Consider the following 43,045-nt stretch of genomic DNA (forward strand, 5'->3'; position numbering starts at 1 on the left):
CGAAGCGTCGCTTTACTCTAGCTTATCAGATCAAATGTGTAAACTATCTGCAAGTTCTCAGTTGCTGGGAACGGTTAGAGCTGCTTTAGTGTGAAGGCAATCGGTAAGTCACGAACATATGGCCAAGAAGAGCAAGCACAAGAAGAAGCACCAGCAGACCCAGAAGGTTGTCCAAAAAGCTCCTCCTGTTGTAATGAATACTATCCAGTCCGCCGCGCTCCCGCAGCAGTCAGCGCCGGCACAGAAGCCAAGTGGGCTTGAGGTGGGGGAATTGTATATTCGTCAGGATATTTTGCGCATCGTTATCCTCCTCGCAGTGGTAGTGGTCATTCTCATCGGGCTTTACGTGGCTAACTCACAAAGTGACACACTCCTTAAAGCAGGGAACTCGCTAGCTCAGTATTTGCGGCTCTCATAAGCACTTTACAGGTTAAATCCTGTATATGCTCATTGACAAAAGGTAACGCTTGGCGTATACTTGGCTCATCGGAAAAAACAAAAAAATATAAAAAAGTTTCCGAGAAGAAAGGTTGGCCACCATGGCTGATGTTATTACCCCCGCTGCTGAAGAGTCTGCTGCTGTGCATCCTCTTAAGAAGTCTTACACCTTCGTTTCCTCGAAGCATGTAGACGTTGAGAACTTGAGTTACTTTGAGGCCGCAAGCATGTCGCTTGCCTTGGTTCTTGCTGTGACTATCGGTGTTCTCCAGACTACCCCTGTTCTCTACTAACCGTTCCTGGTTTCTGAAAGCCCCTCTTAATTGAAAAAAGCCCCGTTCTCTTGGGGCTTTTTTCTTTGGTTTCTTTTTGTCACCATGACGGTAGTCCCTCTGCTGAGACAGCATCCAGGTTGCTTAATCTCACTGAGAATGATGCGCCACCTCGTTAGGATTCCATGTGTTGCCTGGACATGGCCATGCCGGAGGGGTGCAGCTCGAGAAAATCACAAAAGGCCCCACGGGGCCTTTTACTATACGTTGAACCGGAAGTGCATTACGTCGCCATCTTGGACAACGTATTCCTTGCCCTCAGAGCGCAGCTTCCCAGCTTCGCGGGCACCGGCCTCCCCTTTGCCTGCTACGTAATCCGGGAAGGCAATGACTTCTGCCCTAATGAAGCCCTTTTCAAAGTCAGTATGGATCTCAGCAGCAGCTTGCGGCGCACGAGCTCCTACGGGGGTAGTCCAGGCGCGGACTTCTTTTGGACCAGCGGTGAAGTAGGTTTGCAGGCCAAGGAGGGAATAGGCGGAACGGATAAGGCGGTTTAGCCCAGATTCCTTTAACCCGTATTCGCCCAGGAATACTTCCTGGTCTTCTGCGGGAAGGGCTGAGAGTTCGGCTTCCAACTTGGCGCTAATAGGGATGATCCAATCGGCGGAGGGGACCAGGCTTGCCAAGTCATATTCCTTATAGAGGGTGGCTGCATCAATGGTGGCCTGGTCTTCTGCGACGTTCGCCACAATTAAGACAGGCTTTGCCGTAAGAAGCTGGAGCTCCCGGAGGACAATCTTTGCCTCGTCGGTATCTGCTTTTACGGAAGAGGCAGGCTTTTCATCGCCAAGGGCATTCTCAAGCAATTCGGCAAATTGGAGACAGGCCTGGGCGGCCTTATCGCCACCGCGGGCGGCCTTGTTATAGCGGTCTTTCCCTTTCTGTACAGACTCCAGGTCAGCCAGGATGAGTTCTAAGAGGACTGTTTCCAAGTCGCTCTTTGGGTCAATTTTCCCATTCACATGGATGATGTCCGGATGGTCAAAAAAGCGGGCAACCAACACGATGGCTGCAGTTTCCCTAATGTTGGCCAGGAACTTATTCCCCAAGCCTTCACCTTGGGAGGCTCCCTTGATGATCCCGGCAATATCCCAGAATTCCACTACGGCAGGCACAATCTTTTCCGGGTTAACAATTCCTGCCAAGGCGGCTAGGCGTTCATCGGGTACCTCAACAATACCAACGTTAGGGTCGATGGTGCAGAAAGGGTAGTTGCTTGCTTCAGCGTGAGTATTTTTCACCAAAGCATTGAACAGCGTGGATTTCCCTACATTTGGGAGTCCTACAATACCGAGAGAGAGTCGTGACATATCTGAGTTACCCTATCATATCCATGCTATACTGGCCATAACCTGAGATGATCCGGTAGACTATTCAGGCATGGCCAAGGGAAAGAAGAAATCAGCGGGATCCACCGCATCTAGCAAGAGCGCAAACCGTGCCGTTATCAAACAGGCGCGTGTTCTTATTGGCGTAGTTCTTTTCCTGTTCCTTTTTGCCGCCATTTTCGACAGGGCAGGGGCACTCGGTTCCTGGATCCACGGCTTGCTCTTCTCTTTTGTGGGTACGGCTACCCCGCTCCTTTCCGTACTGCTTCTTTGGTACGGGGCGTTCAAGTTGCTTCATAAGAAGCTCAATTGGAACATACGGTTTGTCACTATTGCGGGCCTCATCCTCTTTGCGATGAGTTTCACGGGCATCCTTGCTGCGGTCGGTTCCACCGTAGGATCTACGGGTGGTTGGCTGGGTTCCACTATCGCTGAGATGGTCCTTGGGCTTTTTGGTGGCATTATTGGCCGCCTCATCCTCTTTGTCCTTGCCTTCATCGCCCTTACCCTTATTTTGGACAAAGCCGTATTGGCTTTCCTCACTAAGGATGCGGACGAAGAAGAAGTAGAGGAAGAGAGTAATTACGCTGACGCCGAGGTCCCTGTAAAGGGTGAGGTAAAGACGGGCGGCCTGTTTGGTTTGAAGAAACAGGCGCCTGCCAAGGCGGTTGAGGTGAAGAAGGTACCTGTCATGCAACTCCAGCGCAGCAGTGACTGGAACTACCCTCCATTGACCCTGTTAGAGAACATTGAGATGAAGCCGGTGGCGGGGAACATCCAGAAGCGGATGGAGCTCATCGACAAGACCCTTGGCGACTTTGGTATCGACGTAACCATGACCGATGTCCGTGTTGGGCCTACCGTAAGTCAGTACCAGTTGAAGCCTGCAGAGGGTGTGAAGCTTAATGCTATTACCGCCCGACAAGACGACTTGGCACTTGCGCTTGCTGCGCAGTCACTCCGTGTAGAGGCGCCAATCCCAGGTATGGGTCTGGTTGGTATCGAGATTCCAAACGAGAAGAAAGCCATGGTAGGGCTTAGGGAGATTATTAAGTCACCAGGCTTTGCTGCCCTCAACTCCAAACTGGCAATTGCCCTTGGCCGTACCGCTTCTGGTGAGGCAGCCGTTGCTGACTTGGCGCGTATGCCGCACTGTCTGATCGCTGGTTCTACAGGTTCTGGTAAATCTGTGGCAATCAATACCATCATCCTTTCCCTCCTTATTAACAACTCACCAGATGAGTTGCGGATGGTGCTTGTAGACCCTAAGCGGGTAGAGCTTGCTGGCTACAATGGCCTCCCTCACTTGCTTACTCCGGTCATTACGGAGCCTAAGGATACGGTCACGGCGCTTAAGCGCATGGTCGATGAAATGGAGCGCCGCTATAAGCTTTTGGCCAGCCACGGGAAGCGCAACATTGAGCAGTATAATGCCGAGCCAGACCTGGCAGAAGGCAAATTGCCGTTCATCGTCATTGTTATTGATGAGTTGGCAGACCTCATGATGGTCTCTGCCCGCGACGTGGAATCCAAGATTGTGCGCTTGGCCCAGATGGCCCGCGCCGTAGGTATCCACCTCATTGTGGCCACGCAGCGCCCATCTGTAGACGTTATTACTGGTTTGATTAAGGCTAACATCCCTACGCGTATTGCCTTTGCAGTAACGAGCCAAGTGGATTCCCGCACTATTATCGATAGTCCTGGTGCTGAGAAGCTCCTAGGTTACGGTGACATGCTCTATCTCTCCACTGAGGTATTGAAGCCACGGCGTATCCAAGGCGCTTTCTGTTCCGAGAAGGAAATCCAAAACGTCATCAGCCATATCCGTATTCAGGAGCCTGGTGACCGCTACGATCCAACCTTCCTTGAAGAGCCCGTGGAGTCACGTTTCGGTGGTTCTGGCGGAGGCCTCGACCCTGAGGAGGAGGCCCTTGTCCGTGAGGCGTACGACCTCTTCATTAAGCACAACAAAGCTTCCACAAGCATGCTGCAAACGTACCTCCGTTTGGGGTACAACAAGGCCAAGCGGATAGTGGCTGCTATGGAGGAAAGGGGTATGATTGGACCTGAACGAGGTGGAAAACAGCGTGAAGTCTACCACGTGGATTCCGGTTCAGAAGCCGATACCTCGACCCCTGTCGTTGAGGTTCGCGAACAAGGCATTGCTGCCTATCCCGAGAACGAGTAAACTGGGCTTACACATTAATCCCAGACATGGCCGCAGCCGGATTTCGAACGCGCAGAGTTAAGGTAGAAGGTGTTTCGATTGGTGACCGCCTCAAGCGGTCACGCACTCGGAAGAAGCTTTCTATTGGTGACGTAGAAGAGGCCACGCGTATCCGTGCCAAGTTCCTTTTGGCACTTGAAAGCGATTCCTGGGAACAAATCCCATCCGAAGTTTACGGGCGGGGATACCTGGAAACATATGCCACTTTCCTCAAGCTCAACATTGAGGAAGTTATGCGTGACTATGACAAAATGAGGTCAGTATATGCCCGCCACTGCCAAGAAGGCCGCATAGAGCTGACCCCAAAGAACACGGCGTTCATTCCCCGGTTTATGGTGACCCCAAAGATCCTCATGTTGGTTGCCCTATCCATTGGGATGTTAGGTTTTGCGAGTATCATTGGCTACCAGTTGCGCCGCTACGCTGCTGCCCCTTACTTGGAGCTTATCTCTCCTGCGGAAGCCAAGGGTGAAGCTGGTCCTGGCCTTGTGGTGAACACTGAGAGTCTTACCGTCACGGGCCGTACAGTTGCAGGTGCCGTGGTGCGTGTAAACGGTCAGGTGGCAGTAGTTGGTGAGGATGGGGGGTGGAGTTACCAGCTGAGTGTCACAGAGGGTGTAAACCCTATTGTGGTTGAGGCTACGGGCCCTAGCGGGAAGACAACCAAGGAAGTGACCTCCGTCATTGTGAAGTAGAGATTGTTGGTATTTACTCCGTTCGGTGAGAACTCGCTTCGCTCAGACAGCTCACCTCACTGCGAAATACCAACAATCTCTAGGGATGATATAATAGTGATTGCAGAGGGGCGAAAGCCCTTTTTTTGACGCTATTTTGTACTTGCCCTGCCAGCCCTCGGCGCGTAAACTGCGAGCACAGTACAGCTGACCGTATCTAACACGTTAAGTATTTCCAATGTCAGAACAAGAGACAGCGGGCCGCAAGGCGGCACTGGACATCGCCATTGCCTCTATTGAGAAGCAGTTCGGGCGCGGTGCCATTATGACCATGGGTGGGGAAGGTGCTCTTGGTATTGTAGAGGTTGTGCCTACCGGCATCCTTGCGGTAGACATTGCGCTTGGCGGGGGAATCCCTCGCGGCCGCATTGTAGAAATCTATGGGCCAGAGTCCTCCGGTAAGACTACCCTTGCCACTCACATGATTGGCCAGGTACAGAAACGCGGTGGCCTTGCTGCCTTTGTAGACGCAGAGCATGCATTTGACCCAGAGTACGCCAAGCTTCTTGGTGTGCAGCTGGAGAGTCTCTTGGTTTCCCAGCCAGACACAGGTGAGCAGGCGCTAGAGATTACCGAAACGCTAGTACGCTCCAACGCAGTAGACATCATTGTGGTGGACTCCGTTGCAGCCCTGGTTCCTCGTGCAGAAATTGAAGGGGAAATGGGAGACGCCATGGTTGGTGTCCAGGCCAGGCTCATGTCCCAGGCCCTTCGTAAGCTGACGGGTGCCATCTCCAAGTCCAAGACCACTGTTATCTTCATCAACCAGATCCGCATGAAGATTGGGGTCATGTTTGGCAGCCCTGAAACCACCGCCGGTGGGCAGGCACTTAAGTTCTACAGCTCTGTCCGTATCGATATCCGCAAGAAAGAAGTACTCAAAGAAGGCGATGTCGCCATTGGTATCACTTCTGGTATCAAGGTGGTTAAGAACAAGGTTGCCCCTCCGTTCCGCACCGGTACCTTTGACCTTATTTACGGCTCAGGCATTTCCCGTGAAGGCGATTTGCTTGATACGGGCGTAGTCTACGATGTCGTTCGCAAATCAGGTGCCTGGTACTACTGGGGTGAAGAGAAATTGGGGCAAGGCAAAGAAGGCGCCCGCGAGTACCTTAAGGCCAACCCAGACCTCTTCAAGAAGATTGATGCTGAGGTGAGGGCCAAGGCTGGACTGACCAAGGGTGGCAAGCAGGAGAAGGTTGAAGCCGCCCCTGAAGAAGAGAAGCCTGAAACACCAGCTAAACCTTCTAAGAAGTAAGGAATGGCTGCATCCTCGCCGCGCGGGTATGCTCTTCGCCTCCTAAAGCAGCGGCTGCGAAGCGTCTGGGAAATAGACCAGGCGCTTTTGCGTCGTCAGGTGCCGGAAGAAGAGCGCCAGGAGATAATAACTTCCCTTACAGAAGCAGGTCTCTTAGATGACGTCCGTTTGGCGCGTGCTTGGGTAAACGACCGCGACCGCTTTCAGCCTCGGGGCGCAATTGTGTTGAGGCAAGAGCTTATGAAAAAGGGGATTGCCAAAGAGATAATTGACCAGACATTACGCCACCGCCTGGAGCGGGAAGAAGAGCCAATTGATGAGTATGGGCAGGCCCTTCAGGTTGCGGAACCAAAAATGCGCCTCTATGCCCGGCTTGATCCAGAGACCCGAAGGCGACGCTTGGGAGGCTTCCTTTTACGGCGCGGCTTTTCCTTAGGTACTGTGCGACGTATACTGGATGCATGACATCCTGTCAGTGGCTGTATCAGATTGAGACAGGGCAGGAAGCAATATGGGGCACCGAAGCAGCGGCATTAGCGGCTGTGGCAAAAGCGGGAGTTCCTGTTCTTCCTGGTTTTGTAATTGCCCGCGAAGTAAGCTTCGCTTTCTTCATGGCGCCCAATGTCCGTGCACGTATTCTAAAGGCCACCAAGGGCCTTTCAGTACGTAAACCAGAGCTGTTTGCCGGCGCTGCCAAAGAAATCCGTGAGATTATCCTCACCACCCCGCTACCTCCTGAGGCACGGAAGGTTTTTGGTGCGTATATGGAGGAGCTGGAAGACCAGTTGGTATTGGAAAAAGGTAAGGGCCTTCCCCTGACCCTTATTGCACAAGGAGTGGGTAGACAGGTACACCACGGCACTCCCGCTTCCCTCAATGAGGCGGACAAGTTCGTGCGCCAGCTCTACGCCCTCAGCTTCACTGAGCAGGCGCTCTACGGCCGTTTCATGAACGAAGAGAGTATTGTCCCAGCCCCGTATCCCGTATTGGTCCAGTACGCGCCAGAAGGCCAGCTCTCTGGTCTTGCACAACAGTATGACTCCTTAACGCATGACGGCACGGTGATCACTATTACGGTTGCCCACCATGAGCATCCAGGGGACAAGCACCACGCCGCTGCCGATACGTACCGCATAGACGCCAAGTCACTCCACCCCCTCAGTAGGGAAGAGCTTTCTCATACCTGGGCAGCCAAGAAGAGGGGTGCACATGTTTCCCCAAAGCATGTCCACGCCGACCAGCGGCTAAACGAGCGCCAGCTCCGCTTGTTGGCCCGTTTTGTCCGCCGTTCCCAAGAAGCGTTTGACCAGTTGCAGGTATTCCACTGGCAACTTTTCCTAGATGGCGTAGTGGTCTCGGGCGTAGAGCCAATGGCGCTGGAAGGTGCTAATCCGGGTGTGGTTCGGACGGGTGAGCGTTTGCCACTCCTCATTGGGCACTCTGTAAACGTGGGGACAGCGCGTGGCCCTATCCGGGTGATTGCCAGTAGGGGCGATTGGAAGACTATCCAGGATGGTGACGTGGTGGTGGTTGAGCAGATTGCCGAGAAGGACATCCCACTTCTTGCTGGTGTCGCCGCCCTCATTACAGAGAGTGGTCACCACACCTCATGTGAGGCAGTGGCTGCAAAGCGCTTGGGCATCCCCGCAGTGAGTGCCACAGGAAACGCTCGTCACTTGGTTCGGACTGGACAGCTGGTTACGGTAGATGGCACCCATGGCGCGGTGTATGCCGGCCGCCTTCCTCAGAACGAGCTGGTACCTCACAATCTGGTCACCACCCTCCCTATTACCGGCACTAAGATTTACGCCGCCCTAGATGACGCCCTCCTGGCTACCCCGCAGCTCCTTCAAGACTCCGATGGCATAGGCATGCTGCGCGGGGAGTTCATCCTCCGTGTTCTTGGGGTGCACCCTCACGAAGTGCTTCACCAGGGCATGTCTTCTGAATATGTAGATTTGCTTGCGGAGGGCGTAGAGCGTGCGGCACGTGCCGCTGGTTCCAAGCCGGTCATTTACCAGCTCCATGACCTGGCGGAGCATTCTTTCCACGGTTGGAAGAGCTGGCGCAGGGAGCGCCACGAGCCTAACCAGTTGATTGGTTACCGGGGTACCCAACGCCTTCTTTCTGAGCCTGAGATCCTTGAGCTAGAGCTTAAGGCGCTTTCTCGTCTTCAGAAAAAAGGTTTTGATAACATCTCCATCATGCTGCCCATGGTGCGCTCTCTTGAAGAGGTGAAGCAGATGCAGAAGATCCTTGCCAAGCTGGCTCCTGCTGGTTTGAGTGACCGCCTTTGGGTCCGGGTTGAGACCCCGGCACTTACCATCAAGGCGGATGCACTCTCTAAGCTAGATCTGGAAGGAGTGCTCTTTGATGCGCCGGCACTGGCCACGCTTATCACAGGTATGGATGCCGATAACCACCAGGTAGGGCACAACAGGGATCAGGCTGACCCGGCAGTGCAAGATGCCCTCAGCTATGCCATTGCAACCTGTAGGAAAGCAGGGTTGTCTACCGCGGTTGTGGCGGAGCACGAACAGCTACGGCCTGAGTTGGTGGAGTGCATCATCAAAGCTGGGGTGACCGCACTCTGTGTGCGTCCACAGGAATGCACCTGGCTTCATGGTTTGGTGGCATCGGTGGAGCAGCGGATGCTCTTGGATCATTTACTAGAGGAATAAGGGTAAGGAATGCAGCCTGAACTTCAAAATTATATTGCGCAGTGCCGTTCGCTTGGCATGTCAGACCAGGCGATACGTGCGCAGCTTGTCCAGAGTGGTTGGACCGAGGAGCTTTTGGCTAGCGCTTGGCCTCTCCCAGCTACCCCGGCGGCGCCCGCACCTATTGCCCCGCCGATCCTGACCCCCGTCAAGGCGGTAGAGCAGCCCTTGTCTGCGGTTCCCGTAACATCCGCCGTGCCTGCCAGCATGCAGGCTGCGCCTATGGGCGCACAGCTCGCGGGGAACACTCAAATCCCACTTCAAACTGGCATGCATCGACCCAAGAGGGTAGGCCTTCTTATTGGAAGCGTAGTAGGGATCGCCGTCATTGTAAGCGGGACATTAGTGGCTCTGGGAGAGTCTGGGTATGCTCCTACAGTAAGCAAGGTGTACCGTTCTACTGGTTTGCCTATTGCCTGGGAGGGGACTACCAGCAAGCCATCGATCAACATTGGCCGTGCCCTTCTCGCCACGCTGGATGAGAAGAAAATCAAGGTTACAACGACGGCCGAGGGTACGGTCTCCGATATCAATAATGAGGCAGCTGCAAAAATTGGATTGAAGCCGCTCAAGCAAAATGAGGGTACTGTCCATGCTGCGGTTTCCGAGCCCGGTGTCACTAAGTTCAGTGGTTCATTTGCTGCCTCATTTGACGAAGACAAGGGCATCCGGATGGAGTATGGTTTCAAACTTCCTTCCGATGACCCGATCCGCGCAATGGCAGAAGGTTATATTAAGCCTAGTTTTGAGGACATTACCCTGGAGTCCATTCTCCCTATTTCTGGGAAGGCCGTCTTTGCCCGTACCAATATCCTTCCTACCCCCACCGAGGCTGATAAGGGCCGTTGGTTTGCTATGGATTTGCCAGGTGAGGATGATTTGAAGGAAATGCGCGAGGAGATCAAGAAGGATATCCTTGAGGAGGATGAGAAGGCGCGCAAGGATCTAGGAATTATGGTGGATACCACTACCAAGGATATGGGAGTTGTTCGTCATAAGGGGGAGGTGATGGCGATGTACCGGACTACTCTTACCTCTGAAGTACTTCGTACACTGAGCAACAATGCAGAGCTTCAAACCGAGACCCGGGAAGCCCTGAAATCCTATGCCGATGAGTGGAAGGGTGGAAACATGACCATCGACTGGTATATGGATGCGCGCAACCCTCGCCTCAAGGAGTTGGTCTACACGCTTGATGTTCACACCGATTACGCCAATACGCAGGCCAGAGGGGCGATGACGTATGAGTATGGGGCAGCGGCAGAGCTTACCATTCCTGACCGGGATTCGGCGTGGGACTTTGAAGCGTACATGCAGGCTGTGGCGGAGAACAGCTCGAACCTCTACGATACGGGTGCGTTTACCCAAGAAGCCATTGATATGGTAGTGAGCGGGGAGGGGCTTGGTTACAGCAGTGGTGCACAGTACCGTGCCCAGAATTCTATTCGCAAAAACGACGTTACCCAGCTTGCTAAGACGATCGAATTCTATCGGGTAGATCATGAGGATGCCCTGCCCGCTGATACCAAGGGTGAATACGTCCCACTAGATGTGGAAGACAGTGTATTGGCCCAAAATGCCGACTTTGCCGAGCTCATTACGCTCCCTATGTTTGACCCGCTTCCTGACGATTACTACTACAGTTATTGGTCGCAAGATGGTTCGTACCGGGTAGCTGCAGTTTTGGTGGATGAGGAGACGGGTGAGCAGACTGGGTTCTACCTGATTGAGGATGCCGTTGCAGTGGGTGAGGTTGACGAGCTCCCTTAGAGGTTGATTCGGTTCAGTTGATCTGGTAACGTAGACGGGCACGATATTTAAGGTGCCTGTATTCCCCGGTAGCTCAGTGGTAGTAGCGTCTCGCTGTTAACGAGAATGTCGTTGGTTCGAATCCAACCCGGGGAGCCAAAAAGAAGGTATGAGCGGCTGCTCATACCTTCTTTTTTAATTCCTCGTAGGTGTAAATCAAGAGTTCGACCCTGCTCATACCGTTTCCTGATCATTTTCGGCTATAATCCAACCAAATCCCTAAGGCATTCTCATGTCTGAGAACAAAACCAAGCCTACTGCCGCCTCAATCGAGTCCTTCCTGGAAACCGTAACCCCTGCCCGTCACGAAGAGGCGAAAACCCTCATTTCCATGATTAGGGACATTACCGGCCTTCCTCCCGTACTCTGGGGGCCAAGTATTATTGGGTTTGGCACGCAGCACTACAAATATGACACCGGCCGTGAAGGCGACATGCCACGTTTGGGTTTCAGCCCACGCAAGGCATCGCTCACTATCTATTTTGAAGGCTTTGACCGCTATGGCGACCAGCTTTCAAGGCTTGGTAAGTACAAAACAAGTGTATCTTGCCTCTATATAACTAAATTGACCGACGTAGACCTTGCGGTGCTACGCGAAATGCTAGAAATGTCATACAAGCAAGGCATGCAGCCTCCTAAGAAGATGGAAAGCGTGGAAGAATACGTTGCAAAAGTTCCTGCCGCCGCACGCGCGCAGTTTGACCAGTTGCGCACCATCGTAAAGACCCTTCTTCCCAAGGCTAACGAAGTAGTGAGCTACGGCATTATTGGGTACAAGGTGGATGACAAGCGGGCACGGGTATTTATTTCTGGTTGGAAAGACCATTTGGCCATCTATCCTGTACCTAAGGACCTAGAGCTCCAAGCCGACCTTAAGCCGTACATCAAAGGGAAGGGCACCCTGTGGTTCAAGCTTGAGGAGCCGCTGCCAGAAGCGCTTATCAAAAAGGTGGTGAAAGCTTTGCTTTAATTTGGGTTCAGGCTGAACAAAAAAGAACGGGCAACGGGCCCGTTCTTTTTACATTCACTTGGACTTAGACCTTTTAGCGAGAATCCCTTTTATCGAGGGGCTAATTTCTTTGTCTGTGCGGTGGATGCAGCCCATCCAGCAGCAGGGGCGGCGTTTCCCTTCCTGCAGCTCTGTCACGGTTCTCCTGATATGGTCCTGCCGGGTAGTTGGTTGCTTAAAGCTGATAACCCAGCAAATCCACTCGTTGCGAGCGAGGGGCGTAAGGCTTTCCCAGGCCTTCACTGCGGCAGGGACGGCAGTTAGGGCTTTACCTAGGTCTGCGGGCATCTCATGCACGGTGCCGGCAGGGAGTTTTTCTGTAGTCATATGTTGATCTTATATCAGATACGCTTTTTCTTTCAATAAAACCTGCTTCACTCCCATGCCGCTTAAGTCCCGGATTCGCTATAATCAGGCCACTACGTAACGGCTAAAACGTCATGAAAAACGAACACCCTATTACTGTGCGAGTCTCCATTCAGGCACCAATCGGGAAGGTCTGGGAGTATTGGAATGCACCTGAACATATTACCCAGTGGGCATTTGCTTCTGATGATTGGGAGTGTCCAGCGGCTGAAAACGACCTACGGGAAGGTGGGAAGGGCAAAACTACCATGGCCGCCAAGGACGGAAGTTTCAGTTTTGACCTGGTTGTTACCTATACAGCGGTAAGGGAGCCCGAGCTCATTGAATACGACATGGAAAATGGCCGCCACGTAAAAATTGAATTCCATCAAACAGATGGCGGGGTGGAAGTGGTTGAAACTTTTGACCCTGAGCAAGAAAACTCCGAAGAGAGACAACGCGAGGGTTGGCAGGCCATTCTTGATAACTTCAAGAAACACGTAGAAACGGCATAGTGTTCCTCAAGCCAGGCAGGTAACCCTGCCTGGCTTTTTTGTATGAATGAACCCGTGGTTGAATACAGGGTACTTATTGCTAGTATGGGGCGTGCATGGGGTGTACATGAATAATGCAAAAGAAAAAGGTTTTCCCAGCCTCAGTAAGCTACGGGAGTTCGTCAAAGCCCATGAGGCAAAAGAGCGATGTGTCCGGGAAATGGATCTTGCAATGGAACCTAAGGACGCAGAGGCATCGAAGGTTTCCCAGAGGTTCCTCAATGCGCTACGCGGAGCGGCGCTAGAAGGTTTCCCCTCCAAGGAAAAGCCGACTTTCGAGGTCAAGTTGGAAGAGGGTGGCTACAACGGCGGCCCCGTAATGACGGAAAGTGTGTTTGAGGATTTTGTCCGCAGGCAGCGTACAAAAAAACCATCCGGCGTTAGTATCACCTGGGAAGACTTCTTGGAGCTTTCACCTCGTGAGAGGGGAACCCTCTGGGCGCCCATCAAGGTCACACTTGAAATGCTCCAGGTGGCGGGGTACAAGGTGGTGGAAATCAGGGTTACTATGGAGGACGGCTTCACTGATCGAAGCTGGGTTTACCCGGCAACTGTCGTGATTGGCAAAGCCTAGCCTAATCGGCGGTATCAGAGTTCCAATGCCCCTTACGTAGGGGCATTTTTATATAAAAAGCCTCGCGAGTGCGAGGCTTTAGGTTTTGCTAGAGTTCAGAAAAGGTGAACTTCCTGAGAAGGGTGATATCCCTCAGTTGCTCCCAGGAGAGGCCACTGCCCAACTCCCGGTGTGAGCCACCAATGATGTCAGAGCCATTCCAGCCTTTCTCACCCGTCATGCCCTCGGCCTCGTTAAAGGCTGCGTACAGCTCCTTAACTGGGAAGGGGATGTAACGGGAGCGTCGTCCAACCGTGTAGACGAACCGGCCGTCTGGTCGGCGGGCAACGATGCTGATAAAGGCATCCATGCCGTTGCTGAACAGGTGGTACCGGGACTCGCTGCCGCCTATTTCATCGACAATCTTGAAAGTCGGGGAGTCGAAGAGGATCTCATGCCGGGTATCCAGTTCCTTCTCACCGCCGTAGCCCATTTGGTATTGGGTGAGCCGGCTGCACACCTCGGAGAGATTACTGCGGAGAATGTCGGCGTCGGCCGTGGCCAACCTCCCTGATTTACGGAGGTTGGTGTAGGGCTCGAAAACCCAGTTGTGCTGCCTGACCAGTCGGTCGGAGAGGTCGAGGGGGAATGCGCCACCCGTAATGTCCCACTTGTCGTCCAGGTCAAGGAGCCGGTTGATGAGAGGGTTGCTGGCCGCACCTTCAAACTGCTTGTGATTGGTGAGCAGCCAGGCCGCGAACGCTGTATCTTGATCTGTATCGTTGATGTAGATACTGCAGATACCACTACCGAATGCCTTCATGATGCCACCCTTGATGGCAAAGTAGACCTGTTTGGCCGTGCTCATGGTTGCCTCTCTCACCACGTTGTCGTGGTGGTCAAAGTTTACATGAAGCGTGGCTTCGTCATAGTTAGGGCCGCCCAGCACGGCACCGTCCAGCGCAATGGAGCGGGGCGGCGTGTTCCGGCAGAACTCCTCCCACTGCATAGTTTCCCGAGGGAGTATTTTAAAATCAAAGGCTAGTCCCATTTCTTCCTCCTGTTGGAAGTCTCTTTCAAAGGTCGTGTGGCTTTAGATAAGCCTGCGGAATAATAACCCATAAGTGGCTCTGGGTCAATAAAAAAGCCCCGATTGCCGGGGCTTTTTTGCAAGCAGTCAGTTATTTCTTGGAGTGATAGGCGCCAGAAATCATCTCTTGGGAAAAGGGGCCAATATAGTCACCTGTCTCCGCGTAGCGGTAGAGTGCAGCATTGAAGATAATCTGGAGGGAAGAGGTGTAGGCAATAAGGGCAAAGAGCAGGCTTAACTTAATGAGCACTTCGGTTACTATCATCCAAGTAACAATGGGCGCGCCCGCCACCAGAATCATGAGGATGGCCCCGGGGAACAGGATAATGGCGAGCACTGCAAAGAGGGAAATGAGGCCCAAGGAGAACTGAGCGACTACGTTTTCGCCCCAGGTTCGCTTAAATAGACCCGCAGAGTGCTTAAGGGAATCAATTGGTCCCATGTCGTGTGTTACAAGCGTAGGAATGATAAAGATAGTGGCCATTGTCCAGGCAATGTTCCCAATGATTGAGATAAACTTCCCTGCCCAACCAGCCTTCTCATGAATGATGTTGAGAATGACTCCAACAAGGGTCCCTACAATTGCCCATTGGGCCAGCCGCTTGCGGTGTGTCCATGCTTTAGAGAAAGCGAGGCGCATACGCATCTTCTCACCATTTAATGCGGCTTCCGCTGCAATGTAAAAGGCGGTATTTACAAAGATGGTAACCAGTTGGAGTGCGAAGACAAACAGGACTCCGACAATGGCTAGGTACGGAGAGTCGAAGAAACTTTCTGCGTTTGCCTCGGTCAGGTATCCGAGACGGTAGGCAAGGTAGGCGCCTCCGGCACTGAGAGGGGCGATGACAAGTATCAGGGTGCTTAAGAATGAGGCAAGCGCTACAAAGGGATACCAAACCAGCGAGGGGTTGATAGTAAAGACCTGGCGGCTTGCCTGCAGGAGCTGAAAGCTGCGGCTAATGCGACCCATGGGTGTTGAGGTTAAATACTTCTTCTAGAGGTTTGTTAAATACAGATGCAATACGCCACGCCAAAGCCAGGGAAGGCATGTACTCACCCTTTTCCAGGTAGGCAATGGTCTGCCGCACGGCTCCAACTTTATCCGCAAGCTGCTCTTGAGTCATGTCGGCTGCAAGGCGGAGCTGGCGGATGTTTGTAGTGAGGACTTGCTGTGGCATATGCAAAATATTTTTTACATAATGTCATATATTTATAACATCGTCAAGACATAGAAATATGGGTCTGATATCGTAGAGCCATGAACATGGAAACCCCAAATGTACTCCCTCCTCAGGAAGTGGAGCCAGAACCAGATCCAACCTGGAAAAGTGAGAAAGGTCGCGTTTGGACAATGTTGGAACGCGCCGAGATGGACGGTGGTGCAGGCCTCCTGGCGGAAAAGCAAATGGTGGCAGACTTCTTTCACCTTTACATGCTGGACAATCATGAGGCAGTGGAAGGTGTCTTGCGTAACCCTGAGCAGTTTAGTGACCGCTTTGTGGAAATGCTTTCCAGTGCCATTGCAGGACAGCCAATTGGGAAATATATCAGCCCAGCAATTTTGAGAAGGCTGACGGAAGAAGTCCGCGTTTCGCTCTTGCAGCGGCGCTTGAGCGACCCGTTCTAGGGGGGGCGTCACCACCCGTGCATTGGTTTTGCTATCTATCCAAACCTGATAGTGGTACTCTGGGAAGTATTACCTGACCCCTAGAGAACACTCCATGGATATTCAGCAAGAAGAAACCATCGTTAATGACCCGGCCACGGGAACAACGCAGGTTGTCCAGACTTCGCAGCAGGTAGCCACTCCTTCTGAGGTGAAAGAAGCTAGAACAGAGAAGAAGAATCAGATCGTATGGTATGTGGTTGGCATTATTAATGCCCTGTTGATTCTTCGCATCCTCTTCTTGTTGCTTGGTGCGCGAGATGTTGGGTTTGCCAGTATCCTTTATGGAATCACCGAGCCATTCGTGAGCCTCTTCCAGGGTATTTTCTCTGCTCCACATGTTGAGGGCTCATACTTTGATACTGCTGCCATTCTGGCCATCGTCATTGTGAGCCTGCTTGGTTGGGGTATCTCATCCCTTATCAATGTGATGCACCGCCCTGCCCCTGTGCAGCTGTAAGGTATCGCATTTGGGGAATAGAAAAAGCCACGCAACGTTGCGTGGCTTTGCTGAAGGCTAGGCTCCCAAGGGTCTGAAGAACCACTTGAGATAGGTGGGCGGCACCCAGTTCTGGCTCTCTGCACCATCGAAGAGCCTTTCCAGGGCTACTTCCGCTTGTTCTTGGCTACTGCTCGGCGCACCAATGGAGCGCAGATAGGCCAAGTCGGCGTAGAGGAAGGTGACCTCTTCAAGGTCGATGCCGCAGTCCTCCGCTCTTTGGAGGTAGCAAGCGTACTCGGGATCGTAGTAGTCGCTATCTTCGAGAAGAGCGAGGAAGTCTTCGGTCGCTACCGTAGTGTGTAGGGCGTAGAAGACTTCTTCCTGGAGGAGTGCGCGGGGTTCACCATACTGGCGAAGCCGCAGGTTGCGCTCGGTGGTAAGCCGATCCCCGGATCTTCTGGGATCGCGGTGACAGTCCTTCCCGCGTTTTCGCACGGAGTCCAAGCGAAGAAAGCGGTTAAAGCGGTTCTTGCGGGGCTCATCCGTGATGAGAGCAACGGTAAGGAGGGAGCGGGTAACTTTTTTTCCTGCCATATAAACGTCCAATCCTGGTTAGGATTTGGGAAACAATAGCATTGTAGGGTCTTTTTGTCAATCTGAAAGCCAACAAATAGAAAAAGCCGCCGGGAGTCCGGCGGCCTAGGAAAGCCTACTTTTGGCGGAGGCCAAACACGTAGCGCTCCTCTGTCACGTTCTGGACGAAGTGGAGGGGCTGAAATGAGCTTCCGTAAAAGCCAGGGGCACGCATGATAATCACGTGACCGGGTTCCGTGGAGAGGAAGCGTGGGTTGGACCCATTGCGGTTATCACAGAGGGCAAAATCTGCCCTCCCACCTAAGGTAAAGACACAGATAAGGTTCAGGATGGATCGCCCGTCCCTATGTGGTGTGATCCCAAACGACCCTGTGTCGTAGCGAAGGAGGGACATCTCCGTAAAGGAGAGGGGCGGTGAGAAGAGGTGATGAGCCTTTTCCTGGTGCACCTTCATGAGAAGAAGCTCCATGAAGTCATCGCGTAGGGAATAGAAGGCACTCTCCAGGGGAAACTTGGTACAGGAGTTAATATCCTCCCGTACAAGCCCGTTGTTAGCAGTCTCAGGCTGCTTCTTGTAAGAATGGGCCTTTGCCTCATCGAGAAGGAGTAACCTTCTCTCTTCAGGGAGGATGGGAATGCTAATCCCTCCTTCGGTGCGAAGTGTCTCCAATACGTCCTCAAAGGAAAAATCCAGGAGGTTGAGTCGCTCAGGGAAGCGATACCTGGTTACGGTAACGCTTGGCGTCCCGATGTCCCAAATGTCCAGCTTCCTCACCTGCACGGTGACTTTGTCCACGGGGAGTGTAGTAACGACCCCCGATGCAATGCCTTCCGCCAGGGATTCCAATAGGTTATGGCGCTCGCCCTCTACTACGAGGCGGGCGATATCGCGCAGGTGGCGGTAATCCACCGTGTTGGTGATGGAGTCATGGAGGGGATACTCCCTGCACTCCGCATCAACCTGAATGGCAAAGCGTTGTGCCTGCGTATGTTCTTTTTCAGTGAGCCCGTGAATGCCAGAAAGGGTAAGTGAAACGGAAATGGTGTGCATGGGTTGCCTCCTTGAGTATCAAAAAAACCGCCTGGGCGGCGGCTTAGTGAGCATGAAAATGCGTTACTCAGGGAAGGCCGCCATTAGGAGAGCGGGCGGGAATCCGTAAAGCCAGACCAGGTTCTGATGGCGTGGGTTAGTAACATGCCCTTATATAAGCACGCGGCATGGCAGGATGGGAAGGGGGCAGAGAGTTGTCAGTAATCTGGCATCAGGTACAATCTAAGGTATGACTGTCACCATTCTCCTTACCATCCTTGGGCTGATTATCTTTGAGGTAGTTACCAGTGTGGATAACGCTGTAATTAACGCCGAGGTGCTTTCCACCATGGGTGAAAGGGCGAGGAGATGGTTCCTCACCTGGGGGATACTCTTTGCCGTTTTCGTTGTCCGCGGCGCACTGCCTTGGCTCATTATTTGGGTGGTGAACCCGTCGCTGGGGCCTATGGGTGCCCTCTTTGCTACCTTTAGCAATGACCCGGCCGTGCACGAATCGATTGAGCGCTCGGCACCTGTTCTCCTGGCGGCTGGCGGTACCTTTATGATTTTCCTCTTCTTCTACTGGCTCTTCTTGGAGGAAAAAAACTTTGGCCTGCCTCGCGCTGAACGCTTCTTTATGCGTTTTGGCATTTGGTTTTACGCAGTTGTGGCCATCCTTCTCTCTACCATCGTGTGGTTTGCGCTTAAGCAAAACCCAGTTATGGCCTTTGGTGCGGTTATTGGCTCCACCGCCTTCTTCATTACGCACGGCTTCAAGGAAAACGCGGAGAAAGGCGAGCAGGACCTCCTTAAGAAAGACGGGAAGATGTCTGATATCAGCAAGATATTCTACCTGGAGATCATCGACACCAGCTTCTCCATTGACGGTGTTCTAGGCGCTTTTGCCTTCACGCTTTCTGTGCCAATTATTCTCCTAGGTAACGGTATCGGCGCAATTGTCATTCGTGAGATTACCGTCAGGAACCTTCGCCAAGTAAAGCGGTATCTCTACCTGAAGAACGGTGCAATGTACTCTGTTGCCGTGCTAGGTACTGTCATGGTTCTTAACGCTTTTGGACTTCATACGCCGCACTGGCTTGCTCCACTCGCTACTGTCTGTGTAGTTGGTTACTTTTTCCTCAAGTCCTCGCGTGAACTGAAGGGGGCCAGGGCCTAGAGACAGGGCTGGTTGGCCCTGGACGGTTAGGTCTTGCTGCTGACGGAAGTAGTAACCCGTCCATTTCCTTGAGAAAAACCGGTAAATCTGGCAAACTACTTCCGATATGAAATACCAGGTTCTCCTCTATTACCACTACGGCCACCTTACTGACGCAGCAGAGTTGCTTGTCAGCCAGCGCGCCCTTTGCCAGCGTCTCGGCCTAACGGGACGCCTTCTTATTGCGGAAGAGGGTATGAACGGCACGCTGGAGGGCACGGTTGAGGCCACTGAGGAATACGTGGCTGAACTTAAGAAGGATGTGCGATTCCGCAATATCCATATGAAACGGAGCGTAGGGACGGGGAATGCTTTCCCTAAGCTGATGGTGAAGCTCCGCTCAGAGATTGTGAGTGCGTACTTGGGAGATGACGATTTTAACCCAGCGGATCACACTGCGCCCTTTATTTCCCCTGAAGAGCTTCATTCGTGGATCCACTCCGACAAAGAGCTTTACATTGTGGATATGCGGAACAGTTACGAACACCTGTCCGGACACTTCGCAGGCTCCGTGCTTCCCAAGGACTTCCGGAACTTCCGCGACCTTCCCGCTATTCTTCCTCAAATAGAGCATTTGAAGGGAAAGACGGTCGTAACGGTTTGTACTGGAGGTGTCCGGTGTGAAAAGGCATCTGGCTTTCTTCTGAACAAAGGCTTCAAAGAGGTATACCAGCTGTATGGCGGTATTGTGAGCTATATGGAGAAGTACCCAAACCAGGACTTCCTAGGTAAGCTCTATGTGTTCGATAACCGCGTGACAATGGGCTTTAACACTGACCAGCCAGATCACACCGTTGTGGGCCGTTGTGCGTACTGTGACGTGCCTTGTGAGCGGTATGTGAACGATGATGACGCAGAGGGCAGGCCGCACTTTATCTGTTGCGCAGCCTGCAGTGAAACCCGCCCATCCCTCATCCCAGCTTAGGTACGGGGTTCGAGGTCTGTACACGTGGCATATTTCTCGCGTACAGTTCGGGTATAAATTAGTATCCGCGCACGTATACGTATGGCCACCATTACCAAGGAATACCTTATTGCGGTACCACCACGCATACTGTGGGATGCGTTGACTGACCCGCAGCAGATTGACGGTTGGGGAGCAGGCCCAAACCCTGTGGTTGATTTAGTGGAAGGTGGGGCATTCTCCCTTTGGGACGGCGAAGTAACAGGCAAAGTCCTGGATGTAGAAGAGGAGAGCCGCCTCGTTTGTGAATGGCACATGTCGGGGCATGAAACGCCCACGGAGGTTACTATTACCCTGGAGCCTGATGAAGAGGGCACAAAGATGACTGTTATGCAGACAGGTGTCCCCGAAGAAGAGGTGGAGGAATTCGATCGCGGTTGGGACGAGTTTTACGCCGGTCCCATTAAAGAGTTCTGCGAGCAGTCTTAAGAGAAAAAACCCTCCGTTACGGAGGGTTTTCTTGCTTGACTACACATCCTATTAGTGGGAAAAAGGAGTGTCATTGGACAATCGTTTGAGACAGGTTGAGGTTGGATATGAAAAATCTTCGTTGTGCGCTCACGGCCCTCTGGGCAGTTGTTTTTCTGCTTTGTGCAGTATCGGCACGAAGCCAGGTTAGCGGTTCCCCGGTTGCAGACCTTGCTTCAAAAGTGAGTTTCCAAAAAGCTTGGGAGAACGCCAAAGAGGATCCGGCTTTTACGGCGGCAATGCTTTCCCAGACCTTTATGAGGAAGGGGAAGGACAGTCTTGGCCGCGCTGTGTTCATTCTGGAGGCCCAGACATCTCCTGAAAAAGACTACGTCCTAGAGCTTATTCCCTGCGTTAAAACACCTACTGCCATAACCATGGTGGATGGCGACCCTACGTACTACGTGGTCAAACAGATGATATGGGGCGAACTCTCTGACGCAAAGAAAGAAGAGGCAAAGAGCCTGGGGATGGATGAGATGAAGATCCGTGAGATAAGCCGCAAATACGGCACGCCTGCCGAGGTGTACACACGCCTTAAATGCAATGCGCTTCACGTACGCTACCTCTCCAAGGACGGGACAAAAAAATACGAGGCAGTCTTCCTTATCAAAGACGCCTGAATCAAATGGCCAGGACGCACATCCTGGCCTTTTCTATTCAATCCCTAAATGGCTTTTTGCCTTGTGCCAGAGGGGCCAGACATAGACAAACCCTCCTACAAGAAGGGGGAGCCAAAGTTGAAAGCCCCGGAAGATGAGGGTGCCCGCAAGGGCATCGGCAGTAGGGACACCGGCTTTCCCCAAGAAGAAAACCAAGGCGCTCTCAACTACCACTAGGCCTTGAAAGAGTGGGGAGGCGGTAAGGACGAGGGCTGTGAGTACATACGCGGCGGCGGCAATTTCCACTGCAACCTGAATGCCTAGGGAGTGGAGTGCGCTCCAGAGCAGGAGCATGCCGGCGCTGTCTACCAAGAGACTAAGAAGGCCAGCTTCTATAAGGGGTTTAGAGTGAAAATGACCGACATGGGGAGCTAACCACTTGCGGACAAGGCGGGAGAGGAGCGGCCGGCAGACCACAATAAGGGTGACTGCGGTAGCAATGGCGCCTGCAAATATGCGGGCCAGCACATAAATGTGTTCCTCGTCTTGCAAGAGAACCCTGCCTACCAAGAACACAATAGGAACGAGAAGGATGAGGTAGGAGGTGGCACTCACTAAGACAAAGGCACTCGAGACGAAGGTGTGTTCTGAGGGCTTAATGTCGTGGTGGTCCAAGTCCTTAGTGAGGGTGTATTGAGCAACTGAGAAGCCACCCGGGATGAAGGGAGAAAGAAAGAACCGCTTTAAGTAGAGGACGATGGCTTCCCTAAAGGGGATATCTTTCTCCAGGGAGCGGTAACACGCGCGGATCACGGCTGATTGGATGAGCACTATACAGACGGAAGTGGCGAAGGCTACTAGGAGGTACTCAGGACGAGCCCCGTGAAAGGCTTTACTGATGCTTTGGAGCTCCGCACCGTTCCTTACGAAAAAGATGCCTCCCAGGACCATGAGGAGGAGTGCAAACAGGGTGCGGATAATACTTGTCCACGCGATGCGCATATACAGATATCCTACCTGAAACTATCTTTATTAGGGAGGGATGGTTCTACGGGAGCTTTTTTGCTATTGTGAAGCCCGCATCATATGGTTTGAGGATGTTTCGTTCGCACCTTACTTGCGCTTGCGACGTATGCACTAGCACCCGCGTTACTTCGTAACTCATGCACTCGCACAACTCATGCACTCGCACCCGCGTTACTTCGTAACGCTGGAGCTCGTTCGCGGTCCGCCTCTGAGTGCAAGCACTCACGGCGTTCGCTCACTCGCACCCGTAGCTCAGTGGATAGAGCGTCTGGTTCCGGTCCAGAAGGCCGCAGGTTCGATCCCTGCCGGGTGCACCAAAGAGAGCGAGGCATGTTTGCAACTAGCGCGCAAAGGGAAGAAATGCCTGAATACACCTCCGGTGTATGCTAATAGTTGCAAACATACCTCACCGTCTTTAATTCTCACTTGTGAAACCTATCATCGTTCAGCCTTCAGAGGCATACGAACTCATCGACAGCGGTAACGGCCTTCGTTTGGAGCGCTTTGGCCAGCACACCATTGTACGGCCAGACCCTTCAGTCCTGTGGCAACCTACCACGCCTAGTCATCCAGCATGGATCAATCCCGATGCTACTTTTGTCGATACAGAAAAAGAGCGCTGGCGCCTGCGTAAGCCACAACTGGCCAATGGGTGGGAAGTCTCTTTTGAAGGCGGGGCAAAAGTCCTGGTCAGGCCAACTCCTTTCCGGCACGTTGGCGTGTTCCCGGAGCAAGAAGCCAACTGGGCTTGGCTTAGGTCCAAGCTGAAGAGGGCAGACAAGCCGAAGGTCCTTAACCTTTTCGGCTATACCGGCGTGGCAAGCATTATAGCGGCCCAAGCGGGTGCCCTTGTTACCCATGTAGACTCGTCCAAGAGCACGGTTTTTTGGGCAAGTGACAACGCAAAGCGTTCAGCGCTAGGTGAGAAGGGAATTCGTTGGATGGTAGATGACGTACAGAAGTTTGTTAAGCGTGAGCTAAGGCGCGGCGCAACGTACGATCTCATTATCATGGACCCTCCTGTCTTTGGCCGTGGCGCAAAAGGCGAAGTCTGGCGCCTTGAGGAACACCTGGGTCCCTTGTTAACGGATATAGCAAGCCTTCTTTCACCAAACCCTATTGGGTTTTGCCTTAACTTTTACGCAACCTCACTTTACCCAGAGGCAGTTGCCCGTCTTACCCAAGAAGCACTTGGCGACAGGACTGGTGACCTAGGTCTGTACAGCTTGTGCCTAGGGGAAAGCGAGAGTGGAAAAGCTCTTCCTACAGGCTACTGCGTCCGGTCGGAATAACGGCAAGTTTTTGTCACTGGTTTGGTGGAATGAAGCGGTAGCGTAAGGCTACCGCTTCGGGTATCTACCAGGTCGACGGAGCGGTTTCATTTCTAACGAAACTGCTATGCGACGAAAACGTATTACGTACCGTGTTTTTCTAGCCCTACTTGCGGCTGCGCTCTGGCTTGGGTTCTTAGTTGAGGGGAGCCATGCTCTCTATACAGACCAGGTTCAACTCACTGGGAACAGTGTCGTGAGTGGTACTGCCAACCTCCTTATTAGCAACTCGCAAAACCCAAGCTCTAGCCTGTTTGAAAAGTCCAGAGCTGGTTTTACCAGTGACCTGAGCCCAGGAGAAAGCTTTGAGAAATTCTTTTTCCTCAAGAATGCTAGCGATGGCAACGTAGACTTTAAAATCTACATCACCACTGCAATCCCAGGGGGCAGTACCCCGTTGACCAGTGCCATATTCCTTTCCTTCGTAGAGGTAGACAGTGAGGGTAACCCCATTGGCCAAGAGTTTAGGACGTCGGTTTCAGCGGGCCAGAGCATGGTGCAAGACAGCGGCTTTGTGGTACCCAAGGGCTCTACGCACCGGTATCGTCTCGCTACCAGCCTCGATTCCACCTATGCCCAACAGGGTCAGGCGGGGCAGTACGATATCATCTTCACTGGTAACCAGGTCCTTAACTAAGTGCAATGGTTAACCGTTTAGTCACCCTTCTTTTCCTGGTTGGGGTAGTAATTACCCTTTTGACAGCTTTTCCAGTTCTTTCCCATAAAACCTATGTGGTGGTGTCGGGGAGTATGGGGAAAAATGTGCCAAAGGGCAGCCTTATCATTACACGTACGCAAAACGCGTACCGGGTTGGGGACATTGTTACCTTCCCCTTGCCGGGGAGTAGGCACGAAACGGTGACGCACAGGGTAGTCTCTGTCCGCCAGAGCAGTCGGGGTGAGTATTTGGAGACAAAGGGAGATGCAAACCCCAATGGCGACGGGTGGAAAATCCCTACAGAGGCGGTACTGGGCAGGGTAAGCCTTGTAATCCCGTATATCGGGCACGTGGCCTTTGCCCTCCAGTCCCTTCCCGGGTACCTTTTCTTTGCACTCGTGACCTTACTCTTCATTGTTCTTCCACTCATACGCGAGGCGGCACAGAGTTTCACTCATTTTTCTGAGGGTCGGTAATTACATCGACCCTCAGAATGAGGAAAGTACTTTAACCTGGAAAACGTAATTTTAATGCCATTTCTTATAATAGGTTGATGGTCGATCTATGTCACTTTTCCGATCCCTGCTAGCATGACGGCATGAAGATCTACACAAAAACAGGCGATGGGGGTGACACGGGCCTTTACGGTGGTGAGCGCCGGCCAAAAGATGACCCGCGCATTGTTGCTTACGGTGATGTAGACGAGCTTCAAGCGGTTTTGGGCCTTGCCCGGGCGTATGCCAATAAGAGACCGGACATTAGTGACGTGCTCTACGCCATCCAGCAGGACTGCTTTGTCATCTGTGCGGAACTTGCCCGTACGGAAACAAAAAAGGCCCGCAAGGACCCTGTACTGGGCTTGGAGCGGGTCGTTTGGCTGGAAGAGTCCATAGATGCCTTCGATGCCACCCTTCCGGTCCTTACGGCTTTTATCGTGCAAGGTGGCGCACTACTTGGCGCCCACTTGCATGTTGCCCGTACGGTGGGGAGAAGGGCAGAGCGTTCCGTAATAGGGTTAGCGCATACAGAAAACGTATCACAAGTAGTGCGCACCTACCTTAACCGGCTGTCCGACCTCTTGTTTGTATTAGCTCGCACGGCTAACCACCAAGATGGTTCCCCAGAAGAGGAGTTGCACGCAAGCTAGGGTTTCTTTGCAGGCGTGGCCGGGGTATCTGCGGTTGAGGCAAAGTTCCCGAATGTGGTGGCGAGCCGGATGATAAAGAAGGTGCCCATCATAACGATGATCCCGATAACGGCGTTAATAATGCCGGACCGGGCTAGCTTTGCTTTTTCTGCACTGCCTCCAGCGGTGATATAGGTGATGCCGCTCCAGAGGAGGTAGATGATTGCGAGTATCCCTCCAATCAGGAAAAGGAAGTCCACAATGTTTGTGGTCATTTTTTCAATAAGCGAAATGGCATTGGCACCACCAGAAGGATCAGGGGTTCCTTTAGGCTTAATGGAAATATCCGCAGCCTGGGCTATTGGAAGCAAGTAGTGGAGGAAACTCATAGCTTCAGTATACGAAGCGCTTTTTTTGAATACAAACATTCTTTCCCCAATTCTTTCCCCATGTGGAAAACAGTGTGGAAACAATAAACCGAACATAGGTTTGAAAAGGTATGATGATATCATACAAAAATACTTTAAACCTGGAGACTGAGTGTAATTTGGGTTACTACCCCTCCTTCGTGTGGCAAGCCCCAGCCCTCTCAGGGCCTTACAGGGCGCCAAAAAAGCACCTGTTTCCAGGTGCTTTTGTTTGTATCAGCTGCCGATTACCGACTAATCAAAGTAAAGGGTATGGTTCTTGGCACGCAACAGCTTCACTTCTTCAGCGCGGTGACGCATGTACCGGCCTAGGGAGTGGGTTTGGTATTGGGTAATAAGGTCTGCAACGTGTTCGCCCCCTAGAAGGTGGGGCAGAATGACGTAGTCGGCACCCTTGGCGTAGTAAGCGAGCGCATAGTCAATCTCATGAGCGGTCACAATGAGCTTAACCTTAGGGTTCTTTTTCTTGATCTGCTCGATGAGGAAGAGCGTTTCCTCGTGGTGAGGGATGGTGGAGACAACCATGGAGGCACGTTCCATGTGGATGGCATCAAAGATCTCATCGTCTTCCACATCGCCGTAAACACAGTCGATTCCTACTGAGCGGAGCTTACTGATTATCTCTGGGTTAAAGTCTACAACTACGGTGCGATGATGCAGCTGGTGGAGCTTCTTCAGGATGTGATACCCCATGCGGTGGTAGCCAAAGATAACGATGTGGTCAGTGAGGCGTTCCTCAATCTCTGCCGTGACATGCTCGTGGTGGTCATGGGAGTGCCGCTCCAAGGAGGTGAGAGGCTTGCGTAGGAGGCGGTACAAGGCGTTCCGGTGTCCAAACAGGATAGTTGAGAAGAAGACGGAAGCAACCATCGTGAAAGTGACGGCAGAGGATATCTCCGCCGATACCTGGCCTTGGCGCACACCGAGGGTAATAAGGATAAGGGAGAACTCGGAAATTTGGCTCTGGGTGACTGCGGTAAGGAAGGCGGTGCGGCTGCGGTACTTGTTGGCGGTCAGGGTAAGGAAGCTGATAACTGGCTTCACGAGGACTGCCAAGATGGTGAGGCCAATGGTGAGGAGGGCATATTGCCCAACTGGCAGCACCAAATGCGCCCCTAGCCCTACAAAGAAGAGGATGAGGAAGAAGTCGCGCAGGCTTCGGAGGCGGGTAATAATTTCCAGGCTGTAGGGCAGTGCGGCCAGGCTGATACCTGCCAGGAAGGCGCCAATCTCGATAGGGAAATCGAACTTCTCCATAGTAATGGCAAAGAGGAAGCACCAGGCAATGCTGCTTACAAACAGGATCTCAGAAGACTTGGCCAGCTTTGCAAAGAGGAGAGGGAAGATGTACTGGGACATCGTCCAGATAAGCGTAAGCATGGCAGCGGTCTTCACTAGGAGAAGGAAGATTTGCTGGCCCAAGTCCAAGGCGGAAGCCCCTGAGAGGCCCGAGATGAGCACTAGGGCAATAATGGCGATGATGTCTTCAACGAGAAGGATACCAATAGCTAGGCGACCGTGGAGTGAGTTAAGGTCGCGGGCTTCGCTGAGGAACTTGATGACAACCACGGTTGAAGCAAAGCTCAGTGCCGCCCCCAGGTAAACACCGGTGAGGAAGCTTTGATGGGTGAGCATCGCCAATACCATACCTGCGGCAAAGTAGCCTATGGCCTGGGTGACAGCTAGGAAAGAAGCCGCCTTGAAGACGTTCTTGGCCTTTACCCAGTCCAGTTCCAAGCCAACGAGGAACAAAAGGAAAGCAATGCCGATCTGGGTAAGGGTTTCCAGGAGTTCACCACCACTCTTGATGTAGTTGAAACCAAGTGGGCCTAGGACAAGTCCGGTGGCGATGTACCCAATGAGTGGGGGAAGACGAAAAAGTCGCACCAGAACAGCCAGTGCGGCAGCCAAAATGAGAATGCCCCCAATCTCAGTAAAGTAGTGATTCACCCCTTTAGTATATAAGAAAAACACCTGAATTTCCGGTATTTGGAAATGGGCGCTACTGAGTGAAGGGGTTTGTCTTCTTAGCGCAATGTTTGTGGCTTTGGTAAGCCACAAATGCATCACCCGCTATAGATTTCCAGGTTTAGCACATTGACAATTGACCGGTTTGGACGTATACTAATTTAATTTCCAAAACAAAAAGTTGTGGAAATACAAAACAAATACAAAAACAAAAATCATGACCTTCGTTGGTCTTGGCGAAATCCACCGCCGCATCCTGCCATTCACGTTGAGCATCCGTCTCATTACCCTGACGACTGCCCCGTCTTTGGTTAGTTTTGTGCAGATCGGTACCGCCCACGCCATGCCTGCCAACGGGGGACTAGTTGTTGCGGAGCGTTTTGCGGTCAACGACCTGCTCCAGGCTACCAATCAGGAACGCCGTGCTGCAGGCCTTAACGAGCTTGCGGTAAACCCCCTCCTCAATGCCGCTGCTGCCCGCAAGGTGGTTGATATGCGTGAAAAGGGGTATTGGGACCATTACCGCCCAAGTGATAACAAGGCTCCTTGGGACTTCATTAAGGAGGCTGGATATACCTATAAGGTTGCAGGTGAGAACCTTGCCCGTGGTTTCCGTACGGTTAATGGCATTACCAAAGCTTGGATGGAAAGCCCATCCCACCGTGCCAACCTACTTTCCCCAGATTACACCGAGGTTGGTTTTGCCGACGCTGAGATTATCAATGAAGATGGTGAGCGCGTTATGCTTACGGTTCAAATGTTTGGCGGGAAATAATTGGACAGGACTAGGTGAGCCCTTGAGGGCTCTTTTTTTGTATCCAACGGTGCATTAAGAACTGCTACACCCTGAGAGACTGCGTTTTGCGCATAATTGACGCGCAAAGCCGATCATTTCTCAAAGTGTGACAGTTCTTATGGGGTGGTATAATGTGCAGGTATGTTCCGGCGTCTCTTAACTTGGCTCCAGGGATCTTTCAGCTACATCTGGCTAGTGGCTTTAGCTGTGTATTTTTCCGTGCTTGCTGGGCAAGCTATTTACCGTAATTACCAGGCACAGCAGGATAGCAAAGCCTTGCGGGCTGAGTTAGCACAGGCCAAACAGGAACGGGAACGGCTAGAGGCGCTGGTGGTTTACTATAAGACCGATGCCTTCCGGGAGAAAGAACTCCGCCGTAGTCTCTTGCTGCGCATGCCTGACGAAAAAGTGTACGCTCTCCCTGAATCGGCAATAGGGAAGAAGGCTGAAGAGGCGGAAGTCGCTTTGCGTGAACAGTCTGACCCTCGCACCAGCCTCCCTACGTGGAGACAGTGGTTTGACTACCTTTTAGGGCGCAGCACTCGCGCCTAGCTTAACCTGGAAACCGGCTCCTAGACCTTGACATAAGGGCCTTTTTATGGTATAGTCCCGGCAATGATTGTTAGTTTGAAAACCCGCCTAATCGCAGTTCTCGCAGTACTCGGCATCTTCGCTTCCTTCGCTTCGGCGCAGGAGGACATCGATGTCCAGGAAAGCGCGAGAGCTAACTCGCGCCTCAACAAGTCCCAGTCTGGAGCTCGTCCTTCGGACCTGAGGTCGGCGCTTGCCGCCGGCATCTATTTCATGACCTGGCTTCCACCGTCGACTACGTTAACGTATGATTTTGACGGATACTACGAGCAGGAGACGGTCCCCTCGGAGTTAGCGAGGATCTTCAAAGAAGAGATTGCCTCTGCAGCGACCAAGATCAAGTTGCCCCACCATAAGGGGACGACTGCTGCTCGCCTCGAAGCGTTGGCGGCCTTTGGGCTACCTGCTGACCTCGTGCTCGTCACTGACGACTCAAGGGTTGCTGATCCCGGCCTCATTGGCACGGTAAACTTCCAGCTCACCCTTGATACGGGCGCGCGGGGAGGTACCATCTCCGGCCGTGGTGTCCAGATTGGACTCGGCGACAGCAAGGTGGTCCTGAAGCTTTCCGGCTCAGTAGACTGCTTTGGCTGGGACCGGATCAGCGTCGCATCTTCTACCCCGAAAGAGCGCACCGTCCCCATGACACTCGGCAAGGACGTGGAGCTTGAGGTCAACGACGAGCGTAACATTCTGCGCTTCCTCAATGTAGGGAGCGTCGGTGGAAGCTATTCGGAAAGAAGCCGGCCGAGTATTCCCGGAAATATCCGGAAGATCATTCGTGAGATGGCGAACGAGATCGTAGCCGACCTGGCTGCCCAACTGAAATAGTCGGGCCAAGGCGGTGGCATTAAAGAGGACCAGCAATCGCTGGTCCTCTTCTTTTTGTCCAAACTTTTTACTGTCCCAGTCCGCCGCCTGTTGTACTTTGCGTAGTAGTCGTAGTACCTGTCACACCTTTGTCAAAGAAGCCGCGGGTAGAGGTTGCGATACGGATAATGAAGAAGGCAGCCATGATCACTACGATACCGATAACGGCGTTGATGATACCTTGGCGTGCAGCCTTTACCTTGTCAGCGTTACCACCGGCAGTGATGTACTGAATACCGCTCCAGAGGAGGTAGATAACTGCAAGGATACCCGCAAGGAGGAAGATGATATCGATAACCCGCGTTGCAAGGGTGGTAAGGGTTGTCTCAGGCGTGGAACCACCATCCAGATTTTGTTTTGGCTTAGGGAGCGAGAACGGGGAAGCCGCGTGGGCAATCACCGGGGTGCCAACGGCTGCGCCAATTGCCACTACGGCGTACAGGAACTTTAACTTTTGAAACATATACCTCCTAGGTTGTAAGCGATGTGATAAGTCCATTGTAGGTTTCAGGCTTTTCTCCTGTCAAATCAGGAGGCCTGTCCAGCGGCAAATCCAGCCAGTCTTGTGATCAAGTTTATCACCGTGTAGGTGGCTACAAGGAGGATAATAGCGATCACAATGTTGGTGATGCGGCGACGGGCAGTTTTCACTGCATCGGCGTTTCCGTAAGCCTGGATATACTGAATGCCCGCCACTAACAGGAAAATGATAGCGAGAGAGGTAATGGCGGCAAAGAAAATATCCAACCCGTTGGAAAGGGTCTTGTCCAAGGTGCAGTTGACTAGGTCCACGCCCGTGCTTGTGTTGGTTTGGCAGGTCGGGGACTGCGTAACCCTCTTGGTGAGGTCGGGTATGACAGCCGGCATCAGGGGAAGTGAGGCGGCAGATTTTCGAATCCAGTGTTTGAGGTGTTCCATCATATTATCCTTTCACCTCTACGGGCAGGCCAATCTTCAGAGGGTCTTCGTTACTCACCACGTTCACGGCACTGTACACGATGACCTTGGCCAAGAAGACCAGCCCAAGGCCCATGAAAGTGCCAATAAGTATGCCCTTGGCAGTCTTTAGGTTACCCTCGTTGGCAAAGCCAGAAATATAGAGGATGCCAGCGTACATGGTAAGGAGGATGGCCAGTGCGGTGGCAAACCAGTTCAGGATGGCCAGGATTTTGTAACCAAACCAGTAAAGGACATCGCGAGTCCAAAAGCCTTGGCTGCACACCGTTTCAATATCTGTTGTCCCATCTTCTTTTACGCCACGTATGCCATCGGGAATAATGGGGAAGAGGACGACGTCTTTGGCGTATGTCCCATCACCCTGCCGTTTAAAAGCCTTGCTTACGGCTTCTTTGGTACAGGGATTGTTAACGGCAGCCCCGCCTTCTGCCCGCAGGACGCGGGTTTTTTCTGCAGCTTCTTCACCTGCCGCAATGGAACGGGAGAGCGCCCCTCCGGTTGTCCGAGGCCCACTTTCAGGGGAAAGCTGGCTGCTTTGCAGGGTAAGCAACCCACCTGCCGCCATCACGGGCAATACAAGCAGGGCAAACCATGCCGGCTTGGCGCGGCGCTGTACGCGAGGCGTTGCGTGAGTGGGGATGATTTTTCCTAAGAAAGTGCGGCTCATCAGTTGAAAATATTGGCCACGAAGTTAAAGAGAATCACGCTGAACACCAGGAGAAAAATGCCACCCGCAATGTTGACGATGTTTTTCTTGGTCGTTTTGAACGCATCAGGGTTGCCGCTATTGGCAATGAGCAGGTAGACCGAGTAAACAATCCCTACAAATGCCAGGGGATACGCAATGGCGGACATGATGTCGGCCAGGCGGTTGGCTAGTGCAGGTAGTAAACTGTTTGGATCACTCCCCTTTGGTGTTATTTCACCAAGAGGCAAGTTAATGAGCCCCGCGGCAGCGAGACGGGGGAGGTTATGGAGATACTCTGTAAGCCTCTTATTCATCTGGCTGGGCCAAGAGAACGTTAATCTTTTCCGAACCACTGTCCAAAGCCTGGGCAGGCGTGAGCCCATTTTGGGAAACATCAACGATCATCTGCCGGAAGGCAGCGTCAAACAGTTCGCGGTCTTTCTTATAGACTGCCTTCCCGTTGAGGATCTGTTTGTTAGGAAACTCTTCAGGGTCTTCTGCGAGCGTGGCAAGGTATGGGCTTGAAAGGCCTGCCTCTGAAGCAAGCGAATCAGCGTACGCTGCTTCAAGCCGCAGGAAGTTGAGTGCAAGCTGTGGGTTGTCTGCAATACGTGGGATGGTTTCTGTCCAGAAACGGATCAGGTTAACCTGTGGCTGAAGCGGGGCAGTGCTAATTTGCGGCACTGGGGCAACTTCAAACTCCATCCGCGGGTACTTTGTGCGGAGCTGCTTTTCAAAATCAGTGAACCCAATCACCATCGCAACCTTTCCCTGTCCAAAAGCATCAAGGGCCTGAGGCATGGACGGGTTCCAGGTGTAGGTTGACTTGCTTGGGTTGGAGAAGGAAGTGAGGAAATCCAAGGCATTTTCACCTGGGCGGACTGACACGCCTGCGGGAGTGGTCTTGGGGATGTGGAAGAGTGCGCGGGTGTGGTCCGTAGAAACAATCTGGCCATCGTTTTGCATAATGAGCAGCTGAAGGACGTCCGCAGTGTTTGGGGAGTTGTCTGCCGTGCCTAAGGCAATGGCTGAACGCGTAATGGTTGCCCCGTCCCGACGGGTAATGTACTTGCTCTGTTCAACTAGGGCAGCCCAAGTCCGAGGGGACCCACTTAAGAGGTTCTGTACGGGTTGCAGCTGCTCGTCGCTTGGGTCTTCACCGAGGGACGCTTCGTATTCCCCATAGGCGTTCCCAAAGATTTCTGGGTTGTAGTAAAGCCGGAGCGTATCTACGCCAGTGGGAAGGCCGTACACATGGCCATCAATGGTAATTGATTCAGCAATACCGGCAGGATAAATTTTCTTTACCCAATCAACTGGTTTATATGGCCCACCTTCAGCGTCTTTTGTAGCTTCTTGGAAGAAGGTGTCACCCAGCCAGCCTAAGCGGGCTTTGTGATCGCCAAGCCAATCGTTAGGGATGCTCCAAATGTCTGGCCCTTGGCGCGCGCTCAGGGACTTGAGTGCAGCCAGTTCATAACCAGCAAGGCTCTTCTTTTTGTAGGAAAAGTCAGCGCCCTTATTCGCCTCAAGGAAGTCTGTCTTGATATCTGCAATGACATCTTCATTCTGATCTACCCGCCAAACCCTGAGCTGAGGTGCTTTTGTAGCAGCACCGTTGTTGGAGCCACATGCGGTAGCCATGAGTCCCACCAAAACGAGAACGCCCAAGAGACCTGTAAGCCGAACGGCGTCTCGGAATGATTGAGAGCGGTGCATGATATGCCCTTTAGAGATTGAGGTTTTTGAGGTAGTTGCGGAATTCTTCACCAATGTCTTCACGTTTCAACCCGAATTCGGTTACGGCCTTGAGGTAGTCCATCTTGTTGCCGCAGTCGTAGTAGTTGAGGTGGCCGCCGTTAACAGCAACAACCTGGCGTTGGCGGGCAAGTTGGTGGATGGCGTCTGTCATCCAAATTTCACCACCCTTGCCTGGCTGGAGGTTCTCTAGGAGCGGGAAGATGTCTGGAGTGAGCACGTACCCAATGAACGTGGCCTGGTCCACCATGTGGGCGTGTGCCTGGCCTGGCTTTTCAATGAAGTCAGTAACAGTCCACGTTTTGTCATCCAGCTGTTCCCCGGTCTTCACGTACCCGTACTTGTCATAGTCGGTGGGGTTGGAGCGTTCCAGGGTGAGAAGGGTAGGTGCTTGGTACTTGTGGTAGGTATCACGGAGAAGCTCAAGGCGGGACGGACTGCCCTGCCAAATGTCGTCACCTGAAACCACCATGAACGGCTCATCGTTAATGAGCTCTTTTACCTGGAGAAGGGCATGGCCCGTGCCAAGCTGTTCCTTTTGGCGGACATAAATGAACTTGGCGATATCAGAAATATCACGGATAAGTTTCTTTTCGGCGGTCTTACCCTTTCCGTCCAGAAGGTACTCAAGCTCAAGGTTGTAATCGAAGTAGTCCTCAATGGCGCGCTTGCTGTAACCAGTAATGAGGATCACTTCCTCAATGCCAGCGGCGACTGCCTCTTCCACAATGTATTGGATAACCGGCCGGTCGATGATCGGCAGCATTTCCTTGGGGATGGACTTTGTGAACGGCAAAAAACGTGTGCCGTAACCGGCCACGGGGATAACAATTTTCTTAATCTTGTCTGTCATAAACGGGGTGCGTCGCTAGCCCACTTGGACCGAGATGGTGTGTGTCCGGGCCTTAGCTGCTTTAGGGATACTAATAGTAAGGATGCCATCCACCAAACGGGCCTGAGCTTTGTCGGAATCTACAGCGATAGGGAGCTGGTAGGTGCGGGAAAAAGAACCCCAGTAACATTCTTGGACAAGGTACCCCTCTACAGTCTCATTCTGGTGATCGTGCCGTTCGCCCTTAATGCTTACCTGTTCGTCGGTGATGCTTACTTCAAGGTCTTCTTGGCGGACGCCAGCAATAGGCGCCTTTATGACAATATTGTCAGGCGTCTGATATACATCGATTGCCAGCTGACCTTCCATCTCTTCCATCCAGTCAGCAGGATCTACCATGGGTTCTTCATTGAGGGTGCTCATCCTCCTCCTTTGTCGGTTGGATTGCTTCTGTTCCAGTATGGGGGATGAGGGTACTCTCGTGCAACCGTAGACATGCTAAGGTAAGGGGTATGAAACGTCATTTTTCACCTCCCTTTGACCGCCCCGTTGTCCGGTGGCTCACCCTTCTCTTGGGGCTTGGTCTTTTGGTGGGTATATTTGCCCGTGTGTTCTGGTTGTCCTACCCAGGCGTACGGGTTTTTGACGAGGTCTACTTCCCGGTCTTTGCCCAGCAGTACCTGAACCATGTGGATGTTTTTGATGTGCATCCGCCCTTAGGCAAGTTCATCATTGCTGGTGGCATCCTTTTGTTTGGTGACACGGGGGTTGGCTGGCGGATTATGCCACTTCTCTTTGGGTTGCTTAGTATTTGGTTGGTTTCCGCGCTTTGGTATGCGTTGACCAAGGACCGGCTCGCTTCTGCCCTCATTGCTTTCCTCATAGCGACAGACGGGATATTCATTGCCTACTCAAGGACAGGTCTCATGGATGGGATTCTGTTCTTTTTTATGTTTGCCACGCTGCTGGCGATGGTGCGGAACAAAAGAGAGATGCCCATGTTGGGCGTGGCTACCCTTCTGGGGTTAACCTTGTCGGTGAAGTGGGTAGGGTTGGCGGTAATCGTCCCCTTAGCGTACCTGGCGTACAAGAAGGAGAAATTCAACGAATTCCTTATCTCACTGTGGTTGTCATTTGCGGTCTACTTAGTGGTAGTGGGATTAGGTGAATGGGTAGACAGGGTACCTGACTTGCTACAGGGGATATACGATTGGAACCTTCAAGCTGCCCGGTATCACGCCGCCCTTACGGATACGCATCCCTATGCTTCCCCTTGGTGGAGTTGGCCCATCCTTTCCCGTCCAGTCCTGCTTATTTACGATGCTGCTCCCGATGGGGCTGTCCAGCTTATGACAACGCTGGGCAACCCGTTGGTATGGTGGTCAAGCTCGCTGGCGGTAGTGGGGAGTATTGTGCACTTAGCGTACGAGCGGGTAGTCCGAAAAGTAAAAATTAGCGGACATCCGCTGATGATGCCACTCCTCGGTTGGGCAGCAGCCTTCTTGCCGTGGGCGCTTGTCCACCGTGTGGTCTTTTTGTACCACTATGTACCGGCGTATGGCTTTGCCCTTATTATCCTGGCGTACTGGCTGGCCAAGTTTTTCCGTCGCGACCCATGGACGGTGCTGGCACTGTGCGGCCTCTACCTTATTGCATCAATGTACTTCATGCCGTTTGCGGTGGGGTGGTGGCAACTTTCTGCTGAGGCCCTTAAGCAGCACGTCTGGATACATCACTGGATCTACTAAATGCTCACCTGGTTCCTGGATTCCTTTTTCCCCCGCCTCTGCGTGGGATGCGGGAAGGAGGGATCATGGGTTTGTCACAGTTGTAGGGATTGGGACAGGGAAGGGTGGCCACGAGAAGCTTCTCCCGGTGTAACAGCCTTTGCACCCTTTAGGGAAAAGGTGGTGCGCGAAGGCATTCATGGCTTGAAGTACCACGGCCTCCATGAGGTGGCAGAAGATTTGGTTTCGATGGCTTGGCCCGCAGGTTTCTCCTGGGGTGAAGAGGCTGTGTTGGTGCCCGTTCCAACATCCTTAGGCAATAAGAAAAAGCGCGGGTATAACCAGGCAGAACTTATTGCCCGTGCTATTGCGCGCCGATTAAGCTGGTCCGTAGATACTTCCCTGTTGGTGAAGACGGCTAAGGGGACGCTGGTGGGGAAGGATAGGAATGAGCGGCTTAGGGGCGCTGGGTATGTCCTAAGGAAAGGTGCAGTGGTACCAGAAAGGCGCCTCATTTTGGTTGATGACTTATGTACAACTGGGAGTACTTTGGCGGCGTGTCGCGAAGCGTTGGGAAGGGAAGCGGAGGCGGTTACAGTTGCTTTTGAGAACTACCCTTAGGCAGGGAGACGATTGGTGAACTCTACCGTATCGCCAGTTTCTCCCACAGAGATACTCGCGATAGATCCGCACTCACACGCAAATTCACTACGAGCAGCCGGCCCTTTGCTCGAAGCATACGCAAGCATTAAACGGATCGGTGCATTATGCGCTACCACTATGATGGTCCCATTCCCTTCCAATGCCTGCTTGCGGATGTCCTCATAAACGTCTGTGATCCTGGCCCAGGTTGACTCAATGGATTCTACCCCACGGGTATCCGCCTCTTCAGGGCTGAGTAGGCTTGTTGCATCTACGCCACCCTCAACCACCCTTGGAGTGCCCTCAAGGTCGCCATGGTCACGTTCGCGAAGCCTGACATCTTCGGTGATGTTTGTTGTGTGGGTATGCCGGGCAATGACTTCGGCTGTGTACCTGGTGCGTTGCATGCCACTATGCCAAATGGCGTAGGGATGCGTGTCTGCTAGGTAGGCTCCGTTCCGTTCCGCCTGTTTTTCACCATCAGTGTTCAAGATAATATCACTACTGCCGAGGCGGAGGTCTTTGACGTTCCACTCGGTGAGGCCGTGGCGGACAAGGATAATCTTGGAGTCTTGCATGTAATTAGGGTAACAGATTGTACTTGGCAGGAATCGTACTCACTCCCTTCCGCTGTTCTAGCGCATGAGAATTAGTGTTAGGAGGTGCTTCTAGGGGATTGACAAATTGCCCTATTTATGGTATAGTTTCGCCGTACTTTAAGAGATAGATTTGATTACAACTTTAGTATCCGAACCACTCGCACCTGTTCAGCAAGAAATTGGCCACCCACGACATCGACATGTTGTCAGCGCCTTTTCCTTGGAACCTTCTACCTTTCTGCAGCCGGTCGCGATCATCGTGGTACCCGCAGTTGCATCTTTTTCTGCAAGTGATAAGTACGCCTACGGCACCAAGAACGGTGTCAAAATCGGTTTCATGAGCGATGAGTTCATCGAAGGCTTTCAAGGGAAGGTTGAAGAGAATGTCCCCGCACATGCGCTCCGCGCGTCTCGACTTAGAAAGATGGACCAAAATCAATCCGCACTGAAGGAAGCGGGCGGCGAGGAGGCTAATGAAACTTTCCTTGCCTCAGTGTGGGATTTGCTAGAGCGTCACGCTGCGGGCTTAAGCACTGGCTTAGACCTGAGCGGCAATGACAATATCTTTCAGATCAGAGATGTGTCGGGCACGATCCGTGAGGTTCGGCTCTACTCATTAGGTCGTCAAGGCTGGAGCATTGCAACCAGCCGGCGACCTCACCTCTTTGCAAGAAGCTCCGGCTCTTGCTTCTTCACTCGCTACTTCTGATTCACAAACTCCCTCCGATTATCTCGGAGGGTTTTTTATTCCCACCCTAAAGACACCTTCTCATTTCATTCCACTAAAGCACCAAAGAAAAAAGAGACTCAAGGGTCTCTTTTTTCTTTGGTGCGCTTGGCAGGAATCGGACCTGCGACCTTCTGGACCGCAACCAGACGCTCTATCCACTGAGCTACAAGCGCGAACGAGGAACAGTCGAGCAAGCTAGCTTGCAGAGACTGGATCCGAGTGAGCGTATTGCGTTACGCAGTAACGCAAGCGCGACGCTGCAAACAATTGGATCCGAGTGCGTGCGTTACGCAGTAACGCAAGCGCGACTCTTACAAGCAGCGCGAACTCTTACCGGCAAAATAAACATCGACACGAGGAATACTCAGGAACTATAGCCTAAACCTGGTATTCTGGCAATGATTTGCTATAACAGAAGAGAAGAGTTCGCTCTATCCCAGTTTTTGGAGGTTCCTCGCCTTTCCTTGAAACAAAAAAATCCAGACGCGCCACAATCGGGTACTTTAGGGGTCCCAGACCCTCATGATGCCCCGACATATGGGTAGTCAAATCATAGGAGCGCCCAGCGGGGCGCTCTTTTTCTTTTGTCTGGGAAAGCCTCGCGTTCACTGCTAGAGTGGGTTTTGAACTTACTTTTTCACATGAAACTACTCATTACGGGCGGTACAGGTTTTATTGGGGGTGCGTTTATTCGCATGTGGCATCGGGAACATCCAGATGACACTATTGTGAACCTGGATTTGTTGACGTACGCAGCAAACCCCAAGGCCTTGGCCGACGTTGAGAAAAGTGACAAGTATACCTTTATCCACGGAGATATTGCCGATCCCGTAGCGGTAAAGAAGGCGATGGAAGGCGCGGACTGGGTTGTCCACTTTGCTGCCGAAACCCATGTTGACCGCTCCATTACAGGTCCGGCCGCTTTTGTCCGTACGAATATTTTGGGTACGCACACTCTTTTGGAAGCAGCCCGGGACGCAGGAGTGAAGCGTTTCCATCACATTAGTACGGATGAGGTATTTGGTGAGTTGGAGCTCACCAGCACGGACAAGTTTTCAGAAACGACCCCGTACCATCCCCATAGTCCGTATTCTGCCAGCAAGGCAGGGGCCGACCACTTGGTGCGGGCATATTTCCGTACGTTTGGCCTGCCAGTGACCATTTCCAACTGCACGAACAACTACGGCCCGTGGCAGCATCCCGAGAAGCTTATCCCTCATATGGTTGGGAAAGCGCTTGATGACGAAAAGCTGCCTGTGTATGGCAAAGGGGAGAATGTTCGGGACTGGATCCACGTTGAAGACCACTGCCGCGGCATAGCGCTTATCCTGGAAAAAGGAAAAGTGGGTGAGACGTACTGCCTAGGTGGCGACGCAGAGCGTACCAACCTGCAGATTGTGAAGGAGATACTTGGGCTTACCGGTAAGGATGAGTCCTTGATCTCCTTTGTAGAAGACCGGGCTGGCCATGACCTTCGCTATGCCATCGATTCTTCAAAGGCAGTGCGGGAATTGGGTTGGGAGCGCCGTCATACCTTTGAAACGGGCCTCGGGGAAACAGTTCAGTGGTATATGGATCACCCAGAGGTATACGCATGAAAGGCATCCTCTTAGCGGGCGGATCTGGTACCCGCCTCTATCCTGCCACCCAAGTTATTTCCAAGCAGCTTCTTCCTGTGGGCGACAAGCCGATGGTGTACTACCCGCTTTCCGTACTGCTTCAGGCAGGCATCCAAGAGGTGTTGGTCATTTCTACGCCACGCGACTTACCTACCTACCAAGAGCTTCTAGGTGACGGTTCACAGTTTGGCATGCGGTTGGAGTATAAGGAACAGCCGAAGCCGGAGGGACTGGCACAGGCCTACCTGTTGGCGGAAGAGTTTTTGGCAGGTGGGCCATCCTGCCTTATCCTTGGCGACAACGTCTTTTACGGCGATGGCCTAGAGGAAGAAGTCCAAGAGGCGGCCAAGCTGGAAAAGGGCGGCGTTATCTTTGGCTACCGCGTCAGTGACCCTGAGCGCTACGGCGTGGTGGAATTTGATGACAAAGGGAACGTGCTCTCAATTGAGGAGAAGCCAAAACATCCCAAGTCTCACTTTGCCCTGGTTGGGATCTACTTCTTCGATGGGCGTGCCGTGCAGGCGGCCAAAGAGGCAAAGCCTTCGGCGCGCGGGGAGCTGGAGATTACAGAAATCCAGAACTGGTACTTGCGCGAGGGAACCTTGGCGGTACGCCGTTTGGACCGGGGTATTGCTTGGTTGGACACCGGGACCTATGAGTCCTGGCTGGATGCTTCAAACTTCATTATGACCATACAAAAGCGGCAAGGACTCCAGGTGGGCTGCCTGGAAGAAATTGCCTACAAAAAGGGCTTCATTACGGCCGGTCAGGTTAAGGAGCAGGGAGAGAAGATCAGCAAGACGGCTTACGGCGAGTACTTGTTAGACCTGGCAAGCGGCAAGTTGGATATTTGACGGATGAGCACCCCCTTGGTACAACACACAGATGTGGAGACACGAGGAGGATTTGGCATCGAACATCAATTTGGAACTTCAATAGCAGAAGGGATTGCTACCTTAAGCAAAAAGACTGAGACGCCGCACCATGCGCCCGTTGCCCGGAACATCTTGCTCATCGCAGGGGTGAACGGCGCTGGGAAGGGGGAGATTGAACATCTTTTTCCGCCCGAATTAGTGCACGGGATGTCGGCGGCGTATATCCCCGAGGTCTGCACCTGGTGGAATTACCTTACGGTTGAGCAGCAGCGGGTATTTGCCGGTGCCCGCATTGACGAGGGAGACAGGCACCTTTTTGTGGGTGTGGTCCTTTCGCCGGAAATGATGCTGCCCAGGCCGGACGACTCTGATGAGGTGAAGCTCCGTGCGTACACCTTAAAGAGCAAGTTTGCCAAGATCATCACGCTCTACATGCAGTGGGCCCGTGACCCTGAGCACGGTGGGCATACCCATGCGGTGATTGACCGGGTCTTCCGGTCCATCAATACCCGCAATGGGGTGATATCCGGAGTCAGGACGCTTTCGGACTTCGAATACCCGTTCTGCCACCTGGGTCCCTACGTTAACGTGAAGATGGTCTACATTGACGCCGAAATACGGCGGAAAGATGACATCCGGGCGGAGACGGAGCGTGACTTGCTCAAGGTCTGGCGGGTGTTCCGGCACCATTTCCCAGACAAGTTCATTGTGGTCGATAACAACGGCAGCAAAGAAGAGTACTTGGCGCAGGTGCAAGAAGTTGCGCCGCAGCTACGTGCTTTCCTGGAACTCGACTAAATTACGAAGGCCTCCCTGTGGGGGCCTTCTTTCGTTATGATCAAGGTATGACACCTCTTCGTGCGCGCATACTTTTAGCGGCAACCATTTTTACTGCCTCCACCATGGTGGTGGGGAGTCCAGCCGTGGGACGGTCCCATCCTTTTGCCTTTAAGCGAGTAGAAATTGCTTCGCTGGATGCCCAGTACCCCGTTACGGATGCCACGCCCACACCAGAACCCTCCCTTTCGCCTGAGGTGACGGCTTCACCTGCTGAAGCTGAACCCTCTGCCACGCCCACTCCTACAACCGCGCCAAAGGCATCCAGTTCGCCGGTAAGTACCCCAACACCGCAGCCGCAAGACTGCGTGGTAGTGAAAGTGGAAACATTGTCTGATAAGACACTAGCAGAACTGACTGCGCAAACTGTCCGGCATGTTGAAACATACCGTGCCACATACTATGACATTTACGGTTTCACCCGGCAGCAGATAGTGGATCAGATGAACCGCTGTGGCCCAGACTACAGAGGGCAAAGTAACAAAGGCCTGACGCTTATTTCAATGCAGTATGGTTACTGGCTGACCTCCTCAAATGGGCAATGTGCTGTGGACAGGTATGTGACGCATCGGAATGTGGATATTTTTTATCCCCGATGGAATGACGGGCCCTCCTCCTCGCAGGACCTTAGAACTCGTTGGACAAATTATGACAAATCCATGGTTGTCCATGAGGAGGGTCACCGCGCGCACGGGGCTCAAACAGCCCAGAAAGTAACAGACTACTTTGATGCCCTGCCTTCGTATGCATCGTGTTCTGACGTGAGTGCAAGAGTGGAGGTTGATGTCCCTGCCATTATTAACTCAATGGACATCATGGGGCAGCAGTATGATGCACAAACGGGAAGCGGGAATACGCAGCTCATTTATCCAAACGTGTTGTCGGACTAGCGTGGTGGCAATGGAACCACATCCAGGGATCTACGAAACCTACTGGTACTACGCGGCAGAGCGCCAGCGTATCTTTTTTGCGCGTTTGAACGGGGAAGCGCCGCCTTATACGGACGACCTCATACTGCAGGAGTACAAATTCTGTAACACCTACCGTGCTTGCGACCGTGTGTCACAATTCCTCATCAAAGACGTCATTTATTCGGGAACCTTTAAGCCGGAAGACATGCTGTTCCGCATCCTTCTCTTCCGGCTCCTTAACCGCATTGAAACCTGGCGGGATTTAGAGGCGGAGGTGGGTAGTATTTCCTTGGCCACCTTTACCCCTGGCCGGTACAGTGAGGCGCTGGAAAAGCTGAAAGGGAAGGGCCCCATCTACGGGAATGCCTTTATCCTCTGTGCCAATAAGGCTTTTGGGTTTGATGAAAAACATAAGAACCATTTAGCCCTGCTGGAATATATCTTTCGAGAGAGTGATGTGGCCCAGAAGCTGTTGAGTGCCCCTTCTTTGGAGGAGCTGTTTCTGGAGCTCCGAAAGCTGCCACTTCTTGGTAACTTTATGGCCTACCAAATGGCTATCGACCTCAACTATTCAGAGCTGTTTGATTTTAGTGAGAACGATTTTACCGTGCCAGGGCCAGGTGCAGTCCGTGGGATTAAGAAGTGCTTCACCAGTATTGGTGACCACTCTCCTGCAGAAGTCATTATGTGGATGGTT

General features: G+C 52.6%; 50 protein-coding genes and 3 tRNA genes. 34 read left to right on the forward strand and 19 right to left on the reverse strand.

Features of this window, described 5'->3' with window-relative positions; all coding sequences use genetic code 11:
* Positions 1-118 precede the first annotated feature (118 nt).
* Positions 119-418 (forward strand): hypothetical protein, encoded by a 300-nt coding sequence (locus VLA04_03860; GenBank protein ID HSI20804.1) that lies wholly within the window; start codon positions 119-121, stop codon positions 416-418.
* Between the two features lie 121 nt (positions 419-539).
* On the forward strand, positions 540-731 hold the full coding sequence (locus tag VLA04_03865; GenBank protein HSI20805.1) for a hypothetical protein: 192 nt from the start codon (positions 540-542) through the stop codon (positions 729-731).
* 239 nt (positions 732-970) lie between these two features.
* Here the strand turns inward: VLA04_03865 and ychF are convergent, their stop codons facing one another.
* On the reverse strand, positions 971-2,080 hold the full coding sequence (gene ychF / locus VLA04_03870) for a redox-regulated ATPase YchF (protein ID HSI20806.1): 1,110 nt from the start codon (positions 2,078-2,080) through the stop codon (positions 971-973).
* 70 nt (positions 2,081-2,150) lie between these two features.
* Here ychF and VLA04_03875 point away from each other — a divergent pair, with 70 nt between their 5' ends.
* From VLA04_03875 to VLA04_03910, 8 genes are all read left to right on the forward strand, one after another.
* Entirely contained in the window at positions 2,151-4,286 is a 2,136-nt protein-coding gene (locus VLA04_03875; GenBank protein ID HSI20807.1) for a DNA translocase FtsK 4TM domain-containing protein, read from the forward strand.
* 26 nt (positions 4,287-4,312) lie between these two features.
* Entirely contained in the window at positions 4,313-5,020 is a 708-nt protein-coding gene (locus VLA04_03880; GenBank protein HSI20808.1) for a helix-turn-helix domain-containing protein, read from the forward strand.
* 217 nt (positions 5,021-5,237) lie between these two features.
* On the forward strand, positions 5,238-6,317 hold the full coding sequence (recA, locus tag VLA04_03885) for a recombinase RecA (protein HSI20809.1): 1,080 nt from the start codon (positions 5,238-5,240) through the stop codon (positions 6,315-6,317).
* 3 nt (positions 6,318-6,320) lie between these two features.
* The gene (locus tag VLA04_03890; protein HSI20810.1) at positions 6,321-6,782 is read left to right on the forward strand and encodes a regulatory protein RecX; all 462 of its coding nucleotides are present in this window, start codon (positions 6,321-6,323) and stop codon (positions 6,780-6,782) included.
* The gene (locus VLA04_03895; GenBank protein ID HSI20811.1) at positions 6,779-8,998 is read left to right on the forward strand and encodes a putative PEP-binding protein; all 2,220 of its coding nucleotides are present in this window, start codon (positions 6,779-6,781) and stop codon (positions 8,996-8,998) included. Before VLA04_03890 ends, VLA04_03895 begins: the two co-directional genes overlap by 4 nt.
* Before the next feature lie 9 nt (positions 8,999-9,007).
* Complete coding sequence (locus VLA04_03900) at positions 9,008-10,807, forward strand: hypothetical protein (protein HSI20812.1); 1,800 nt, start codon at positions 9,008-9,010, stop codon at positions 10,805-10,807.
* 62 nt (positions 10,808-10,869) lie between these two features.
* Positions 10,870-10,945, forward strand: a tRNA-Asn gene (locus VLA04_03905).
* A gap of 133 nt (positions 10,946-11,078) precedes the next feature.
* Complete coding sequence (locus VLA04_03910; protein ID HSI20813.1) at positions 11,079-11,816, forward strand: DUF1801 domain-containing protein; 738 nt, start codon at positions 11,079-11,081, stop codon at positions 11,814-11,816.
* A 54-nt stretch (positions 11,817-11,870) separates the two neighbouring features.
* Here VLA04_03910 and VLA04_03915 read toward each other — a convergent pair whose 3' ends face one another.
* Positions 11,871-12,182 (reverse strand): YdeI/OmpD-associated family protein, encoded by a 312-nt coding sequence (locus VLA04_03915; protein HSI20814.1) that lies wholly within the window; start codon positions 12,180-12,182, stop codon positions 11,871-11,873.
* Positions 12,183-12,295: 113 nt separating this feature from the next.
* On the opposite strand from VLA04_03915, the gene VLA04_03920 reads away from it, so the two are divergent.
* Positions 12,296-12,715, forward strand: a complete 420-nt coding sequence (locus VLA04_03920) for an SRPBCC domain-containing protein (GenBank protein ID HSI20815.1) — start codon at positions 12,296-12,298, stop codon at positions 12,713-12,715.
* Positions 12,716-12,821: 106 nt separating this feature from the next.
* On the forward strand, positions 12,822-13,328 hold the full coding sequence (locus tag VLA04_03925; GenBank protein HSI20816.1) for a hypothetical protein: 507 nt from the start codon (positions 12,822-12,824) through the stop codon (positions 13,326-13,328).
* Between the two features lie 88 nt (positions 13,329-13,416).
* On the opposite strand, the gene VLA04_03930 is transcribed toward VLA04_03925, so the two are convergent.
* The 3 genes from VLA04_03930 to VLA04_03940 all read right to left on the reverse strand — a co-directional run bounded on the left by VLA04_03930 (position 13,417) and on the right by VLA04_03940 (position 15,575).
* Positions 13,417-14,358, reverse strand: a complete 942-nt coding sequence (locus VLA04_03930) for a hypothetical protein (protein HSI20817.1) — start codon at positions 14,356-14,358, stop codon at positions 13,417-13,419.
* Positions 14,359-14,488: 130 nt separating this feature from the next.
* The gene (locus VLA04_03935) at positions 14,489-15,367 is read right to left on the reverse strand and encodes a DUF6159 family protein (protein HSI20818.1); all 879 of its coding nucleotides are present in this window, start codon (positions 15,365-15,367) and stop codon (positions 14,489-14,491) included.
* Positions 15,354-15,575, reverse strand: coding sequence for a helix-turn-helix transcriptional regulator (locus VLA04_03940; GenBank protein HSI20819.1), 222 nt, complete (start codon positions 15,573-15,575; stop codon positions 15,354-15,356). The genes VLA04_03935 and VLA04_03940 overlap by 14 nt, the downstream gene beginning before the upstream one ends.
* A gap of 80 nt (positions 15,576-15,655) precedes the next feature.
* On the opposite strand from VLA04_03940, the gene VLA04_03945 reads away from it, so the two are divergent.
* Positions 15,656-16,024, forward strand: a complete 369-nt coding sequence (locus tag VLA04_03945) for a hypothetical protein (protein ID HSI20820.1) — start codon at positions 15,656-15,658, stop codon at positions 16,022-16,024.
* 94 nt (positions 16,025-16,118) lie between these two features.
* Positions 16,119-16,523: a YggT family protein gene (locus tag VLA04_03950; protein ID HSI20821.1), complete on the forward strand. Its 405-nt coding sequence runs from the start codon at positions 16,119-16,121 to the stop codon at positions 16,521-16,523.
* Positions 16,524-16,580: 57 nt separating this feature from the next.
* Here the strand turns inward: VLA04_03950 and VLA04_03955 are convergent, their stop codons facing one another.
* Together VLA04_03955 and VLA04_03960 are read right to left on the reverse strand one after the other, a co-directional pair.
* Positions 16,581-17,099, reverse strand: a complete 519-nt coding sequence (locus tag VLA04_03955) for a hypothetical protein (protein ID HSI20822.1) — start codon at positions 17,097-17,099, stop codon at positions 16,581-16,583.
* Between the two features lie 115 nt (positions 17,100-17,214).
* The gene (locus tag VLA04_03960; protein ID HSI20823.1) at positions 17,215-18,150 is read right to left on the reverse strand and encodes a dihydroneopterin aldolase; all 936 of its coding nucleotides are present in this window, start codon (positions 18,148-18,150) and stop codon (positions 17,215-17,217) included.
* A 229-nt stretch (positions 18,151-18,379) separates the two neighbouring features.
* Here VLA04_03960 and VLA04_03965 point away from each other — a divergent pair, with 229 nt between their 5' ends.
* The 4 genes from VLA04_03965 to VLA04_03980 all read left to right on the forward strand — a co-directional run bounded on the left by VLA04_03965 (position 18,380) and on the right by VLA04_03980 (position 21,400).
* Positions 18,380-19,306 (forward strand): DUF475 domain-containing protein, encoded by a 927-nt coding sequence (locus VLA04_03965; GenBank protein ID HSI20824.1) that lies wholly within the window; start codon positions 18,380-18,382, stop codon positions 19,304-19,306.
* Positions 19,307-19,412: 106 nt separating this feature from the next.
* The gene (locus tag VLA04_03970) at positions 19,413-20,270 is read left to right on the forward strand and encodes a rhodanese-related sulfurtransferase (protein ID HSI20825.1); all 858 of its coding nucleotides are present in this window, start codon (positions 19,413-19,415) and stop codon (positions 20,268-20,270) included.
* An 81-nt stretch (positions 20,271-20,351) separates the two neighbouring features.
* Complete coding sequence (locus VLA04_03975; protein HSI20826.1) at positions 20,352-20,738, forward strand: SRPBCC domain-containing protein; 387 nt, start codon at positions 20,352-20,354, stop codon at positions 20,736-20,738.
* Between the two features lie 107 nt (positions 20,739-20,845).
* On the forward strand, positions 20,846-21,400 hold the full coding sequence (locus VLA04_03980) for a hypothetical protein (GenBank protein ID HSI20827.1): 555 nt from the start codon (positions 20,846-20,848) through the stop codon (positions 21,398-21,400).
* 33 nt (positions 21,401-21,433) lie between these two features.
* On the opposite strand, the gene VLA04_03985 is transcribed toward VLA04_03980, so the two are convergent.
* Positions 21,434-22,381, reverse strand: a complete 948-nt coding sequence (locus VLA04_03985; GenBank protein HSI20828.1) for a lysylphosphatidylglycerol synthase transmembrane domain-containing protein — start codon at positions 22,379-22,381, stop codon at positions 21,434-21,436.
* 265 nt (positions 22,382-22,646) lie between these two features.
* Here VLA04_03985 and VLA04_03990 point away from each other — a divergent pair.
* From VLA04_03990 to VLA04_04010, 5 genes are all read left to right on the forward strand, one after another.
* Positions 22,647-22,722 (forward strand) — tRNA-Arg (locus VLA04_03990).
* Between the two features lie 111 nt (positions 22,723-22,833).
* Positions 22,834-23,697, forward strand: a complete 864-nt coding sequence (locus VLA04_03995) for a class I SAM-dependent methyltransferase (GenBank protein HSI20829.1) — start codon at positions 22,834-22,836, stop codon at positions 23,695-23,697.
* A 106-nt stretch (positions 23,698-23,803) separates the two neighbouring features.
* Positions 23,804-24,373, forward strand: coding sequence for a hypothetical protein (locus VLA04_04000; GenBank protein HSI20830.1), 570 nt, complete (start codon positions 23,804-23,806; stop codon positions 24,371-24,373).
* Between the two features lie 5 nt (positions 24,374-24,378).
* Positions 24,379-24,870, forward strand: a complete 492-nt coding sequence (locus tag VLA04_04005) for a signal peptidase I (protein HSI20831.1) — start codon at positions 24,379-24,381, stop codon at positions 24,868-24,870.
* Positions 24,871-24,992: 122 nt separating this feature from the next.
* Positions 24,993-25,541 carry a cob(I)yrinic acid a,c-diamide adenosyltransferase gene (locus VLA04_04010; protein ID HSI20832.1) on the forward strand — a complete coding sequence of 183 codons (549 nt, stop codon included), beginning with the start codon at positions 24,993-24,995 and terminating at the stop codon, positions 25,539-25,541.
* Here VLA04_04010 and VLA04_04015 read toward each other — a convergent pair.
* Together VLA04_04015 and VLA04_04020 are read right to left on the reverse strand one after the other, a co-directional pair.
* Positions 25,538-25,909 carry a pilin gene (locus tag VLA04_04015; protein HSI20833.1) on the reverse strand — a complete coding sequence of 124 codons (372 nt, stop codon included), beginning with the start codon at positions 25,907-25,909 and terminating at the stop codon, positions 25,538-25,540. The genes VLA04_04010 and VLA04_04015 overlap by 4 nt on opposite strands.
* Before the next feature lie 273 nt (positions 25,910-26,182).
* A complete protein-coding gene (locus tag VLA04_04020) occupies positions 26,183-27,898 on the reverse strand; it encodes a cation:proton antiporter (GenBank protein ID HSI20834.1) in 1,716 nt (571 codons plus the stop codon).
* A 235-nt stretch (positions 27,899-28,133) separates the two neighbouring features.
* On the opposite strand from VLA04_04020, the gene VLA04_04025 reads away from it, so the two are divergent.
* The 3 genes from VLA04_04025 (at position 28,134) to VLA04_04035 (ending at position 30,134) form a co-directional block, all read left to right on the forward strand.
* Complete coding sequence (locus tag VLA04_04025; protein HSI20835.1) at positions 28,134-28,691, forward strand: CAP domain-containing protein; 558 nt, start codon at positions 28,134-28,136, stop codon at positions 28,689-28,691.
* Between the two features lie 162 nt (positions 28,692-28,853).
* Positions 28,854-29,264 carry a septum formation initiator family protein gene (locus VLA04_04030; protein ID HSI20836.1) on the forward strand — a complete coding sequence of 137 codons (411 nt, stop codon included), beginning with the start codon at positions 28,854-28,856 and terminating at the stop codon, positions 29,262-29,264.
* Positions 29,265-29,327: 63 nt separating this feature from the next.
* Positions 29,328-30,134 carry a hypothetical protein gene (locus VLA04_04035; protein HSI20837.1) on the forward strand — a complete coding sequence of 269 codons (807 nt, stop codon included), beginning with the start codon at positions 29,328-29,330 and terminating at the stop codon, positions 30,132-30,134.
* A 67-nt stretch (positions 30,135-30,201) separates the two neighbouring features.
* On the opposite strand, the gene VLA04_04040 is transcribed toward VLA04_04035, so the two are convergent.
* From VLA04_04040 to VLA04_04070, 7 genes are all read right to left on the reverse strand, one after another.
* The gene (locus VLA04_04040; protein ID HSI20838.1) at positions 30,202-30,636 is read right to left on the reverse strand and encodes a pilin; all 435 of its coding nucleotides are present in this window, start codon (positions 30,634-30,636) and stop codon (positions 30,202-30,204) included.
* A 65-nt stretch (positions 30,637-30,701) separates the two neighbouring features.
* Positions 30,702-31,094 carry a hypothetical protein gene (locus VLA04_04045; GenBank protein ID HSI20839.1) on the reverse strand — a complete coding sequence of 131 codons (393 nt, stop codon included), beginning with the start codon at positions 31,092-31,094 and terminating at the stop codon, positions 30,702-30,704.
* 1 nt (position 31,095) lies between these two features.
* Positions 31,096-31,797 (reverse strand): hypothetical protein, encoded by a 702-nt coding sequence (locus VLA04_04050; protein ID HSI20840.1) that lies wholly within the window; start codon positions 31,795-31,797, stop codon positions 31,096-31,098.
* Positions 31,797-32,132, reverse strand: coding sequence for a hypothetical protein (locus VLA04_04055; protein HSI20841.1), 336 nt, complete (start codon positions 32,130-32,132; stop codon positions 31,797-31,799). The genes VLA04_04050 and VLA04_04055 overlap by 1 nt, the downstream gene beginning before the upstream one ends.
* A complete protein-coding gene (locus tag VLA04_04060) occupies positions 32,125-33,537 on the reverse strand; it encodes an extracellular solute-binding protein (protein HSI20842.1) in 1,413 nt (470 codons plus the stop codon). Before VLA04_04060 ends, VLA04_04055 begins: the two co-directional genes overlap by 8 nt.
* 10 nt (positions 33,538-33,547) lie before the next feature.
* A complete protein-coding gene (locus VLA04_04065; protein ID HSI20843.1) occupies positions 33,548-34,429 on the reverse strand; it encodes a UTP--glucose-1-phosphate uridylyltransferase in 882 nt (293 codons plus the stop codon).
* A gap of 15 nt (positions 34,430-34,444) precedes the next feature.
* The gene (locus tag VLA04_04070) at positions 34,445-34,831 is read right to left on the reverse strand and encodes an Hsp20/alpha crystallin family protein (protein ID HSI20844.1); all 387 of its coding nucleotides are present in this window, start codon (positions 34,829-34,831) and stop codon (positions 34,445-34,447) included.
* Between the two features lie 89 nt (positions 34,832-34,920).
* Between VLA04_04070 and VLA04_04075 the strand changes: the two genes are divergently transcribed.
* Both VLA04_04075 and VLA04_04080 read left to right on the forward strand, forming a co-directional pair.
* The gene (locus VLA04_04075) at positions 34,921-36,156 is read left to right on the forward strand and encodes a phospholipid carrier-dependent glycosyltransferase (GenBank protein ID HSI20845.1); all 1,236 of its coding nucleotides are present in this window, start codon (positions 34,921-34,923) and stop codon (positions 36,154-36,156) included.
* Positions 36,157-36,756 carry a hypothetical protein gene (locus tag VLA04_04080; protein HSI20846.1) on the forward strand — a complete coding sequence of 200 codons (600 nt, stop codon included), beginning with the start codon at positions 36,157-36,159 and terminating at the stop codon, positions 36,754-36,756. It abuts the gene before it with no gap.
* Here the strand turns inward: VLA04_04080 and VLA04_04085 are convergent.
* The gene (locus VLA04_04085) at positions 36,753-37,355 is read right to left on the reverse strand and encodes a histidine phosphatase family protein (GenBank protein HSI20847.1); all 603 of its coding nucleotides are present in this window, start codon (positions 37,353-37,355) and stop codon (positions 36,753-36,755) included. The two genes, VLA04_04080 and VLA04_04085, sit on opposite strands and share 4 nt — an antisense overlap.
* A 151-nt stretch (positions 37,356-37,506) precedes the next feature.
* On the opposite strand from VLA04_04085, the gene VLA04_04090 reads away from it, so the two are divergent.
* Positions 37,507-38,085, forward strand: a complete 579-nt coding sequence (locus VLA04_04090) for a hypothetical protein (protein ID HSI20848.1) — start codon at positions 37,507-37,509, stop codon at positions 38,083-38,085.
* Between the two features lie 118 nt (positions 38,086-38,203).
* Here VLA04_04090 and VLA04_04095 read toward each other — a convergent pair.
* Positions 38,204-38,279: transfer RNA gene (locus VLA04_04095), tRNA-Arg, on the reverse strand.
* 468 nt (positions 38,280-38,747) lie between these two features.
* Between VLA04_04095 and rfbB the strand changes: the two genes are divergently transcribed.
* The 5 genes from rfbB to VLA04_04120 form a co-directional block, all read left to right on the forward strand.
* A complete protein-coding gene (gene rfbB / locus VLA04_04100) occupies positions 38,748-39,704 on the forward strand; it encodes a dTDP-glucose 4,6-dehydratase (GenBank protein ID HSI20849.1) in 957 nt (318 codons plus the stop codon).
* Positions 39,701-40,579, forward strand: a complete 879-nt coding sequence (gene rfbA, locus VLA04_04105) for a glucose-1-phosphate thymidylyltransferase RfbA (protein HSI20850.1) — start codon at positions 39,701-39,703, stop codon at positions 40,577-40,579. Before rfbB ends, rfbA begins: the two co-directional genes overlap by 4 nt.
* 15 nt (positions 40,580-40,594) lie before the next feature.
* Positions 40,595-41,398, forward strand: coding sequence for a hypothetical protein (locus VLA04_04110; protein HSI20851.1), 804 nt, complete (start codon positions 40,595-40,597; stop codon positions 41,396-41,398).
* 47 nt (positions 41,399-41,445) lie between these two features.
* Positions 41,446-42,327 (forward strand): DUF922 domain-containing protein, encoded by an 882-nt coding sequence (locus tag VLA04_04115; GenBank protein ID HSI20852.1) that lies wholly within the window; start codon positions 41,446-41,448, stop codon positions 42,325-42,327.
* A gap of 10 nt (positions 42,328-42,337) precedes the next feature.
* Positions 42,338-43,045, forward strand: a 708-nt coding sequence (locus tag VLA04_04120; protein HSI20853.1) for a nucleotide kinase domain-containing protein, incomplete at its 3' end; no start/stop codon positions are given.

It is taken from the genome of Verrucomicrobiia bacterium (assembly GCA_035460805.1).
GTDB lineage: Bacteria > Patescibacteriota > UBA1384 > CAILIB01 > CAILIB01 > DATHWI01.

What these genes read in the sequence shown, in the direction of transcription:
- rfbA (HSI20850.1), top strand. Translation starts at nt 39,701, where the DNA reads ATGAAAGGCATCCTCTTAGCGGGCGGATCTGGTACCCGCCTCTATCCT.
- VLA04_04040 (HSI20838.1), bottom strand. Translation starts at nt 30,636, where the DNA reads ATGTTTCAAAAGTTAAAGTTCCTGTACGCCGTAGTGGCAATTGGCGCA.
- rfbB (HSI20849.1), top strand. Translation starts at nt 38,748, where the DNA reads ATGAAACTACTCATTACGGGCGGTACAGGTTTTATTGGGGGTGCGTTT.
- VLA04_04080 (HSI20846.1), top strand. Translation starts at nt 36,157, where the DNA reads ATGCTCACCTGGTTCCTGGATTCCTTTTTCCCCCGCCTCTGCGTGGGA.
- VLA04_03935 (HSI20818.1), bottom strand. Translation starts at nt 15,367, where the DNA reads ATGGGTCGCATTAGCCGCAGCTTTCAGCTCCTGCAGGCAAGCCGCCAG.
- VLA04_03945 (HSI20820.1), top strand. Translation starts at nt 15,656, where the DNA reads ATGAACATGGAAACCCCAAATGTACTCCCTCCTCAGGAAGTGGAGCCA.
- VLA04_03955 (HSI20822.1), bottom strand. Translation starts at nt 17,099, where the DNA reads ATGGCAGGAAAAAAAGTTACCCGCTCCCTCCTTACCGTTGCTCTCATC.
- recA (HSI20809.1), top strand. Translation starts at nt 5,238, where the DNA reads ATGTCAGAACAAGAGACAGCGGGCCGCAAGGCGGCACTGGACATCGCC.
- VLA04_03985 (HSI20828.1), bottom strand. Translation starts at nt 22,381, where the DNA reads ATGCGCATCGCGTGGACAAGTATTATCCGCACCCTGTTTGCACTCCTC.
- ychF (HSI20806.1), bottom strand. Translation starts at nt 2,080, where the DNA reads ATGTCACGACTCTCTCTCGGTATTGTAGGACTCCCAAATGTAGGGAAA.
- VLA04_03900 (HSI20812.1), top strand. Translation starts at nt 9,008, where the DNA reads ATGCAGCCTGAACTTCAAAATTATATTGCGCAGTGCCGTTCGCTTGGC.
- VLA04_04075 (HSI20845.1), top strand. Translation starts at nt 34,921, where the DNA reads ATGAAACGTCATTTTTCACCTCCCTTTGACCGCCCCGTTGTCCGGTGG.
- VLA04_03965 (HSI20824.1), top strand. Translation starts at nt 18,380, where the DNA reads ATGACTGTCACCATTCTCCTTACCATCCTTGGGCTGATTATCTTTGAG.
- VLA04_04050 (HSI20840.1), bottom strand. Translation starts at nt 31,797, where the DNA reads ATGAGCCGCACTTTCTTAGGAAAAATCATCCCCACTCACGCAACGCCT.
- VLA04_04070 (HSI20844.1), bottom strand. Translation starts at nt 34,831, where the DNA reads ATGAGCACCCTCAATGAAGAACCCATGGTAGATCCTGCTGACTGGATG.
- VLA04_04055 (HSI20841.1), bottom strand. Translation starts at nt 32,132, where the DNA reads ATGAATAAGAGGCTTACAGAGTATCTCCATAACCTCCCCCGTCTCGCT.
- VLA04_03940 (HSI20819.1), bottom strand. Translation starts at nt 15,575, where the DNA reads ATGCCACAGCAAGTCCTCACTACAAACATCCGCCAGCTCCGCCTTGCA.
- VLA04_04030 (HSI20836.1), top strand. Translation starts at nt 28,854, where the DNA reads ATGTTCCGGCGTCTCTTAACTTGGCTCCAGGGATCTTTCAGCTACATC.
- VLA04_03910 (HSI20813.1), top strand. Translation starts at nt 11,079, where the DNA reads ATGTCTGAGAACAAAACCAAGCCTACTGCCGCCTCAATCGAGTCCTTC.
- VLA04_03970 (HSI20825.1), top strand. Translation starts at nt 19,413, where the DNA reads ATGAAATACCAGGTTCTCCTCTATTACCACTACGGCCACCTTACTGAC.
- VLA04_04115 (HSI20852.1), top strand. Translation starts at nt 41,446, where the DNA reads ATGACACCTCTTCGTGCGCGCATACTTTTAGCGGCAACCATTTTTACT.
- VLA04_03930 (HSI20817.1), bottom strand. Translation starts at nt 14,358, where the DNA reads ATGGGACTAGCCTTTGATTTTAAAATACTCCCTCGGGAAACTATGCAG.
- VLA04_03925 (HSI20816.1), top strand. Translation starts at nt 12,822, where the DNA reads ATGAATAATGCAAAAGAAAAAGGTTTTCCCAGCCTCAGTAAGCTACGG.
- VLA04_03890 (HSI20810.1), top strand. Translation starts at nt 6,321, where the DNA reads ATGGCTGCATCCTCGCCGCGCGGGTATGCTCTTCGCCTCCTAAAGCAG.
- VLA04_03960 (HSI20823.1), bottom strand. Translation starts at nt 18,150, where the DNA reads ATGCACACCATTTCCGTTTCACTTACCCTTTCTGGCATTCACGGGCTC.
- VLA04_04005 (HSI20831.1), top strand. Translation starts at nt 24,379, where the DNA reads ATGGTTAACCGTTTAGTCACCCTTCTTTTCCTGGTTGGGGTAGTAATT.
- VLA04_04065 (HSI20843.1), bottom strand. Translation starts at nt 34,429, where the DNA reads ATGACAGACAAGATTAAGAAAATTGTTATCCCCGTGGCCGGTTACGGC.
- VLA04_03980 (HSI20827.1), top strand. Translation starts at nt 20,846, where the DNA reads ATGAAAAATCTTCGTTGTGCGCTCACGGCCCTCTGGGCAGTTGTTTTT.
- VLA04_03895 (HSI20811.1), top strand. Translation starts at nt 6,779, where the DNA reads ATGACATCCTGTCAGTGGCTGTATCAGATTGAGACAGGGCAGGAAGCA.
- VLA04_03920 (HSI20815.1), top strand. Translation starts at nt 12,296, where the DNA reads ATGAAAAACGAACACCCTATTACTGTGCGAGTCTCCATTCAGGCACCA.
- VLA04_04085 (HSI20847.1), bottom strand. Translation starts at nt 37,355, where the DNA reads ATGCAAGACTCCAAGATTATCCTTGTCCGCCACGGCCTCACCGAGTGG.
- VLA04_03915 (HSI20814.1), bottom strand. Translation starts at nt 12,182, where the DNA reads ATGACTACAGAAAAACTCCCTGCCGGCACCGTGCATGAGATGCCCGCA.
- VLA04_04010 (HSI20832.1), top strand. Translation starts at nt 24,993, where the DNA reads ATGAAGATCTACACAAAAACAGGCGATGGGGGTGACACGGGCCTTTAC.
- VLA04_03975 (HSI20826.1), top strand. Translation starts at nt 20,352, where the DNA reads ATGGCCACCATTACCAAGGAATACCTTATTGCGGTACCACCACGCATA.
- VLA04_04035 (HSI20837.1), top strand. Translation starts at nt 29,328, where the DNA reads ATGATTGTTAGTTTGAAAACCCGCCTAATCGCAGTTCTCGCAGTACTC.
- VLA04_04045 (HSI20839.1), bottom strand. Translation starts at nt 31,094, where the DNA reads ATGATGGAACACCTCAAACACTGGATTCGAAAATCTGCCGCCTCACTT.
- VLA04_04015 (HSI20833.1), bottom strand. Translation starts at nt 25,909, where the DNA reads ATGAGTTTCCTCCACTACTTGCTTCCAATAGCCCAGGCTGCGGATATT.
- VLA04_03875 (HSI20807.1), top strand. Translation starts at nt 2,151, where the DNA reads ATGGCCAAGGGAAAGAAGAAATCAGCGGGATCCACCGCATCTAGCAAG.
- VLA04_03865 (HSI20805.1), top strand. Translation starts at nt 540, where the DNA reads ATGGCTGATGTTATTACCCCCGCTGCTGAAGAGTCTGCTGCTGTGCAT.
- VLA04_03950 (HSI20821.1), top strand. Translation starts at nt 16,119, where the DNA reads ATGGATATTCAGCAAGAAGAAACCATCGTTAATGACCCGGCCACGGGA.
- VLA04_04000 (HSI20830.1), top strand. Translation starts at nt 23,804, where the DNA reads ATGCGACGAAAACGTATTACGTACCGTGTTTTTCTAGCCCTACTTGCG.
- VLA04_03860 (HSI20804.1), top strand. Translation starts at nt 119, where the DNA reads ATGGCCAAGAAGAGCAAGCACAAGAAGAAGCACCAGCAGACCCAGAAG.
- VLA04_04025 (HSI20835.1), top strand. Translation starts at nt 28,134, where the DNA reads ATGACCTTCGTTGGTCTTGGCGAAATCCACCGCCGCATCCTGCCATTC.
- VLA04_04060 (HSI20842.1), bottom strand. Translation starts at nt 33,537, where the DNA reads ATGCACCGCTCTCAATCATTCCGAGACGCCGTTCGGCTTACAGGTCTC.
- VLA04_03880 (HSI20808.1), top strand. Translation starts at nt 4,313, where the DNA reads ATGGCCGCAGCCGGATTTCGAACGCGCAGAGTTAAGGTAGAAGGTGTT.